This is a genomic window from Tannerella forsythia (assembly GCF_003860135.1).
GTDB lineage: Bacteria > Bacteroidota > Bacteroidia > Bacteroidales > Tannerellaceae > Tannerella > Tannerella forsythia_A.
In genome coordinates, this window is sequence record NZ_RQYN01000038.1 from 1 (window position 1) to 43813 (window position 43813).

37 protein-coding genes are annotated in these 43813 nt (G+C 51.1%); 25 read left to right on the forward strand and 12 right to left on the reverse strand.

Annotated elements, in window-relative coordinates; translation table 11 throughout:
• Positions 1-187: 187 nt before the first annotated feature.
• From mnmD to EII41_RS09660, 4 genes are all read left to right on the forward strand, one after another.
• Positions 188-922 (forward strand): tRNA (5-methylaminomethyl-2-thiouridine)(34)-methyltransferase MnmD, encoded by a 735-nt coding sequence (mnmD, locus tag EII41_RS09645; protein WP_124790423.1) that lies wholly within the window; start codon positions 188-190, stop codon positions 920-922.
• Positions 923-1020: 98 nt separating this feature from the next.
• Positions 1021-2031 (forward strand): peptide-methionine (R)-S-oxide reductase MsrB, encoded by a 1011-nt coding sequence (gene msrB, locus EII41_RS09650; protein ID WP_411292593.1) that lies wholly within the window; start codon positions 1021-1023, stop codon positions 2029-2031.
• 108 nt (positions 2032-2139) lie between these two features.
• Entirely contained in the window at positions 2140-3408 is a 1269-nt protein-coding gene (locus EII41_RS09655; protein WP_124790425.1) for a putative DNA modification/repair radical SAM protein, read from the forward strand.
• Between the two features lie 13 nt (positions 3409-3421).
• Complete coding sequence (locus tag EII41_RS09660) at positions 3422-4183, forward strand: TIGR03915 family putative DNA repair protein (RefSeq protein WP_124790426.1); 762 nt, start codon at positions 3422-3424, stop codon at positions 4181-4183.
• Between the two features lie 75 nt (positions 4184-4258).
• Here EII41_RS09660 and EII41_RS09665 read toward each other — a convergent pair whose 3' ends face one another.
• Genes EII41_RS09665 through EII41_RS09675 form a run of 3 tightly spaced genes read right to left on the reverse strand, consistent with a single transcriptional unit; the run spans position 4259 to position 8135 of the window.
• Positions 4259-6586 (reverse strand): hypothetical protein, encoded by a 2328-nt coding sequence (locus EII41_RS09665; protein WP_221620717.1) that lies wholly within the window; start codon positions 6584-6586, stop codon positions 4259-4261.
• A 2-nt stretch (positions 6587-6588) separates the two neighbouring features.
• On the reverse strand, positions 6589-7581 hold the full coding sequence (locus EII41_RS09670) for a hypothetical protein (RefSeq protein WP_124750506.1): 993 nt from the start codon (positions 7579-7581) through the stop codon (positions 6589-6591).
• Between the two features lie 2 nt (positions 7582-7583).
• Complete coding sequence (locus tag EII41_RS09675; protein WP_124750505.1) at positions 7584-8135, reverse strand: DUF2179 domain-containing protein; 552 nt, start codon at positions 8133-8135, stop codon at positions 7584-7586.
• 201 nt (positions 8136-8336) lie between these two features.
• Here EII41_RS09675 and EII41_RS09680 point away from each other — a divergent pair, with 201 nt between their 5' ends.
• The 3 genes from EII41_RS09680 to pyrH all read left to right on the forward strand — a co-directional run bounded on the left by EII41_RS09680 (position 8337) and on the right by pyrH (position 11388).
• Entirely contained in the window at positions 8337-8984 is a 648-nt protein-coding gene (locus tag EII41_RS09680) for an ABC transporter ATP-binding protein (protein WP_124790428.1), read from the forward strand.
• Entirely contained in the window at positions 8981-10339 is a 1359-nt protein-coding gene (locus EII41_RS09685; RefSeq protein WP_124790429.1) for a sodium-dependent transporter, read from the forward strand. Before EII41_RS09680 ends, EII41_RS09685 begins: the two co-directional genes overlap by 4 nt.
• A 341-nt stretch (positions 10340-10680) precedes the next feature.
• Positions 10681-11388 carry a UMP kinase gene (pyrH, locus tag EII41_RS09690; RefSeq protein WP_124750502.1) on the forward strand — a complete coding sequence of 236 codons (708 nt, stop codon included), beginning with the start codon at positions 10681-10683 and terminating at the stop codon, positions 11386-11388.
• A gap of 37 nt (positions 11389-11425) precedes the next feature.
• Here pyrH and EII41_RS14035 read toward each other — a convergent pair whose 3' ends face one another.
• A complete protein-coding gene (locus EII41_RS14035) occupies positions 11426-11605 on the reverse strand; it encodes a hypothetical protein (protein ID WP_148091746.1) in 180 nt (59 codons plus the stop codon).
• A 64-nt stretch (positions 11606-11669) separates the two neighbouring features.
• On the opposite strand from EII41_RS14035, the gene mce reads away from it, so the two are divergent.
• The 7 genes from mce (at position 11670) to EII41_RS09730 (ending at position 19426) form a co-directional block, all read left to right on the forward strand.
• Positions 11670-12071: a methylmalonyl-CoA epimerase gene (gene mce / locus EII41_RS09695; protein WP_124750501.1), complete on the forward strand. Its 402-nt coding sequence runs from the start codon at positions 11670-11672 to the stop codon at positions 12069-12071.
• 37 nt (positions 12072-12108) lie between these two features.
• Positions 12109-13662, forward strand: a complete 1554-nt coding sequence (locus tag EII41_RS09700; RefSeq protein WP_124750500.1) for an acyl-CoA carboxylase subunit beta — start codon at positions 12109-12111, stop codon at positions 13660-13662.
• 21 nt (positions 13663-13683) lie between these two features.
• Positions 13684-14568, forward strand: a complete 885-nt coding sequence (locus EII41_RS09705; RefSeq protein WP_124790430.1) for an OadG family transporter subunit — start codon at positions 13684-13686, stop codon at positions 14566-14568.
• 46 nt (positions 14569-14614) lie between these two features.
• A complete protein-coding gene (locus EII41_RS09710) occupies positions 14615-15046 on the forward strand; it encodes an acetyl-CoA carboxylase biotin carboxyl carrier protein (protein ID WP_124790431.1) in 432 nt (143 codons plus the stop codon).
• An 8-nt stretch (positions 15047-15054) separates the two neighbouring features.
• Positions 15055-16218 carry a sodium ion-translocating decarboxylase subunit beta gene (locus tag EII41_RS09715; RefSeq protein ID WP_124790432.1) on the forward strand — a complete coding sequence of 388 codons (1164 nt, stop codon included), beginning with the start codon at positions 15055-15057 and terminating at the stop codon, positions 16216-16218.
• Between the two features lie 996 nt (positions 16219-17214).
• Positions 17215-18747 (forward strand): 2,3-bisphosphoglycerate-independent phosphoglycerate mutase, encoded by a 1533-nt coding sequence (gpmI, locus tag EII41_RS09725; protein WP_124790433.1) that lies wholly within the window; start codon positions 17215-17217, stop codon positions 18745-18747.
• Between the two features lie 106 nt (positions 18748-18853).
• Positions 18854-19426: a DUF3109 family protein gene (locus EII41_RS09730; RefSeq protein WP_124790434.1), complete on the forward strand. Its 573-nt coding sequence runs from the start codon at positions 18854-18856 to the stop codon at positions 19424-19426.
• Between the two features lie 278 nt (positions 19427-19704).
• On the opposite strand, the gene rnr is transcribed toward EII41_RS09730, so the two are convergent.
• From rnr to mutS, 3 genes are read right to left on the reverse strand one after another with little or no spacing between them, the layout of a single operon-like run.
• Positions 19705-21903: a ribonuclease R gene (gene rnr / locus EII41_RS09735; protein WP_124790435.1), complete on the reverse strand. Its 2199-nt coding sequence runs from the start codon at positions 21901-21903 to the stop codon at positions 19705-19707.
• Complete coding sequence (locus tag EII41_RS09740; protein WP_411292592.1) at positions 21893-22876, reverse strand: SMP-30/gluconolactonase/LRE family protein; 984 nt, start codon at positions 22874-22876, stop codon at positions 21893-21895. Before EII41_RS09740 ends, rnr begins: the two co-directional genes overlap by 11 nt.
• Positions 22876-25461, reverse strand: coding sequence for a DNA mismatch repair protein MutS (mutS, locus tag EII41_RS09745; protein WP_411292594.1), 2586 nt, complete (start codon positions 25459-25461; stop codon positions 22876-22878). Before mutS ends, EII41_RS09740 begins: the two co-directional genes overlap by 1 nt.
• 431 nt (positions 25462-25892) lie before the next feature.
• On the opposite strand from mutS, the gene EII41_RS09750 reads away from it, so the two are divergent.
• From EII41_RS09750 to tsaE, 7 genes are all read left to right on the forward strand, one after another.
• A complete protein-coding gene (locus tag EII41_RS09750; RefSeq protein WP_124790437.1) occupies positions 25893-26585 on the forward strand; it encodes an NAD-dependent deacylase in 693 nt (230 codons plus the stop codon).
• Positions 26586-26694: 109 nt separating this feature from the next.
• Positions 26695-27171, forward strand: a complete 477-nt coding sequence (locus EII41_RS09755; RefSeq protein WP_185711890.1) for a DUF4252 domain-containing protein — start codon at positions 26695-26697, stop codon at positions 27169-27171.
• 12 nt (positions 27172-27183) lie between these two features.
• Positions 27184-27672 (forward strand): RNA polymerase sigma factor, encoded by a 489-nt coding sequence (locus tag EII41_RS09760; protein WP_124790439.1) that lies wholly within the window; start codon positions 27184-27186, stop codon positions 27670-27672.
• Positions 27673-27675: 3 nt separating this feature from the next.
• Positions 27676-28194, forward strand: coding sequence for a hypothetical protein (locus EII41_RS09765; RefSeq protein WP_124790440.1), 519 nt, complete (start codon positions 27676-27678; stop codon positions 28192-28194).
• A 1-nt stretch (position 28195) separates the two neighbouring features.
• A complete protein-coding gene (locus EII41_RS09770) occupies positions 28196-28684 on the forward strand; it encodes a DUF4252 domain-containing protein (RefSeq protein WP_124750488.1) in 489 nt (162 codons plus the stop codon).
• A gap of 44 nt (positions 28685-28728) precedes the next feature.
• Positions 28729-30273, forward strand: coding sequence for a bifunctional response regulator/alkaline phosphatase family protein (locus tag EII41_RS09775; protein ID WP_124790441.1), 1545 nt, complete (start codon positions 28729-28731; stop codon positions 30271-30273).
• A complete protein-coding gene (tsaE, locus tag EII41_RS09780) occupies positions 30270-30692 on the forward strand; it encodes a tRNA (adenosine(37)-N6)-threonylcarbamoyltransferase complex ATPase subunit type 1 TsaE (protein WP_124790442.1) in 423 nt (140 codons plus the stop codon). Before EII41_RS09775 ends, tsaE begins: the two co-directional genes overlap by 4 nt.
• Here tsaE and EII41_RS09785 read toward each other — a convergent pair.
• The 3 genes from EII41_RS09785 to EII41_RS09795 form a co-directional block, all read right to left on the reverse strand.
• The gene (locus EII41_RS09785) at positions 30689-31819 is read right to left on the reverse strand and encodes a DegT/DnrJ/EryC1/StrS family aminotransferase (RefSeq protein WP_185711891.1); all 1131 of its coding nucleotides are present in this window, start codon (positions 31817-31819) and stop codon (positions 30689-30691) included. The two genes, tsaE and EII41_RS09785, sit on opposite strands and share 4 nt — an antisense overlap.
• On the reverse strand, positions 31819-33879 hold the full coding sequence (gene metG, locus EII41_RS09790; protein WP_124790443.1) for a methionine--tRNA ligase: 2061 nt from the start codon (positions 33877-33879) through the stop codon (positions 31819-31821). Before metG ends, EII41_RS09785 begins: the two co-directional genes overlap by 1 nt.
• A 70-nt stretch (positions 33880-33949) precedes the next feature.
• Positions 33950-35668 (reverse strand): DEAD/DEAH box helicase, encoded by a 1719-nt coding sequence (locus tag EII41_RS09795; protein ID WP_124790450.1) that lies wholly within the window; start codon positions 35666-35668, stop codon positions 33950-33952.
• 754 nt (positions 35669-36422) lie between these two features.
• On the opposite strand from EII41_RS09795, the gene EII41_RS09800 reads away from it, so the two are divergent.
• The gene (locus tag EII41_RS09800) at positions 36423-37166 is read left to right on the forward strand and encodes a DUF6261 family protein (protein WP_124790444.1); all 744 of its coding nucleotides are present in this window, start codon (positions 36423-36425) and stop codon (positions 37164-37166) included.
• Between the two features lie 130 nt (positions 37167-37296).
• On the opposite strand, the gene EII41_RS09805 is transcribed toward EII41_RS09800, so the two are convergent.
• Together EII41_RS09805 and EII41_RS09810 are read right to left on the reverse strand one after the other, a co-directional pair.
• On the reverse strand, positions 37297-37875 hold the full coding sequence (locus EII41_RS09805) for a hypothetical protein (RefSeq protein WP_124750481.1): 579 nt from the start codon (positions 37873-37875) through the stop codon (positions 37297-37299).
• A 75-nt stretch (positions 37876-37950) separates the two neighbouring features.
• On the reverse strand, positions 37951-39642 hold the full coding sequence (locus EII41_RS09810) for a tetratricopeptide repeat protein (RefSeq protein ID WP_124750480.1): 1692 nt from the start codon (positions 39640-39642) through the stop codon (positions 37951-37953).
• Between the two features lie 226 nt (positions 39643-39868).
• Here EII41_RS09810 and aroA point away from each other — a divergent pair, with 226 nt between their 5' ends.
• The 3 genes from aroA (at position 39869) to pckA (ending at position 43421) form a co-directional block, all read left to right on the forward strand.
• Positions 39869-41104 carry a 3-phosphoshikimate 1-carboxyvinyltransferase gene (aroA, locus tag EII41_RS09815; RefSeq protein WP_124790445.1) on the forward strand — a complete coding sequence of 412 codons (1236 nt, stop codon included), beginning with the start codon at positions 39869-39871 and terminating at the stop codon, positions 41102-41104.
• Between the two features lie 31 nt (positions 41105-41135).
• On the forward strand, positions 41136-41567 hold the full coding sequence (locus tag EII41_RS09820) for a phospholipase (protein WP_124790446.1): 432 nt from the start codon (positions 41136-41138) through the stop codon (positions 41565-41567).
• A gap of 261 nt (positions 41568-41828) precedes the next feature.
• Positions 41829-43421, forward strand: coding sequence for a phosphoenolpyruvate carboxykinase (ATP) (gene pckA, locus EII41_RS09825; protein WP_124790447.1), 1593 nt, complete (start codon positions 41829-41831; stop codon positions 43419-43421).
• Positions 43422-43813 lie beyond the last annotated feature (392 nt).

Here is a 43813-nt window from a genome sequence, read left to right on the forward strand (position 1 = left end):
TATGGTCGAATTTTTGTCCTCTTTTTATTTGCGTATTAATATAGTTTGTTAATTGTCAATTGTTATGCATGGTACATGTTGTAGAGACGTCCAATTTGGGCGTCTCTAATCATATTGTACACTCCGGACCGTGTAATTTGGGATTAATGCCTACTTTTGCGATGAATATCCTAACAGCAAACAGACGATGAGTAACAACAGTGAACCATATCAACAATCGGAATATATGCTTCTCCAACTTACTTCCGACCGATCGCATACACTGTTCAGCACGAAAGCCGGACAGACCTACCACTCTGCCGAAGGCGCCATCATGGAGTCGCTGCATGTATACATCTCGCCGGCTTTTGCTCATTTCCGCGACAAGCCCCGGCTCGACGTGCTCGAAGTAGGGTTCGGGACGGGTCTGAACGCACTCCTGACGATGATGGAAGCAGAAAAAACAAACCGAACCGTCTACTATGAGACCATCGAACCTGACCCTGTCCCCGAGTCTGTTTACACACGACTAAACTACCCCGACGAGCTGAAAACCGGACGAGAGGCCTTTCTGACCCTGCATCGCTCGGCCGACGATGAACCCATCGCGTTCCCCTCATTCCGCTTCGTAAAAAGACAAATCCGCATCGAAGCGTACCAAACCGACAGGCTGTTCGACGTCGTCTATTACGACGCTTTCTCGCCCGATGCTCAACCGGAGCTATGGACACGCGAGATCTTCGAGCACGTCTCTCGCCTTTTGCATCCCGGCGGCATTCTCCTCACCTACTCGGCCAAAGGGACGGTCAAGCAGGCCCTGCGCGAGGCCGGATTCGAGGTGCTGCGCTTACCCGGCGCCGGCAGCAAGCATCACATGCTCAAGGCAATCAGAAAAGAAGAAGCATCGAATAATGACGCTCCTGCACAATCGGCGACACAATAAAGCAAGGCGGCAGTCCGTTTATCAGAGAAAGCGAAAATCAATCACACTAAAACGTATAAATAATGATAACGAATTGGATAATAATGATGGCAACATGTATGATGGGACTGTCGGGCGGAGAGAAATCGCAGACCAACCCCAACGATAAACAACAAGAGAAAGATATCTATCTGGCCGGAGGATGCTTCTGGGGAACGGAACATTTTCTAAAACAGATCGAAGGTGTAAAAACAACGCAAGTCGGATATGCCAACGGCAACAAAAAGAATCCGACCTATCAAGAAGTATGTACGGGTACGACCGATTTTGCGGAGACGGTAAAGGTGGAATACAACGCTGCCACGGCGGAGTTGCCTTTCCTTATCGAGCTGTTCTTTAAAACGATCGATCCTACAAGCCTCAACAGGCAGGGGAATGATCGAGGCACACAATACCGGACGGGGATTTATTATACCGATCCGGCCGATCTGCCGGTCATTCAGCAAACCGTCAACCGTCTGGCATCGGCGTATAAACGTCCGTTGGTGGTTGAAATCAAACCCTTGATCAACTTCTACGCGGCCGAAGATTACCATCAGGATTACCTCGACAAGAATCCCGGCGGTTATTGTCACATCGATCCGTCGCTGTTCAAACTGGCACGCAACGCACGGATGGAGAAGCCTCGAACCTACGCCAAACCGGACGACAGCGTCCTGCGTGAACGGCTCACGCCCGAGCAGTATGCCGTGACTCAGGAGAATGCGACCGAACGCCCCTTCCAGAATGCTTACTGGGACGAACATCGTCCGGGCATTTACGTCGATATTACCACGGGCGAACCGTTGTTCGTCTCGACCGATAAGTTCGATTCCGGATGCGGATGGCCCAGTTTCTCGAAACCGATCGACCGCAAGTTAGTGGTAGAGAAAAAAGACACCTCGCACGGCATGATCCGCAAAGAAGTGCGCAGCTCGACGGGCGACGCGCATCTGGGACACGTCTTCGACGATGGCCCGAAAGACAAAGGAGGACTGCGTTACTGCATCAACAGCGCCTCATTGCGGTTTATTCCGAAAGAAAAGATGGAAGCCGAAGGATACGGTAGCTACATCGGGATGGTCAAATAAATCTTCGGCATCCCTCCACAACCACACCAAAGTTTTTTTCAACAAAGGAAGATTTTTGGGGCCAAAGTTTTTTCTTCTTTCGTCCGGAATGTCTTCCTTTGTGAGGAAATGAACGAAGGGATTTTAGAGAAACTGAAGATACTGGCCGAGTCGGCCAAATACGACGTCTCGTGTGCTTCGAGCGGCACGGTGCGCAGAAACACCTCCGGCGGATTAGGCAATACCGCCGGCGGGATGGGCATTTGCCATAGCTTTACGGACGACGGGCGCTGCGTATCCCTCCTCAAAATCATGCTCACGAACCATTGCATGTACGACTGTGCTTACTGCGTCAACCGTCGCAGCAACGACCACCCGCGTGCCACATTCTCGGTCGGTGAGCTGGTGGAACTGACCATCGAGTTTTACCGTCGCAACTATATCGAGGGACTGTTTCTCAGCTCCGGCGTCATGCGTAGCCCCGACTATACGATGGAACGCATGGTGCGTGTCGTCAAAGACCTCCGTACGGTGCATCGTTTCAACGGATATATCCACCTCAAGAGCATCCCCGGATGCAGTCAGGAGCTGGTCAACGAAGGAGGGCTTTATGCCGATCGCATGAGCGTCAACCTCGAAATCCCGACAGAACAAAACCTGAAACTCCTCGCGCCGGAGAAAGATTTTCAAAGCGTCTTCACACCGATGCGCTACATTCAGCAGGGCATGTTGCAAAGCCTCGAAGACCGGCGCAAATTCCGGCATGCTCGGCGTTTTGTTCCTGCCGGACAAAGCACGCAAATGATCGTGGGCGCGACCTCCGAGACGGATAAGGAAATCCTCACCATCTCGTCCGCGCTGTACCGTAGGCCGAGCATGAAACGCGTTTATTATTCGGGATACATACCGGTGAATACGTATGATAAACGATTACCGGCCGTAAGACAAGCGCCTTTGGTACGTGAGAACCGTCTCTATCAGGCAGACTGGCTCATGCGTTTTTATGAGTTCAGGGCAGACGAGATCGTCGACGACCGTTTCCCGAACCTCGATCCGGAGATCGATCCGAAGCTGGCGTGGGCCTTGCGGCATCCCGAACATTTCCCGGTAGATGTGAACACGGCCGACTATTCGATGATCCTGCGAGTGCCGGGCATCGGTGTGAAGTCGGCCAAGCTGATCGTAGCCGCACGCCGTTACGGCCGACTCACATCGGCACAGTTGAAAAAGATCGGTATCGTGATGAAGAAGGCGCAATACTTCATCACCTGCCGTGAGTTGCCGATAAACACGGTACATGAAGTGACGCCCGAATACGTGCGCCGCATCCTGACCGAACCGAAGAAGCGCAAGATGGCGACAGACGAACGCCAGCTGACCATCCCATGGGCAGAATAGGAGGAGGAAGCGTATGGTGATTTTCTTCTATGACAAGACTTTCGAAGGATTGCTGACAGCCGTTTTCGACGCATATAACCGGAAAACATTTCCGCAACGCCTGATGAAAACAGGCGAAACGCCTCCTCTGTTTACGGACGAAACCTATACGGTGTGGACGCAAAAAGCATCGGCCGATCGGGTATGGAAAGCGCTGGAAAGCAAGCTAAAAAAAGAAGTCTGTAACATGCTGATGCGTGTCTGGCTGTCGGAACTGCCCGGAAGCGATGAACTGCTGTTCCGTTATATCCGCAAAACATTCGACACAGAGCTCGACATCTCTCTGAACTTCGGCGATGCCGATGTGTTGGAAGTCGGTAAGATTGCCCGTAAAGTAGGCCATGAAGCACATTATCTCAAGCAGTTCGTACGCTTTCAGAAAGCGGCCGACGATCTGTTCTTCGCCCCCGTCCGACCGATATATAACGCGTTACCCCTGACCATCGACCATTTCACCGACCGCTTTGCCGACCAGTCTTGGGTGATCTACGACCTGCGACGCAAGTACGGTTACTATTACGACCTGCAAACGGCACGCGAAATCACGTTTACGGACGATGAACAGCTGTTGGGCGGCCGGTTGGACGAATCGCTGATGGCCGAAGACGAACAACTGTTTCAGGACTTGTGGCGCGGCTACTTCAAAGCGATGACCATCAAAGAACGCATCAACCTGCGGAAACAGCGTCAGGATATGCCCGTCCGCTTCTGGCAATACCTGACGGAAAAGCAATAAGTGTTTGTCTGCTCCCGGCCTTATGACGGCACGATACAGAAGGGCATCTGTCCGGCCTGTATCGTGCCGTATCGATTATCGGCTCACATAGTCGTCGAAGTATTTGCAGTATGTACAGGCATCTTTGTAGAAGGCCGTTTCTTTATACTGCGTCAGCTGATTGAAATAATTCACCGTTTCGGCGGGTAAATCGTCGACACCCGTGAAATAATCCTGCCCTTTATACGAACGTTCAAGTTCGTTCTTGGCCAGCGCGAAAAGAATCCGCGCTTTCAGCTCGTCGTCTTTCACTTGTTTGAGCGCCTTTTGCAGGTACTTCCCGGCCAGATCGGTCGTGTTGCGGTAATACGATTCGCCGTAGATCACATAGAACGTCTGTTCGGGATTGGCCATATAGTTGTCTTTCGCTTTCTCTTCGTTATAATCCGAATATTTCTCCGAGAAATAGCTGTTGTCGGTATCGAAACGCAGGTAATGGCGGAAATACCCCGTTGTCGTAACGTTATAGAAAAAGTTTCCGAGCAGGAAATTCGCTTTGGCCGCCTCGGCATCATTTTTCTCGCCGGCTTTCCGGAGCTTCAGCAATGCGTCGGTGACGTCGTTCTCGCTCATCCGTTGTTTGATAAAGGGGAAGTTGGCCAGATAATCGTCGCGCATCACGTCTTTCTCGGCTCCGCTGTACCACTCCCGGATATTGTATCCGAAGATACGGGCGGAGACGTGTATTCTGGCTTTCTTTTCGGCCTGAAAATACCGATGAGCCGCTTCGAGGTTACCCTCCGTCAGGAAAAAAGTTCCGTAGAGGAGGTTGAACGAATCGTCCCGAAGGTTTTTATCGAGCCACGTCTCCAATTCGTTTTTGTTCTTCTTGTTATGAAATGCGGCCAGCTCGTCGAGCAGCGGTTTCTGGAGATTTCTCCGCACCGATGCGAGCGTATTGCTGATCAGAAAAGCCTTGGCATATTCCTTTTGCAGATAGTAACGGTTGGCGAGGATTTGGAGGAACGTCCGGTTCGACGGATTGTTCCGGTCGAGCATCTGCGCGTATTGAGCATGGAGCGTGCGTTCGGTCTCCGGGCTGATCTGCGTCTGCTCGGCTATATAAAGATGGGCGGCGATGATGTCTTTCTGGCGCGCGTAAGTGGCGTCGGCAGTCGTTATCTGCGCGAGGTGGTTACGGGCTTGTGCGAAGTCTTTACGCAGGAAGCAGAGGTAAGCCGTCGTCAAGTTCCAGAAATCTTTTTTGCGTGCCAAACGAATCATCTTGGCAGACAGCTTGTACGATGCTCCCAGAAAATTCGTGATCTCTTTCTCTGTGAGTAACGGATACCGTTTGTCGGCGGCTTTCAGCGAATAAGAATACCGGTCGGCCAACACATCCCGTTCGATGGCATTGATGGCGCGTACCATCAGTACTTTCGCCTCGATGGCGTCGGGATCGGACGAGACGATCTTCTCCAACTCATTCAGCGGATTATTGAAAGCCTTGTATCCGAGCATAAAGTAAAGCGATCGGCGTTCCGCGTCGGTCTGAACGGACGACAACAGACGTTCCGTGTTCCAATCGGCTTGCGGTCTTTCGTTATAGTCATTGTTATGTATCAGAAAGACGGATGCATAGGCCGATTTTTTCAGGTCGGCGGAATACGTAAAAACTTTGATAAAGTCGGAAATAGCTTCTTGTGTCCGGCCCAGTCCGTAGAGTGCGCCGGCCTTCTGACTGAGCGCGTAGTAATACATTTCGGGCTTATAATCGAGTGTTTTGACGTATTTGTCGAACAGCGTCACGGCATCGTTGTATTTCCGGTTGTAATGCGCGAACCGCACGAGCTGATAGCCGTAACGCAGCTTCAGTTCCTTATCCGTCTCGGCGTTCCAGCTACGTATCAAAACGTTGGTAACTTTCTGCTCATCCAGTTCGGACACCTCTTTGAGGTCGCTGTATTCGGAATAGTAGTTCCAGCTTTCGGTTTGACGGATGATGTGCATATAAGGCTCCAAGTATTTGGCATAAGCCAGATAGAGCAAGGCCTGTTTGTGACGCTGCACGAAGTCGGGCGTAAAGAACGCCAGCTTCGGATCAGTCGTTTGACTGCCTTTCGTCAGCGCCTGTATGTCGGCGCGGGTAGCTTTCATCACCAAATAATGCGCCTGATCATAGTTCAGTCCGAGGTATTTTTGCCATTGTTCGATATTGGCATTGCGCGCCTTCCATCGCGGGTTGGCGCTTTCGTAAAAAGGATGGTCGTAGCTTAGCAGGAAAGGAGCGTAACGCGGGTCTTTGATCAGTTCCTGCGAGAAGACGTTGCAATAGTCGGCATCCATCTCATAATAGGAACATCCGAGGGACGGCTGCACAGCGGATACAAAGATCAGAAAAAAGAGACATGTTTTTGCTTTCATCATTATTTCAATTCTTGAATGGTAAATCGTTTTAAAAATCCTTCGCTCAGGTGAAAATAGACGATGCGGTAGTCACGGTCTATCTTCCGATGTAAATATTGTTTGGCCTCAGCCAACAACGGAGGTGTAATTTCCTCGAGTTTCACGGTGAACCCTTGGTTGATATACAGTCCGTGCAAAAAACAATCCTGCTCTACTTCAAACGTATGTTCACCGGTCTGACGGAAGAGAGGCGGCTGCATATCGCCGGCCGAAAGTCCGTTAACGAGCTTCTTCTGACCCAAATGGTTCGTCACGATCCCCCACGAATAAAGCGGAAGAGCGACATCGAACCTTAACGGATAATCGTTGATATTTCGGGTATAAGCTTTGAGGAGCGAGATATCGAGAATCGAGTTGGCCGATGCATCGCCGGTGGGATCGGAGGTCGCGTAGCACATCAGATAACCTTTATCGGCAGGTGGCACGCCTGTCTGCTTCTTATCCTTGATCTGATGGAGGCGTAGCGTACACGATATATTCTTGACTGAACGCTTTTTCAGAATTTCGAGAAAACGGAAGTACGCGTTTCGGGTACGCGCCGTCCAGTCACAGTCGATCTTGATTTCGTGTATTTCCGGAAAACGGTTGACGGTGGCGATGTCCCGAATCAGTTTTAAGGTATGCTCAGCGAGTTCGTCGATCTTCTCGTCCGTCATATCGACAAACGTACGATTCGTAATAAACACCACCGGCACATATTCCGTCGGCAAAATCTTCGCATCGAACCGTTTGATTTTGGCTACGGGCACCGGCGCACCGTCTTTCAGATCAATATCGAAAAGTCGGATAAAAAGCCTTTCACAAGCCAATGAGTCAAAATAGTTCCTTTCCGTTTCGCCGATATGTACATCGGCTTTCCAATAATAAAAGTCGACCGGATGCTTGTGTTCATGGCGGCAAGCCACCGTCAAGACGATCCATAAAAGCCCATATAGTACATGTTTCATTTTCATCTTCATTTTCCCAAACGGGGCGCAGCGGCAGCAGAGAAGATGCCTCGCTGCTTGGAGCGGACATCCTCGATCAGATAAAAAGCATCCGGATCGAACGAATTCACCAGACGAACGACTTTCTTCTCGGATTTACGGCTGACCGCCGTCTCGATAACCGCAACTTCCGAGATTGCTCCTTCTCCTCTGAAACATGTAGAGCCGAATCCGTTATCGTTGAGTAGGCGCGTCAGTTCCGCACCGTCTTTCTTCGTGTAGATGCGGAACAGCAAAAAACCGATGGCAATCTTACTTTCGACCATAATTCCCACGAAATTACCGGCCGCATAACCAGCGGCGTACGAGAGATAAGCCACGATATCGTTGGCGTTGGAAAATATTTGCGAAATCACAATCACCCAGATAAACACCTCAAAGAAGCCGACAACCGGCGCCTTCTTCTTTTCCCCTTTCGAGACGAAGATGATGCGCAAAGTTCCCAAGGTCACATCGCAGATACGACCAAAGAAAATAATAATCGGTGTCAACCAGGGGTAAACCTCTAAAAATTCGAACATAGACGTAAAAAAGTTTTTCGCGTTGTTTGTCACAACGGCGATATTGATAATACGCGACAAAGATAACGTTTTTCCGACGGATTGAGTGAGCAAGATCGCAAACATTAAAATACCTCAATTCATTTTTCCTCTTTTTCTTGTCCGATGGAGGATTTTTATCTACTTTCGCAACTTCATCCCATCAGACAAGTTATTTTAACAATGATACAAGCGCGAGGAATAAGAAAACGCTTCGACAAACTGGAGATTCTGAAAGGTATTGATCTGACGATCGACGCCGGAGAAATCGTCGCCATCGTCGGGCCGAGCGGCGCCGGTAAAACGACGCTGCTGCAAATCATCGGAACGTTAGACAAGCCCGACAGTGGCACGCTTCTGATTGACGGTGTGGAACCGTTCCGGCTCAACGAAAAGCAGGTAGCGGATTTCCGCAACCGTCATATCGGTTTCGTCTTTCAGTTTCATCAGTTACTGCCGGAGTTCACCGCACTCGAAAATGTAATGATTCCCGCGCTGATTGCCCGCCAACAAGCCTCTGCCGCCGAGAAAAGGGCGAAAGAGCTGCTGGATTTTCTGAAACTCTCCGACCGGGTAACGCACAAACCCGCCGAACTGTCGGGCGGCGAGAAACAACGGGTCGCTGTGGCACGCGCGCTTGTCAACCATCCGTCCGTGATTTTGGCGGACGAGCCTTCGGGCAGCCTCGACACGCGAAATAAGGAAGAGCTGCATGCGCTGTTCTTCGACCTGCGAAACGAAATGGGACAGACTTTCGTCATCGTCACGCACGATGAGCAGCTGGCAACGAAAGCCGACCGCATCATTCACATGAAAGACGGACGGATATGAGTACGGCAACACGAACAACATTCGGCCGATTGGGTGTCGTGCTTGCTACCATCGGGAGCGCGGTCGGATTAGGCAATATCTGGCGTTTCCCGTATATGCTGGGCACCAATGGAGGCGGCGCGTTTCTGCTGATTTATCTTCTCTGCGTGTTGCTTCTCGGACTCCCGGCCGTCATCGCCGAGTTCTTCATCGGGCGACACACGCAACGCAATGCCGCCGGAGCCTTCAAAGCCATGGCCCCCGGTACGGCTTGGCGACTGGTCGGATACAACGGCGTCCTGATCGCGTTCCTGATTCTCGGCTTCTATTTCGTCATTGCCGGATGGACTTTCGAGTACCTTTTTCAATCCGTCACCGAACCACTCGCAGGGAAAACGACGGCCGATTTCGAGACCGAATTCACCGATTTTTCATCCGGCGTCTTCCGACCCGTCTTTTGGACTCTGCTCTTTATCGGCCTTACACATTTCATCGTAACGATCGGTGTGAAGAACGGGATCGAACGGGCATCGAAATTCCTGATGCCGCTCCTCTTCGCCATCATGATCTTGCTATGCGTACGCAGCCTGATGTTATCCGGTGCTCGCGAAGGGTTAGAGTTTCTTTTCAAACCCGATTTCGGGAAAATCAACTCGTCCGTCGTGTTCAGCGCCATGGGACAAGCTTTCTTTTCGCTCAGCATCGGCATGGGATGCCTGATTACATACAGTTCGTATTTTCACAAAAAAACCGACTTGCAACGTACCGCGATCGAAGTCGTGGTACTCGACACGCTCGTCGCACTGCTGGCCGGCGTAATGATTTTTCCGGCCGTCTTTCATTTCGGTGTCGAACCGACCGAAAAAGTTGCCCTCGTATTTATCACGCTACCCAATATTTTCGCTCAGATGCCTTTCGGAAACGTATGGGCTTTCAGCTTCTACCTCCTTCTGGGCGTAGCGGCGCTGACGTCTACCATCTCGCTCCACGAAGTAGCCACAGCCTACATTCACGAAGAACATGGCATCAAACGCCAACGGGCAACCGTCTACGTATCGCTCGGCACCTGTATGCTGGCCATGCTCAGCTCACTCTCGTTCGGACTGATGAAAGACTGTACCCTCGTGGGGATGACTTTCTTCGACTGCCTCGATTTTCTGACCGCTAAAATCATGCTTCCCCTCGGCGGTATGCTCACCTGCATCTTTGTCGGGCATCGCGTAGACCAAAAAATCCTGAAAGCCGAACTGACGAACCAAGGCAGCGTACCATTCTACTTCTTCCGGACATACTGCTTTCTGGTCAAATACATCGCTCCCACAGGGATCGGGATGATTATCCTTTATCAGTTCGGCGTCTTCAACATCGCCGGTTAACGTTTAAGGGCGTTGTTGTACAACAACAGGGTCAAACATGCTGTTTAAGGGTCGTTGTTGTACAACAACGGGGCAAAACATGCTGTGGGGCAAAACATGCTGTTTAAGGGTCGTTGTTGCACAACAACGGGGCAAAACACGCTGTTTTAATGTCGTTGTTGTACAACAACGCCTAAAAACCGGAATTTACACAGGGTGACCGGACGTTTTTGTCAGTTTCCGCACGAAGACGCGCGGTTCAAAAACGAAAAATCGGCCGAAGCATCCGTCCTTTTTTCTCTGTCGGCGCAAAATATCGCGGTTTTTGCCTACATTTGTGGCCATTCAAAACAATGTTTAAGATGAAATATAAAAGAATCTTACTGAAGTTGAGTGGCGAATCGTTGATGGGTAACGCAGGATACGGCATTGACGAAACACGCCTCGCAGCGTATGCCACACAGATTAAGGAGATTGCCGACATGGGCATTCAAATCGCAATCGTCATCGGCGGAGGGAATATTTTTCGCGGACTGAGCGGCGCGGCGAAAGGCTTCGACCGGGTCAAAGGCGATCAGATGGGCATGCTGGCTACAGTCATCAACAGTTTGGCACTAAGCTCGGCGCTTCATGCCGCAGGAGTAAAGACTCATGTCATGACAGCCATTCGCATGGAACCGATCGGCGAATATTACAGCAAAACACGCGCCATCGAACGCCTCGAAGCCGGAGAGATCGTGATTATCGCCGGCGGCACCGGCAACCCGTTCTTCACCACCGACACGGCCTCGTCGTTGCGCGGTATTGAAGTCGAAGCTGATGTAATGCTTAAGGGCACACGGGTAGACGGTATTTATACGGCCGACCCGGAGAAAGACCCCTCGGCCGTCAAATTCGACGAAATTACGTTCGACGAAATTTATCGTCGCAACCTGAAAGTCATGGACCTGACGGCTACGACGATGTGCAAGGAAAATGGTCTTCCGCTCATTGTATTCGATATGGACACCGTCGGAAATCTGAAAAAAGTGATGCTTGGAGAACCAATCGGCACGCGTGTGCACGATTGACGTTCGAAACATTACCACAATCCTTTGTGCCGGATGATCAGCATGAAGCAGGATGCTTTCCCTCCCCCATCCTCCTTCCGAATCCGGCATTCTCGGGAGGCATAAGCGCTCTTCCGAATCCGCCTCTTCCCTGCTCCACTCCACCTCTCAGAACCAGCCAGTCTCCCATTTTCGACAAGATGTAAAAAAATAAATATTTCGCACACGGTGCTTTCACCTATGTTTCAATTTTATTTTATACCTTTGTCCGATAATTACTAACATATAAATAAAGATTTACTATGGAAATTTCGCACATTGAGCATCTTGGCATTGCCGTTAACAGCATTGAGGAACATCGTCCTTATTACGAACAGGTATTAGGACTTACATGTTACAGTATTGAAGAAGTACCCGACCAGAAAGTGAAAACAGCGTTTTTCAAAGTCGGACAAACGAAAATCGAATTACTGGAGCCTACCAGCCCCGACAGTACCATCGCCAAATTTATCGAAAAACGAGGCGAAGGGATTCATCACATCGCATTTGCCGTTCCCGACGTACAGCAGTCGCTCGATGAAGCAGCCTCGAAAGGCGTACAACTCATCGACAAAGCCCCGCGTCCCGGCGCCGAAGGACTTCAAATCGCTTTCCTACACCCCAAATCGACACGAGGCGTACTCACCGAACTGTGCATGAAATAATTTTGCCACGAATATTAACTACTAACATCAAAAAATAATGAGTAACCAACTTGAAAAGATAAAAGAACTGATCGCCTTGCGTGAAAAAGCACGTCTGGGCGGCGGTGAAAAAGCGATCGAAAAACAGCACGAAAGAGGGAAATATACGGCTCGCGAACGAATTAACATGCTGCTCGATGAAGGTAGCTTCGAAGAAATGGACATGTTTGTCGAACATCGCTGTGTGAACTTCGGACAAGAGAAGAAGAAAATCCTCGGCGACGGTGTAGTAACCGGCTGCGGTACGATCAGCGGACGACTCGTCTATGTGTTCGCACAAGACTTCACCGTCTTCGGCGGCTCCTTGTCGGAAGCAATGGCACAAAAAATTTGCAAAGTGATGGATATGGCCATGAAAATGGGAGCGCCCTGTATCGGAATCAACGACTCGGGAGGTGCCCGTATTCAGGAAGGTATCAACGCGTTGGCCGGCTATTCGGAAATCTTCCAGCGCAACATTCTCGCGTCGGGTGTCATCCCGCAGATTTCGGGAATTTTCGGGCCGTGCGCCGGTGGCGCCGTTTACTCACCGGCATTGACCGACTTCACCCTCATGACCGAAGGTACCTCGTACATGTTCCTCACCGGACCAAAAGTGGTGAAAACCGTAACAGGCGAAGATGTGACACAGGAAAATCTGGGTGGAGCAAGCGTTCACTCTACGAAATCGGGAGTTACCCACTTCACGGCGGCTACCGAAGAAGAAGGACTTGCCATGATTCGCCAATTACTCAGCTATATCCCGCAGAACAATCTGGAAGAAGCTCCCTATGTGGAATGCAACGACCCGATCGACCGCCTCGACGACAACCTGAACGAGATCATCCCCGACAGTGCCAATCAAGCCTACGACATGTACGAAGTGATCCGGACGATTGTCGATAACAACGAATTCTTCGAAATACAGCCCAGCTACGCCAAAAATATCATCATTGGTTTTGCTCGATTCAACGGTCAGTCGGTCGGCATCGTAGCCAACCAACCCAAATTCCTCGCAGGAGTACTGGATTGCAACGCATCACGTAAAGGCGCGCGTTTCGTACGTTTCTGCGACGCTTTCAACATTCCGATCGTTACCCTCGTCGACGTGCCCGGCTTCCTTCCCGGAACAGGACAGGAATACAATGCGGTGATCCTGCACGGAGCCAAGCTGCTTTACGCATACGGCGAAGCAACCGTGCCCAAAGTGACCGTTACATTGCGCAAATCGTACGGTGGATCGCACATCGTGATGAGCTGTAAGCAACTGCGCGGAGACATGAACTACGCATGGCCGACAGCCGAAATCGCCGTAATGGGTGGATCGGGTGCTGCCGAAGTACTGTATGCCAAAGAACTGAAGGAAGCGGCTGATCCCGCGGCACTCATGGCCGAAAAAGTGGCAGAATACAACAAAGTCTTCGCCAACCCGTATAACGCTGCCAAATACGGCTATATCGACGATGTGATCGAACCGCGTAATACGCGATTCCGCATCATTCGCGCTTTGCAGCAACTTCAAACGAAGAAACTGACGAATCCCGCGAAGAAACACGGAAATATTCCTTTGTAACAATCAATAAACACACGTAAAATGAGAAAAACAGGAATGATTCTGGCTGTACTGATGCTGATCGGCAGTTTCTGTGCCAACGGACAGTCTACTTCTTCCATGCGGCTCAACGAAGTACTCGTCATCAACGTCGATAATTTCGTCGACGCGTACGGCGCGCGGAACGGATGGATTGAACTGTATAACAATTCGCCCGGAACAGTCGACATCAGAGGATGCTATATCACGAACGATAAGAACAACCCCAAAAAATACATGATCCCGAAAGGTGATGTAAAAACAAAAATCGCTCCTCGTCAACATGTATTATTCTGGGCAGACAACAAGCCGTCACACGGCACGTTTCACTTGAATTTCAAACTCGATCCCGATAAAGAGAACGAACTCTTCCTTTACGACTCGGACGGAAGAACATTGATCGATCATGTCACGATCCCTGCCGGTCAACAGCCGGACGTCAGTTATGGCCTGACACTGGATGGCACAGGTACATGGGAAATCCTCTCCAGAGCAACCCCCGACACGAACAACAAAACACTCGATTCGAACGAAAAGATTGAAAACTTCAAGCAAAACGACTCTTGGGGCGTGGGCATGACACTCACGGCCATGACCGTCGTATTTCTGGGATTGTTGATTCTGTTTATCGTATTTAAGCAAGTGGGCAAAACCGCCATCCAAATGAGTCGCCGCAGAGCAGAGAAAGTCAGCGGAGGACGTCCGGTAGCCGGCAATGCCAACGAACCCGGAGCAGTCTTCGCAGCCATCGCAACGGCTCTGTACGAGGTGGCGGAAGATGCGCATGACTATGAGAATACGGTATTGACGATTCATAAGGTCGCACGAACTTATTCGCCGTGGAGCTCGAAAATCTACGGATTACGCAGCATGCCGGATAAAAAGTGAACGAGAGAAAAGGTCTTATTTTGTACAATTATTAACAATTAAATCAATGAAACAATTTAAATATACAATCAACGGCAACATCTATAACGTGACGGTAAACCGTGTAGAAGATGATATCGCAGAAGTGGAAGTGAATGGTACGCCGTACAAGGTAATGATGGACAAACCGGCGAAAAAGACGGTAGCCGCCGTTAAGCGACCGGCACAAGCTCCCACGACATCGACCGGCGCACCGGTCGTTGCGCGTCCGTCAAGTGGCGGAGGCAAAGGGGCCATTAAATCACCGCTACCTGGAGTTATCTTGAGCATCGACTGCAAGGTGGGTGATACCGTTAAAAAAGGGCAAAAATTGCTCGTTCTCGAAGCGATGAAGATGGAAAATACCATCCCGGCCGACCGCGACGGAGAAATTGCTGAAATCAAAGTGAACAAAGGCGATTCTGTACTGGAAGGTACCGATTTGATCATTCTTAAATAAGGAAAGTCATGCAGGAAAGCTTCTTATCATTTTTGGGAGAGAACATGCAGACGTTTCTCTCCTATACAGGATTTGCCAATGCAACAGGAGGGCACTTGATTATGATCCTGATCGGACTCCTATTTATCTTTTTGGCAATCAGATACGAGTTCGAACCCATGCTGCTGATCCCGATCGGATTCGGTATCCTGATCGGTAACATTCCGTTCAAAGATGCGGGATTGCAAGTGGGAATTTATGAAGAAGGCTCCGTACTTAACATCTTGTATCAGGGGGTGGTGAAAGGATGGTATCCCCCACTGATCTTTTTAGGTATTGGCGCAATGACGGACTTCTCGGCATTGATTTCCAACCCCAAGCTGATGTTGATTGGAGCAGCGGCTCAATTCGGTATTTTCGGCGCTTATATCATTGCATTGCAAATGGGATTCGAGCCGAGTCAGGCCGGAGCCATCGGTATCATCGGTGGTGCGGACGGCCCTACGGCCATCTTCCTTTCATCCAAGTTAGCCCCTAACCTGATGGGAGCCATCGCGGTGTCAGCCTATTCGTACATGGCGCTCGTGCCGATCATCCAACCGCCGTTTATGCGTATACTAACGACGAAAAAGGAACGGCTGATCCGTATGAAACCTCCGCGTGCCGTATCGCAGACCGAGAAGATTATCTTCCCGATCATCGGACTTTTGCTCACGTGTTTCCTTGTTCCGTCGGGCCTACCGCTCTTAGGGATGCTCTTCTTTGGAAATCTGTTAAAAGAAAGTGGAGTAACGCGTCGTTTAGCAGAGACTGCCCGCGGTCCGCTAATCGATACGATCACGATTCTGTTGGGGGTAACAGTCGGTGCCTCTACACAAGCGACCCAGTTCCTTACTTGGGACTCCATTAAGATCTTTATGCTGGGAGCCTTGTCATTCGTGATTGCTACGTGTGCTGGAATTCTGTTCGTGAAGTTCTTCAATATTTTCCTGAAAGAAGGCAACAAGATCAACCCTCTGATCGGAAACTCCGGAGTATCTGCCGTACCGGATTCGGCGCGTATTTCGCAAACAGTCGGGTTGGAATACGATCCGAGCAACTACTTGCTGATGCACGCCATGGGGCCGAATGTGGCAGGCGTAATCGGATCAGCTGTTGCAGCCGGTATTCTGTTGGGATTCCTGGGCGGATAATTGATCATACCGATTCTACCAATCGAGTAGGAGGAAAACGAAGTAGTTTTCTTCCTACTTTCGTTTTCCGACCTCTCACACCACCGTACAAGCGGTTTCGCATACGGCGGTTTCACAATCTATATGCATTTGCTTATGATGCGAATCCAGCGTTAAAAAATAAGATACAAGAAAGCGAGCGCCAATTTTCCGAAGATGTGCACCAGTAGTCCGTTGGTTGATCTTACTTTCATCGCTCTTTGAATATTTGTTTTTTTGTTCAGCCAATTAATGTCATCTCCCCAAGCCTGTTTGAAGACCGTTAGACCCAAATTACGCGATGCACTGTTCGGCGTTTATTAATAATGGACGTACGAATGTACGACGATGATTATGTCAGGCTTACAGCCCTCCGCCGAGATGCGATGACTTTTTCCCCAACGCTTCGCATTGGGCTGAATTAAGGCGCCCTTTCGGGGCTTTTACAACAATCAGCCTTCAGCCGGCCAACAACTCCACAAATAAACATCTCAACATTTCAACAACTCAATACCCGAAGAGCATACAAGGGCTGAAAGCCCGGATTATTTCAGCCCCATCCCGCAAGGGTGGGGGATCGACATCCGAAGGCCTGAATGAAATTCATGCTTATTTCTTCTATTGCGGAATCTGAGATGAATATGTCATTCCGAATATAGTGAGGAATCTCACACCGAAAAAGAACGAGATTCATCGCTCGCGCTTTGAATGACAAATGTCCGAACGCGAATTTCGCAAATAACCGCGAATCAACGCAAATTAAACTGGTAAAACTTGTCATAGACTTGTGCAACTTGTGGTTAAATGCTTACTTCTGACTGACAACTCAACAATTCAACAACTCAACGCCCGAAGGGCTTCACTCTTCGTTTTTCACTTTCCCATAACCATTCATACATCTGGTGTGATGTTCAAAAAAAATCGTACCTTTGTCGGCTGAATGATAGAGACAAAAAACAAATCAAATTCAAAAAATCAATGAACAAAAAAGCGATATTAATCATTTGTGACGGCTGGGGAATCGGCGACAAGAAGAAAGACGACGTGATTTCGTGCACGCCCACGCCTTATTGGGACTATCTGTTGGAAACGTATCCGAACTCGCAGCTTCAGGCTTCGGGCGAAAATGTGGGACTGCCCGACGGTCAGATGGGAAACTCCGAAGTAGGACACCTCAATATCGGCGCCGGACGCGTGGTCTATCAAGACCTCGTGAAGATCAATAAGGCTTGCCGCGACAACAGCATCCTGAAAAATCCGGAAATCGTCCGTGCCTACGAATACGCCCGTACGACGGGTAAAAATCTTCATCTGCTCGGACTGACGTCGGACGGCGGTGTACACAGCTCGCTCGACCATCTGTATAAGCTGATCGACATCGCTCATACGTACGGCATCCAAAATACATTCGTGCACTGCTTTATGGACGGACGCGACACCGACCCGAAAAGCGGCAAAGGATTTATCGAACAACTCACCAAACATTGCGCGGAAAAGACGGGTACGGTGGCCAGCATCATCGGACGATATTACGCGATGGACCGTGACAAGCGCTGGGATCGCGTCAAAATGGCCTACGACTTGCTGGTGGAAGGCAAAGGTAAACCGGTGACGGATATGGTGCAGGCCGTGCAGGATTGCTACGATTCGGATTCGGAAGCACATAAAAATACGGACGAATTTATGGAGCCGCTCGTCAATAGCGCCGTCGACGGACGCATCAAAGAGGGCGATGTGGTTATCTTCTTCAACTTCCGTAACGACCGTGCCAAGGAGCTGACTATCGTCCTCACACAGCAGAATATGCCTGAGCACGGAATGAAAACAATTCCGAATCTGCAATATTTCTGCATGACCCCCTACGATGCGACCTTTAAGAATATGCACGTGCTTTTCGATAAGGATAACGTGGAAAATACGATGGGAGAATACGTGTCGTCCAAATCGCTGAAACAATTACACATGGCCGAGACGGAGAAATACGCGCACGTAACGTTCTTCTTCAACGGTGGCCGTGAGAAACCGTTCGAAGGCGAAGACCGCATCCTCGTACCGTCGCCCAAAGTGGCTACGTACGACCTGAAACCGGAGATGAGCGCGTACGAAATCAAAGACAAACTCGTAGAAGCCATCCGTACGAACCAATACGACTTCATCGTCTGCAACTATGCGAATGGCGATATGGTGGGACATACGGGCGTGTACGAAGCGATTGAAAAAGCGGTCGTAGCCGTCGATGCCTGCCTGAAAGAAACGGTCGAAGCGGCTAAAGAAGCCGGCTACGAAGTGATTGTGATTGCCGACCACGGAAACGCCGATCACGCGTTGAATGAAGATGGCACCCCGAATACGGCTCATTCGCTCAACCCCGTGCCGTTCGTCTATGTCACCGAGAATAAATCGGCGAAGGTCGCTGACGGTATTCTGGCCGACGTAGCTCCGTCGCTGCTTCATATCATGGGACTGGAACAGCCGAAAGAGATGACGGGCCAAAACCTGATTCAAGACTGAAACAGACCTCGTAAACGAATCTCAACGTAGAAACAGAAAAAAGGGTGTGTGGCATCGGGCCGGCCGGAAGACCTGCCTGTGAACATACCCTTTATCGAATTATCCGATGATACAAATCGACGATACATTGGTCAGCCTCGACCTGATTGAACGCTCATTCTTCTGCGACCTTGCCAAATGCAAAGGCGAATGCTGCGTCGAAGGCGACGCGGGCGCACCGCTCGAAAAGGAAGAGTTCGACATCCTCCGCCGGATTCTGCCCGAAGTATGGAACGATCTCTCGCCGGAGGCACGAGAAGTCATCAACCGTCAGGGAGTCGCGTGTATCGACGCGGACAACGACATGGTCACGTCGATCGTCGACGGCAAAGATTGCGTCTTCACGTATTACGACGCGGAGGGCACGTGCAAATGCGCCATCGAAAAAGCGTATCGCGAAGGACGTATCAACTTCATGAAACCGATCTCCTGCCACCTCTACCCCGTACGTATCACACAGCACAAACATTTCCGCGCCGTCAACTACCACCGCTGGAAAATCTGTCGCGCGGCCGAAGTGCTTGGCGAACACAAGCGCATGCCTGTTTATCGCTTCCTCCGTGAACCACTGATCCGCTGTTTCGGAAACGAATGGTACGAAGCCCTCGACGCTTGTGCCAAAGCGTTGGAGAAAAGTTGAAGCGTTGAGTCGTTTGGACTGATGATGGCTGAATGCTGAACGCTTATTAAAATTACGAATGACAAATTACGAATTACGAGGTCCGAACACGAATTTCGCAAATGGACGCAAATGAACACGGTACGCACTGTAGAAGCGCAATTCATTGCGTCTCTACACCGTGTACCCGGAATGACAATTAACCATTGACAATTAATAAATGTGTGTTCGCCTCTACATTCATAAACAATCAAACAACTAAACGAATCAACACCTAAACAACTCAACGCCCGAAGGGGTTACTCCGCTATCACGAAGTCGAGCTGTTTGCGTTCGAGGTTGGCCTGTGCGATTTTGACCGTCAGCGGATCGCCAAGACGGTATGTGCGTTTGCGTCTCCGGCCGACTAACGCATAGTTCTCTTCGTCGAACGCGTAGAAATCATCGTCCAGATCGCGGATGGGCACCAGCCCTTCGCATTTGTTTTCGTTCAGTTCGACATACAACCCCCACTCCGTTACGCCTGAGATTACGCCGTCGTAGACCCGACCGATCTTATCGCTCATAAACTCTACCTGCTTGTATTTGATGGAGGCCCGTTCGGCGTTGGCGGCGATCTGCTCCATCTGCGAACAATGGTCGCAAAACTCCTCGTAGCGGTCTTTCTTCACGCTTCTTCCACCCGTAGCGTAGCGTTCGAGCAGACGATGCGCTATCATATCGGGGTATCGCCGGATGGGCGACGTGAAATGCGAATAGTAGGGGAACGCCAGTCCATAATGACCGATGTTCTCGGTCGAGTAACGGGCTTTTTGCATGGAGCGGATAGCCAGCGTCTCGATCAGGTTCTCTTCGGGCTTCCCTTGCGCTTTATCGAGCAGGTTATTGATGCCTTTCGTCAGTTCGCTCTTGCTCCCGTCGGCTTTCAGTTTGTAACCGAAACGGCGGATAAACTCGGCAAAGCTCTTCATCTTCTCGGGATCAGGCTGTTCGTGAATACGGTAGACAAACGTTTTCTTCGTCTTCCCCTTGGGTAGTTTGCCGATCGACTCGGCCACCACGCGGTTCGCCATCAACATAAACTCTTCGATGAGTTTATTCGCCTCCTTCGACTCTTTAAAGTAAACGCTGAGCGGCTTGCCTTTTTCATCGATCTCGAACTTCACTTCGTAGCGATCGAAGTCAATGGAGCCGCTCTCAAAGCGAGTCTTGCGCAACTGCTGCGCGAGATGATGGAGGGTCAGGATCTCGTCTTTGTAATCGCCCTGCCCCGTTTCGATGATGCTCTGAGCTTCTTCGTACGTAAAGCGGCGGTTGCTTTCGATGATCGTACGTCCGATGCGCGAAGCCAAAATCTCGGCCTCGTCGTTCATCTCGAGGATGACGGAAAAAGTCAGTTTTTCTTCGTTAGGACGAAGCGAGCAAAGGTTATTACAGAGCGACTCGGGCAGCATCGGAATCGTGCGGTCGACGAGATAAACGGACGTCGCACGTTCGTAAGCTTCTTTGTCGATGACACTGCCGGGCTTCACATAGTGCGTCACGTCGGCAATATGTACGCCGACTTCCCAATGACCGTTCTCCAGCTTACGCAACGACAGCGCATCGTCGAAGTCCTTCGCATCTTTCGGGTCGATAGTGAAGGTGACGACATCGCGGAAATCTTCGCGTCCGGCACGGTCTTCATCGGTGATCTCGGTGGGAATGCGGTTCGCCGCTTCTTCCACCTTTTCCGGATACGTGTAGGGCAGGCCGAACTCGGCCAGAATAGCGTGCATCTCCGTATCGTTATCACCGGCTTTACCTAGAATATCAATGACTTCTCCCAGCGGATTCTTAGCGCCTTCGGGCCACTCGATAATACGTACCACGGCCTTGTCGTTGTTCCGTCCGCCGTGCAAATGCTCACGCGGGATAAAGATATCGTTCGAGAGGGTCTTGTCTTCCGTTACTAAGAACGCGTAATCCTTGGCAATTTGCAATCGTCCGACGAAGGTACTTTTCTTGTTTTCGAGCACCTCCATCACTTCGGCCTCCGGCTCGGCGCCTCTGCGCCGCGCAAAAAGCTGCACACGCACCTTGTCGCCGTCCATCGCATGGTGCGAGTTGCGTTCGGCCACGCGGATCGGTTCGCCGCCGTCTTCGGGCAGAAACGCGTTGCGGCCGTTGCTCCGTCGCTGGAAGATGCCGACGGCAACGGTGCCGAGGCTGTTGAGGCGGAAACGTCCCGGCTCTACCTCGGCCAAAATACCGTCGTAGGTGAGGTCGTAAAGCAGATCGGAGACGTAGAGTTTCTGCACCTGTGCTTCGATGCCGATGGATTTACTGATTTGCTTATAGTTGTAAACCGCCTTCGGGTTCAGCTGAAAGGTGTTCAGGACAGCCTGTACGATGGCTTCTTTTTTCATTCGTTTGCTGCGCGAAGTCTTCTTTTGTTTCTTGTCGTTTTTTCGATTCGGCTTTGCAGCCGTCAGGTCTTTCTTTTTTCTAATTTTCATTGTCTTCTTTCTTTAACTCCTGCCCAAAATAATTCGGACGCACACCGATGGCTCCCGGTTTGCAGGCAAATATGCAGCCGCTCAGAGGATAGGCGGCCAGTTCTTCATCGGTCAGCCCTTCGCGGGCTGTGGTAATGTACAGCGTGTCCATGTTTTCACCGCCGAATGTACAGGAAGTCACGTTGGGCGCGGGCACTTCCACTTTCATGATCAATTCGCCGGTGTAGGCATTGTAGCAATAGACGCCGAAACCTCCCCATTGCGCCACCCAAAGGTTATCGTTCCGGTCGATGGCCATTCCGTCGGGCATCCCGCTACCCTGCGGGATGTTGACAGCGATACCGTTGGCAATGATGTCGCCCGAGCGCGCGTCGTAACGGTAACGTTTGATTTTACCTGTCGGCGTATCGTTATAATAAATGTATTTCCTGTTTCTCGACCAGACGATACCGTTCGAGATGCTCACTCCTTTCACCATCGCGTCGACTCTCCCGTTGGGACGGACACAGTACAGGGTCGCTTTTCCTTTTTCGCCGTCGTGGCTCATCGTACCGACCCACAGCCATCCGTTGGGCGAGCATTTGCCGTCGTTGCAACGTAAGCTGCCGCCTCTCGTTTCGATCGGGGCAATTTCTTCCTTAGCCTTGCTTTTCAGATTCAGACGAACGATGCTGTTCTCAAGTGCTACGACCATCGTCTCCTCACTTTCGGGAACCACCGTGGTGACCTTCCGGTCGAACTTCCATGAGCGGCATTTCTTCTTCTGCGGCAAAAACTCATACAGCGTTTTACCTTCGATATCAACCCAGAACAGCGACTGCCGGTCGGGATGCCAAATCGCGCCTTCGCCTAATTGGGCTTCGGTCTGGTACACGACTTCGGCATTGATATGCTCAACCTGCGAGCACGATACCGCCACCCCCATCAGTATGACGGCACAGAGCAAAAGTCCTATCTTTCCGAAGCCACGCATTATTTCACCTGAATGATTCGTTTGATTTCGCTTAACTTATTCAACGCTTCCAAAGGCGTTAAATTGTTTACATCTAAATTTTTTATTTCGTCGCGCACCTGACTGAGCACCGGATCGTCGAGCTGGAAAAAGTTCAACTGATACCCTTCACCGCCCGAAGCAAGCCCTCGAACAGGCTTCGTTGAGGCTCCGTTCTGGCTGTTATCCGCCTCCATCTGTTTCAGTATTTCATTCGAGCGTTTGACGATGCTTTTCGGCATGCCCGCCATCTTCGCGACGTGGATTCCGAAGCTGTGTTCGCTGCCGCCCGGCGTCAGTTTACGCAGGAAGATGACCTTTTTACCCGATTCCTTGACCGATACGTTGAAATTCCGGATACGTTTGAAAGAGCGTTCCATTTCGTTCAGCTCGTGGTAATGCGTGGCGAAGAGCGTCCGCGCGGCCGCCTGAGGCTGTTCATGGATATACTCGACGATCGCCCACGCGATGGAGATGCCGTCGTAGGTGCTCGTTCCGCGTCCCAGCTCATCGAAGAGCACGAGGCTGCGAGGCGAAAGATTGTTGAGGATATTGGCCGCCTCGTTCATCTCGACCATAAACGTCGATTCGCCTACCGAGATGTTATCCGACGCCCCGACGCGGGTAAATATCTTATCTACGCGCCCGATCCGTACGCTGTCGGCCGAGACGAAGCTGCCGATTTGCGCCATCAGCGTGATCAGCGCCGTTTGCCGCAGCAACGCCGATTTACCGGCCATATTCGGTCCGGTGATGATCAGAATTTGCTGCTGTTTCTTATCCAAATACACGTCGTTGGCCACATACGGTTCGCCCGTCGGGAGCTGTTGCTCGATGACGGGGTGACGCCCGCCTTTGATGTCGATCACGTCCGAATCGTCGACTACCGGACGTATGTACCGGTTACTCTGTGCCGTCCGCGCGAACGAGATCAGGCAGTCGAGCCGGGCAATGATGTGAGCATCCTGCTGAATGGGACGGATATACTTCGTCAGTTCGGCCACGAGTTCACTGAAGAGCTGCATCTCGAGCGAGAGGATCTTCTCCTCGGCGCCGAGGATTTTTTCTTCGTATTCCTTCAGTTCTTCGGTGATGTAACGCTCCGCATTGACTAACGTCTGCTTCCGGATCCATTCGGGCGGGACCTTGTCTTTGTGCGTGTTGCGCACCTCGATGTAATAGCCGAACACGTTGTTGAATGCGATCTTCAGGCTGGGGATGCCGGTACGCTCGCTTTCGCGTTGTTGCACCCTCATCAGGTAGTCTTTCCCGGAATAGGAAAGTTGGCGCAACTCATCCAGCTCGCTGTTTACGCCATGCGCGATGACGCCTCCTTTGTTGACGAGCGCCGGCGGCTCATTGCATATTTCTTTCGCGATGCGCTCGCTGATCGTGGCGCACGGGTCTAACTGCTCGCCGAATGCCTGCAACGACGGCTCGTTGCAGTTAAGGCAGATCTCCCGTATCGGAGCGATAGCCTGCAAGGCCGTTTTCAGTTGCACGACCTCGCGCGGCGAGACACGCCCGACAGCCACTTTCGAGATGATCCGTTCCAAGTCGCCGATTTCGCCGAGCAACCGGCACAGCTCGTCTTTGTCGTCCGGATGACGGAAGAAGTATTCGACCGTATCTTGCCGGCGGCGGATGGCGTCGAGGTCTTTCAGCGGAAAGAGCAGCCAGCGCCTGAGCAGGCGTGCGCCCATGGGCGAGGTGGTGCGGTCGAGGATGTCGAGCAGCGAGATGCCCCCTTCGTTCATCGTCTGCACCAGCTCAAGGCTGTGAACGGTAAACTTATCGAGCCGCACATACCGGTCTTCCTCGATGCGCGATAACGTGCTGATATGAGAAACCTGCGTATGTTTCGTCTGATCGAGGTAAATGAGAATGGCTCCTGCCGCAATAATCCCCTGCGACAAATCGGCCACGCCGTAACCCTTCAGACTCGTAATCTCGAAATGTTTGAGCAAGCGTTCGTCGGCGGTCGAAGAGGTGAAGACCCAGTCGTCCTGCTCAAAAAGACAGTAGTGCGATCCGAATGCCTCGCCGAAACGACTGCGCAGGCCACGTCTGACAAGCACTTCCTTCGGAGCGAAGTTCGTCAGCAGTTTATCGATCGTTTCGGTCGTTCCTTCGGCCGTCAGAAACTCGCCGGTCGAGATATCCAGAAACGCAATGCCGCAGAGGCTTTTCCCGAAATGCACCGCGGCAAGGAAGTTATTTTCGCGATGGTCTAAGACGTTGTCGTTAATCGACACGCCGGGCGTAACAAGTTCCGTGACGCCGCGTTTGACGAGCTTCTTCGCTAACTTCGGGTCTTCCAGCTGATCGCAGATAGCCACTCGGCGTCCGGCGCGTACGAGCTTAGGCAGGTACGTGTCGAGCGCATGATGCGGAAAGCCGGCCATCTCGACGTGCTGCGCCGCGCCGTTGGCACGCTTTGTCTGTACGATGCCGAGGATATCTGCGCCGACCACGGCATCTTCGCCGTACATCTCGTAGAAGTCGCCGACACGAAACAGTAGGATCGCATCAGGGTGCTTCGACTTGATGTCGAAGTATTGCTTCATCAATGGGGTTTCGACTATTTTAGACACAATCGGTTGTTACGTTTATTTTGTTTGAACAAAGATAACGCAAATTTTGCCGGCAAGCCCTCATTTTCATGTTTAATTTTGTTAGTAGGCTTAGTATTTAACTGTTACGACAGGGGTGATTGGGAGTCAGCTATCAGTAATCAACGTTCAGATACCACAAGTTGCACAAGTCTTTTACAAGTTTCACAAGTTTAATATTGTTATGCGTAACACATGGCGTAGAGACGCAATGGCTGCTGAAAACTGAACTTCCGAAAGATTGATCGTAGCGCGTATTCATTCTCCTTTCATCCTTCTTCCAGCTGTTCAGAACGAATTGCTCGATACTTTTCTGTGATTTCTGATCAAAAAGACGTACCTTCGAAGTCTGAAAAACGTTATGTCTCATTTAAAACGCAATCGTCATGAAAAAAATCGTTATTCTTACAGGAGCCGGAATGAGTGCCGAAAGCGGAATCTCCACGTTTCGCGACTCGAACGGATTATGGGAAAATTATCGGATTGAAGACGTGGCTACGCCCGAAGGATTCATGAAGAATCCGCAGTTGGTACTCGACTTCTACAATCATCGCCGGCGCGAATTGCTAAGCACTCAACCGAACGCCGGACATCGTGGTCTGGCTGACTTGGAAAAAGATTTCGAGGTGCATATCATTACGCAGAACGTCGATAACCTGCACGAACAGGCAGGCAGTACTCATGTCATTCACCTGCATGGAGAGTTGATGAAGTCCTGTTCGGTCAAGAACCTCGATTGTCCGTATGATATTTCACCCGAGCAGCCCGATCTGCATGTCGGAGACAAAGCACCCGACGGCGGACAGCTGCGTCCCTTTATCGTCTGGTTCGGTGAGCCCGTGCCGAAAATCGAAGAGGCGATCCGATACGTCGAGGATTCTGATATTTTCGTCGTGATCGGCACCTCGCTCAACGTCTATCCTGCGGCCGGATTATTAAACTATGTCCGTAAGGGACAGCCTATCTTCCTGATTGATCCGAAAGAAGTGAAAGCGTATCGCAGCGATATCGAATTTATCCGGTGCGGCGCTTCGGAAGGTGTAAAGCAACTGACCGAACGGTTGAAGACGATGCGGTAAAAAAAGTTGTAACAAAATATGCGCTGCTCCGTCTTCTCTATGACGAGGCAGTTTTCCGATCGGCCGAAGGAAGCGTTCTGCCTTTGCAATGAACTTAAAAAGAAGAACAATGAGAAAGAATGTTTTAATCATGTTGTCGGTAGTCCTTATGTGTCAGGGCTGCTTGTCGAAAGGAAAGAAAGAAATTGTCGAGCACACGAACAGTCCGGTAGAACAGTTATTTCGCGATTTTGCGAATGAGAAAGGAACCGTGCGAGTGGGCGTCGGGGGAATGGTGATGGCGTTTGCGCGTTCATTTGCCGATACGAGAGGAGTGACGGGCGTGAAAGTCTATTCGTTCGGTGAGTGCAGTCAGGAGGTAAAAGATCGCCTGAACGAAGTGATCCGATCGTTAAAAGACGACACGTATGAGACGCTTGTCTCAACGAGTCAGGATGGAGAACGTACGAAAGTGTTGGTCAAGATCAAAGAAGATCGAATTCGTGAGCTTGTCGTTATAACCGGTGGAAGCGATCCGGCGCTCGTACAGATCAAAGGAAACATCAAACCGGAAGATATCGAAAGTCTGATAAAGGAGCATCAATAAGCTTCGCATACGATGACGGCAGAGAGCTTTAAACAGCGCTACTTCTCCTTGCATCCAAGGCTGTACCGAGTTGCGTTCGCTATCTTGAAGAATGAAGATGATGCGGCCGATGTGTTGCAGGACGCGTACTGTAAACTTTGGGACAGCCGTGAGCAGTTGCACGCGGTCGGTCATCCGGAAGCTTTCTGTATCACGATGGTAAAACGCCTCTGCCTTGATCTGCTCCGATCGCCGAAGTCGGCACAGAAGAGCACGGTAGAAGACGCTCTTATCATAGATGATCAGACGCCCGGCGAAGTATTAGAGCAGAAAGAGATGCTGGGAAGGGTCAGGATGTTGATGCAAAGACTGCCGGAAAAACAACGTCGCGTGCTTGAACTGCGAGGATACGCCGACTGTTCATTGGAAGAGATCGAGCGCATCATGGGTGAGACTTCCGCCAATGTACGGGTGTTGCTTTCGCGGGCACGAAATACATTAAGAATGAAAATAACGAATTGAACGATGGGAGACCGAAAAGACATAAAAGAATTGTTGGACGCTTTTTACGCGGGCACGACAACGCGTGAGGAAGAGGCGCGACTGAAAGCATTCTTCGACGAGGCAGACCTGCCTGAACGATGGCAGGCCGACCGCGATATCTTCCGCGCTCTCTACGATCCCGATCACCTCACACTGCCGGAAGGTCTCTCCGACCGACTCGAACAGGCGCTCGACCGACATATCGAGACCTCACATCGTTCGAGAAAGCAACCGAGCAAGATTAGGAGACTTTACGTTGCGATCGGGAGTGTGGCGGCCGCCGCATTGCTCTGCGTGGCCTTGTTCTTTATCGGAGAGCATCGACAATCCGTGCCTGTTACGGCCGATACGTTTACCGATCCGCACGAAGCGGAGCTTGTTGCGACGGAAGCCTTGGCGCTTGTCTCGATGCACCTGAACAAAGGGATGTCTCCTTTCGAGAAGGCGCGAAAGAATATGGACAAGACGAATGAAGTACTTGAAAAATTAAATTTGAAATGAGATGAAAACGAAATACCTACTGTTAATTGTGTGCATTGTGTGCAGCGGGTGGGCTTCGGCTCAACGGCATAGCCTGTTCGACAAATACGCCGATCAGGACGATGTGACCGTCATCAACATCTCGAAAGCGATGTTTAAAATGATGGGGGGGAGCTTGAAGAAAAGCTCCAACGCCAAAATCGATCGGGTCGATATAACCGGTATTGTCGATAAGATCGACAACCTGACGGTTCTAACTTCGGATAAGAGCGGGCTGAAAGAGAAGATGTATGCCGACTTCAGCGCGATGATTGCCAAAGATCGCAACTATGAGGAACTGATGCGAATCAAAGACGGCAAGTCGCGCGTGACGTTTAACATCAAGAAGCGAGGAGAGTTGATTAACGAACTGATTATGCTTGTCAACGATGAAGATGATTTTGTCATTATTCAGATCGCAGGAAGCTTCACGCTGAAAGATGTGCAGAACATCACCTCGCATGTACAATAAAATAAGGCCGGACTACGTTCAGTCTACAACATGATTCCGGAAATATGAGAAAAGATAAAATACTTTGGGCAGACGACGAAATCGATCTGCTGAAGCCTCATATTCTCTTCCTCGAAGAGAAAGGCTATGAGGTTACGCCTGTCATCAGCGGGCAGGATGCCATTGACTGCTGCAGGGAGCAGACCTTCGACATTATTTTTTTAGACGAGAACATGCCCGGTCTGACGGGGCTCGAAACGCTCTCCACCATCAAAGAGATCGCTCCGACAGTACCGGTCGTGATGGTCACCAAGAGCGAAGAAGAAAGTATTATGAATCAAGCTATCGGGAATAAGATCGCCGACTATCTGATCAAGCCGGTCAACCCGAATCAACTGTTTCTTTCGATCAAGAAGAATCTGCATAAAGACGATATCATCACCTCGGCCACAACGGTTAGTTATCAGCAGGAGTTCGGACGTATCGGGATGCAGATCGGTGATTCCTTGACGGCCGACGATTGGATGGAAGTCTATAAGAAGATTGTCTACTGGGAGCTGGAGCTGGAAGAGAATCAGGTGCAGATGCAGGACATGTTGATCATGCAGAAGCGAGAGGCCAACAATGCTTTCGGTAAGTTCATCAAAAAGAACTATCTGGATTGGATACGTTATCCCGACCAGCGTCCGCTGATGAGCCCGGACTTGTTTAAGAAGAAAGTATTTCCGTTATTGGACCAAGAAGAAAAAGTCTTTTTTATCCTGATCGATAACTTCCGGTTCGATCAGTGGCGGGTGGTGAAGAATCTGCTCTCGAGCTTCTTCACCGTCGATGAAGAGATGTATTACAGCATCTTGCCGACTGCCACACAATATGCGCGGAACGCGATCTTCTCTGGACTGATGCCGGCACAGATTGAGGAGATGTTTCCCGAACTTTGGGTCGACGAAGAGAGCGAAGAAGGGAAAAACATCAACGAAGAGCCGCTGATCCGCACGCAGATCGAGCGGTTCCGCAAAAAATATTCGTTCTCGTATCACAAAGTATATGATTCGCATTTCGGAGAGAAGTTGCTGAACAACCTGAATGAACTTATGCACAACCAACTCAATGTGATTGTGATTAACTTCGTCGATATGCTTTCGCACGCCCGTACCGAGAGCAAGATGATTCGTGAGCTGGCACAGACCGAAGCCGCATACCGCAGCCTGACACGCTCGTGGTTCCAGCATTCTACCACGCTCGACTTGTTCAAGAAACTGGCGGATAAAGGATATAAAGTGATTGTTACGACCGATCACGGAACGATTCAGGTCGACTCGCCGATTAGAATTACCGGTGATAAAAATACAAGTACGAACTTGCGGTATAAGCTCGGCAAGAACATGTCCTGCGATTCTAAGTATGTTTTCGAGATCAAAGATCCCGCCAAGGCCGGGCTTCCTTCTCCTCATCTGAGTACGAGGTATATCTTCGCGACAAACGAGTCCTTTTTCGCTTATCCGAATAACTATAATTATTATGTTCCTTACTATCGGAATACGTTCCAGCACGGAGGCATTTCGATGGAAGAGATGATGATTCCTTTCATAACGATGCAACCCAAATGAAAACGCTTCATATAACAGACCTGAGCGCCATCCGTGAGGCGGCGAGAGAATTTATCGGCGATATGGAGACAGGCCGCCGCGCTGTCTTTGCCTTCTACGGAAAGATGGGCGCCGGAAAAACGACATTCATCAAGGCCGTCTGCGAAGAGCTTGGGGTAAAAGACGTGATCAACAGCCCGACCTTTGCCATTATCAACGAGTATGCCATTCCCACATCGGAACGGTTGATCTATCATTTCGATTTTTACCGTATCAACGAGATCGGTGAGGCGCTCGACATCGGAACGGAGGATTATTTCGACAGTGGGGCGTGGTGCTTCATCGAATGGCCCGAGAAGATCGAACCGCTTCTGCCCGACGATACCGTCTGCGTGACTCTTACCGAGCAGGAAGACGGCACACGCACCGTCGTTTACTAAACCACTTGAAAGAACTCGCGAATCTGCTCGACGATGTAAGCCTGCGTGTCTTCCGTCAGCTCCGTATGCATCGGCAGCGACAATACCTCGCGACTTAGCCGTATGGCCTCCGTCATATCGCCGGAGGCACGCGCAATCCATTTATACGCTTCCTGCTCTTGCACAGCCATCGGGTAATACACCATCGAAGGGATGCCTTTTTCTTTCAGGAAGGCCTGCAAGATGTCTCGCCGTCCATTCTTCACTTGCAGCGTATATTGATGATAGACGTGCGTCGAGAAAGGCGACTTCGCCGGGATGCAAATACCGGATAGCGAACTCAATTCCTTGTCGTAATATTGTGCGGCCTTCTGACGAGCTTCCGTAAAGCTCTTCAGATGGCGCAACTTGACGTCTAAGACAGCCGCCTGCAACGTGTCGAGGCGCGAGTTACAGCCGACGATGTGATGATGATACTTCTGACTTTGGCCATGATTGGCGAGCATCCGGACGCGTTCCGCCAATCGTTCGTCGGAGGTGATGACGGCTCCTCCGTCGCCGTAGCACGCCAGCGGTTTGGTCGGGAAGAAGGACGTCGTACCGATGTGTCCGATCGTGCCGGCTTTCTTTACCGTTCCGTCGGAGAAAGTATAGTCGGCGCCGAGCGATTGAGCATTGTCTTCGATCACGCCGATTTTGTATTTCGCGGCGAGCTTCATCACCGGCTCCATGTCGCAGGCCTGTCCGAAGAGATGAACGACGATTATAGCCTTCGTTTGTCGCGTAATGGCTTGTTCGAGTCGTTCCACGTTCAGGTTGAAGCTGTCGGGGCACACATCGACGAGGATCGGCGTGATGCCTAAGGAGGCGATCATCTCGGCGGCCGCAATGTAGGTGAACGCAGGGAGGATAACTTCGTCTCCGGCCTGTACATCCCATGCCTGTAAGGCCAAACGGAGCGCGTCCGTTCCATTCCCGCACGGGATTACGTAAGGCACTTGCAGGTAATCGGCCAAATGTCCGCAAAACGTCCGCACCTGAGGCCCGTTGATAAAGGCCGTGGCGTTCAGTACCTCTTTTACGGCTTCGTCGATTTCTGCTTCGAGCCGCCGATACTGGCTTTTCAGGTCGACCATTTGTATATCCATCACTTCACTTCGCTTCCGGGTTCAACTGCTTTCTGGGGCATCACGACGGACAGGCTTCCGTCGGCGTTCTCGGCCGAGAGAATCATTCCTTCGGAGGTGATGCCTTTGAGCTGCCTCGGGGCAAGGTTGGCGATAAAGCATACCTGTTTGCCGACAAGCTCTTCGGGCTTATAATGCTTGGCGATACCCGATACGATGGTGCGCCCGCCCAATCCGTCGTCGATTTTGAATTGCAGGAGCTTGTCCGCTTTCGGTACTTTGGTACATTCCAGCACTGTGCCTACGCGGATGTCGAGTTTGGTAAAGTCGTCGAACGCGATGGTTTCGCGTATCGGTGCGGCACGGCGCTCGGCTGCTTCGTTAGCCTTCTTCGTATCGAGCAGTTTCTGTATCTGCCGGTCGATGACGGCATCTTCGAGCTTCTCGAACAGCAATGCGGACTTGCCGAGCTGATGACCGGCTTCGAGGAGATCGACCGAGCCTAAGCGTTCCCAATCGAAACGGTCGATGTTCAGCATTCGGTTCAGCTTCTCCATGCTGAAGGGTAAGAAAGGTTCGAAAACGATGGAGAGGTTCGCCGTGATTTGGAGCGCGATATGGATGATTGTCTCGACGCGTTTCATATCCGTCGCGGCGAGCTTCCACGGCTCGGTATCGGCCAGATATTTGTTGCCGATGCGTGCCAGATTCATCGCCTCGCGTTGTGCGTCGCGGAAATGGTATGTATCGAGCAATCGTTCGACGGTTGCTTTTACATCGGCAAACTCGCGCAGCGTTTCGCGGTCGTAGTCGGTCAGTTCGCCACAGGCCGGCACTTTTCCGCCGAAGTATTTCTCCGTTAAGACGAGGGCTCGATTGACAAAGTTGCCCAGAATAGCAACCAACTCGTTGTTGTTGCGTGCCTGAAAATCTTTCCACGTAAAGTCATTATCTTTCGTTTCAGGAGCGTTAGCCGTCAGGACATAGCGCAGGACGTCCTGTTTGCCGGGCATTTCTTCCAAATATTCGTGCAGCCAGACCGCCCAGTTGCGGGAGGTCGAGATTTTATCGTTTTCGAGATTGAGAAATTCGTTGGCGGGTACGTTTTCGGGCAGGATGAACGAGCCTTCGGCCTTGAGCATGGTCGGGAAGACAATGCAATGGAAGACGATATTGTCTTTGCCTATGAAATGTACCATCTTTGTCTGGCTGTCTTTCCACCACGTTTCCCATTGGCCGTATTTTTGCGGGTCGGAGTCGCACAGTTCCTTCGTATTGCTGATGTATCCGATCGGAGCATCGAACCATACGTATAATACTTTTCCTTCGGCGCCTTCGACGGGTACGGGAATTCCCCAATCGAGGTCGCGGCTGACGGCGCGCGGTTGCAGACCCATGTCGAGCCAGCTCTTGCACTGTCCGTACACGTTCGATTTCCACTCTTTGTGGTCTTCGAGGATCCATTGACGGAGGAAAGGCTCGAAGCGGTCGAGCGGCAAATACCAGTGCTTCGTTTTTCGCATCACGGGCGGATGGCCGCTGATCATCGACTTCGGATTCTTCAGGTCGGTCGGGTTGAGCGAGGTACCGCAACTCTCGCACTGGTCGCCGTAGGCATGTTCGTTGGAGCAATGCGGGCAGGTGCCGGTAATGTAGCGGTCGGCGAGGAACTGTCCGGCTTCCTCGTCGTAGTATTGTTCGCTTTCTTTTTCGATGAAAACGTTATTCTCATAGAGAGTCCGGAAGAAGTCGGAAGCCATCTTGCGATGCGTATCGGAAGTGGTTCGCGAGTAGACATCGAACGATATGCCGAAGTCCGCAAACGTTTTCCGGATCAGGCTGTGATAGCGGTCCACAATGTCTTGCGGCGTGACGCCTTCCTTCTTGGCGCGCAGCGTAATGGGTACGCCATGTTCGTCGGAACCTCCGATCATGAGCACGTTCTCGCCTTTGAGGCGGAGATAACGCGTATAGATGTCGGCAGGAAGATATACGCCTGCCATGTGGCCGATGTGTACCGGTCCGTTGGCATAGGGGAGCGCCGTAGTCACCAATGTTCTTTTGAAATGCTTTGTTTCCATCTTTTTCTTACTTTCGGGACGCAAAGGTAGTTAAAAAAGAACGAAGATGAGGAAGAGACAGGTCGGAAATTTACGACCGTCCGCGGTTCTTACGGCGTGAGGACGTTTGTCGCCATGGCTTTTCGCGTCCCGGACGGCGTGATGCACCGCCTCGGCCGTCGGGTTGCTCGGTTTTCCGCTCTTTTCGCCGGCCTTTCCCTGCGTTCGCGGAATCGTCGCCGCGGTCCATCTTCACGAAGATAGAACGCCCGTCGACTTCGTACTGATTCATGCTGTCGACTACTCGTTGTGCTTCGCCTTTGTCAACCTCGAAATAGGAAACCTTCTCGCGCAAATCAATACGGCCGATCTCGACCTTGCGGCCGGGCACGCATCGGTTGATGAGTTCGATGACTTGGGCCGGGAAGAGGCCGTCGGCCTTTCCGAAGTTCAACGTAAGGCGTTTGAAACCGTTCTCGGCTTTCTGGGCGCGGCGACTCGAGTGTTCGGACTCTTTTTTGCCGCGAGCCGAGGGTTCGTCTACGTCTTCAATCTCTCCGGCATCGCGGTAATAATCGATCATCCGGTTAAATTCGAGCGATATCAGGCGTTTGATGATATCTTCCTTTTCGAGCCATTCGAGCTTGCGGAACACGGAGGGCATGAGCGAGGCAATTTCTTCTTCGTTTACTTTCACTTTTTCGAGCTGGTCGATGAAGTAGAAGAGTTGTTTTTCGCAGATGGCATCGCCTGAGGGCAGCGTGCCTTTTTCGAATTGTTTGTTGACGATTTTCTCTATCTGTCGTATTTTACTTTTCTCGCGGACGTGGCAGATCGAGATCGAGATACCCGTTTTTCCGGCGCGTGCGGTACGTCCGCTGCGATGCGTGTATGATTCCACATCGTCGGGCAGGCCGTAATGAATCACGTGGGTGAGATTGTCTACATCGAGACCCCGCGCGGCTACGTCGGTGGCCACAAGCAACTGCAAGTTGCGGATGCGGAACTTTTGCATGACGTAATCGCGTTGTGCCTGACTCAGTTCGCCATGGAGCGAGTCGGCATTGTAGCCGTCCTGAATAAGTTTGTCGGCGATTTCCTGCGTTTCTTTGCGGGTGCGGCAGAATACGATCCCGTAGATGTTGGGATAGAAGTCGACGAGCCGTTTAAGCGCGAGGTATTTGTCTTTGGCATGCACCATATAATAAAGGTGGCGGATGTTTTGATTCCCCTCGTTTTTGCGTCCGATGATGATTTCTTTCGGGTCGCGCATGTATTCTTTCGTGATCCGTGCAATCTCCTGCGGCATGGTGGCCGAGAAGAGGAGCATGTTACGCCCCTCGGGTACTTCGGCCAAAATAGCGTTGATGCTTTCGGAGAACCCCATGTTGAGCATCTCGTCGGCCTCGTCGAGGATGACGTGCTTAATTTCTTGCAGGTTAACCGTGCGCCGGTTCATCAGGTCGAGCAAGCGTCCGGGCGTAGCCACGACAACGTGCACTCCTTTTTTGAGGGCTTTGATCTGACTGTCGATGCTTGATCCGCCGTAAACGGGCAGAACCTTGAGCGCGTCGATGTATTTGGAGTAGTCGCTCAGGTCGCCGGCGATTTGCAGACACAGTTCGCGGGTAGGACAGAGGATGAGAGCCTGCGGTGTTTGTTTATGTATGTCTGTTTTTTGCAGCACGGGCAGACCGTAGGCCGCGGTTTTTCCCGTACCGGTCTGTGCCAATGCGATGACGTCGTTATCTTCTCCCAGCAGAAAAGGAATCACTTCCTCTTGTACCGGCATGGGGACTTCGTAGCCCATCTCGCGGATCGCCTTCAAAATAGGTGAGGCAATCCCTAATTCTTCAAATGTTTTCAACTGATTTCTTTATTGATAAGGCCGCAAAGGTACGGATTAATTCGGAATATCGGGGTAGAAACGTTTTTTTTCTTCCTGAAAGTATCGAATTTCATCTTTTTTCATTATCTTTGTTGGCGTATGATGTATGGCGCTGTTTCTCTGCGGTAAGCGTACCTCCGGAACGCGGCGCCGGAATCCGTCGGAGCGAAGCATCGGATTGCCCGAAAAGGCGATTGTCGGGATCCAGACATGAAAAACGCTTTAAACGATATCGGCGACGGATAAGGTAAATGCTGAGAAAATCCTCAAATACGGGCGCTTTTAGAGCAAACTATCGCGCGAGCTTTTAAAATCGTTGCTTTTTAGGGCTGACAGGTAGTGCGCGTTGTTAAAATCGCCTCATTTCGGGGCAAACGGCCATGAAAATCCCGAAATGCGGCTCTTTTAATGCCCGACAAGCGATGTTAGCCCTAAAAAGCAGCTCTTTTGGGAGCAAACAAACGCGTTGGCCCCTAAAATTATCGCTTTTGAGGCTTGGCAAGCAGTGTTAGCTCTTAAAATCGTTGCTTTTCGGAGCGGACAATCACGTAAACTCCCGAAAGCATCGCTTTTTATAATCGGCGCGTAATGTAAGCCCTTAAAAAAACCTTGAGCGGCAGAGAAAAAGAAATAACCGAACTTTGTTCAAAACAAAGTTCTTTAAATAGGATCGCTTATGAAAAGAAAAAGATTCGCAGTAGCCGGAATGACTCGATTTACGAATGCCCGGCACGTCCATTTTCACATGCAGACGTATGAAATGATTGGACAGTATGGATTCGACAAGGTGAATGTACCGTTGACATTGTCGGACGAGTGGAAACGTTGTATCGTCCTTGAGACGGAACTCAACAATCAAGCGCGCGCTCATGTCGATACGGCGCGCCTGATCCAAATTGATGCCGAGCGCGACAGTCTGACGACGTTCCTCTTCGGCGCCATCCGTAACGCGACCTCCTCGCCGTTTGATACCCAGAAAGCCGCAGGCGAAGAATTAATGATCATCATCAGACCGTACAAAAATTTGCAGCGGCAGGCGCGTGACCGTCAGACGGCTCAGACGGAAGGGCTGATGCTCGACCTGAAGAAGCCTGAAAACGCGGCGCGCATCACGATCTTGGGGCTTGACAATACGGTGGAGCTTCTGGAGAAGTCGAACCGGAGATATCAGGAGATCAGAAGCGGACTGACGAGCCAGAAGGCGGCCGAAATGGTAGAGGGACTCTCAAGCGTTCGCCCGCAGACGGACGAGATCTATCATGCGGTAACCGATCGGGTGTTTGCTTCGTACCTGCTTACGCCCGACGCGCAGCGCAAAGAAGAAATCGGAGCATTGATAGACCGGATCAATCTATTCATCGCCGAACAAAAAGCGGCTTACAAGCAGAGTCAGGCGCAAAAGACGAAAGGCGACGAATAACGAGACGAAGAAGTACGGTACGCTTCTTCGGGAAGTAACCGATTGGCGAGGGTAGATGCTCTCGGAGTGTAAAAATGGGCGAATTGCACGAAGTTGCAGTTCGCCCATGATGGTATCGGGTAGCCCGCGGCTATTTGAGCACGAAAGTACGGAGAATTTCCCTGCCGACCGATTGCGCGGGGTTATCGCTCTCGATTACGTAGCTGAACGCAAGCATGTATGCTTTCCCGTTTTTTACCCAGATGTATAATTCGTTTTTGGTCGTGAACTTACCCGGAAAATCTTGGGTGTAGACAACCATTTGACAGTCGCGTCCGGCGCGTTGGATGCGCTTGCTCTCAATGATGTTTTCACGAAGCATCTTCAGGGCGGCCTTGACATACTGGTCGAGGTCGTATCCCGTACCTTTCAGACTTTCGGTGACGAGCGAGATGTTTTCGCGAAACTGATCGTCGGAGTCTGTTTGCGGAGAATAGATGAAAAACTCCGTTCCTTCCACATCGGTCTTCTGCATCCAGTCTTTCGGATAGCGGATGGTGTAATCTTTTCGGTCGATGACTTTCCAGTCGGCGTATAAAGAACGTATCCCTTCGTCAGACAAGCTCGTCGAATCCTGCTCGGCGGCGTTCTTCTGCCCTGCCTGGCCCGTTTTTTGGTTGCAGGCCGTGATCATGCAGAGTGCACAGATCCATAAAAAGTACTTTTTCATACGATTTGGAATAATAAAGGGCGGTAAAATCCTTTTTCAAGATTTCGCCGCCCTTTGGGTATAAAAACAAAACGATTATCGAATTACGTTGATAAAGGCCGAGTTCGTCGCGTATTTCGCGAATTCGAGATCGTTGGCTGCCTCCTTAGCCAGCGACTGTTTTTTACCGATCGCGGCTTTCAGATGATTAACCACGCCGTCCGCGTCGTTTGTGCGCGCGGCTACGACGGCCTTCAAATAATCCGTTACGGCATCCGGGCGCGTCACTGCGTTGAGTGTCTGCGACGCCTTGCTGTAGTCCTTCGTCATGATCTGAGCCAAAGCGGCATTGTTCGTCTTTGCCGCGCCGAACGAGCTGACAGCCTTCGCGTAGTCGCCTTGTTCAAGATAAAGGATACCCAGTGCTTCGCCTAATTCGGCTACGTCCGAAGCTCCACCGATCAGTTGCTGAGCTTTTTCCTTATCTCCTCTCGTGAGGGCGATGAGACCGAGGTTGATGTTCGCTTCGCTGTTCGGTTTCACGCTGTTCGATTTGTTGAACATCTCTTCTGCCTTCTTCAGGTCGCCCGCGTAGAAGCGTTGCATCCCGATGTTGTTCCATGTACGATAATCGTCCGGGAACTGCTGACTGGCTTTCATGTAGATGGCTTCCTTGTCCGTGTCGTTGTCCGTCAGTGTAGCGGCATACAGCAGCTCTTCTACGTTGAGGGCTTTGGGATTCGTCTGAGCCAGACGGCTGATTTCTTCGTCCGACTTACCGATGATTTCGATATTGGCCGTCAGACGCGAGCGGCGCAGCTGCGGCAGAATCTCGTCGGCCAGCGATTTGAATACGGACGAAATGTTCTTGATTTCGCGCTCACGTTCTTCCGGGTCTTTGTACATCGACAGTACGCGGAGCACCAAATCCTTGTCCTGCAAGTTCGATTTCGATACCAGTTCTTTGAAACCTTCCCAGTCCTGAGCCGTGTAATTCGCGTCGACGGGGATATCGATCTTCTGTTTTTTCAATTCCCCTTTCACGTAGCGTGTCGTGTTAGCCTCGCGCTTCTCGGCCAACGTTTCGTTCAGTTCCAAACCACCGTCGGGCGACGCGTAAGCGGATACTTCGACCGATACATTCTGGTTCGGAGCGTCATTGGCGCTCTTGATGCGGTTCTTCCAGTCGCTCAGCTCGTTTTTCTTCAACTCGTTGGAACGAAGTTCCGCTTGCTGAATCAGGAACAGGATGTTCGCGTTGTAAGCCTCTTTAATGACACGTTGGAACTTGTCTGCTCCAACCGCCGGATTAGCCGTCGCGGCGTTGGCAAGCGCCGAAGTGGCTACGACTCCGTCGGCGATCTTGATGTCCGGCAGACGCACGACCTTATTTTTAATCTTGGCATCGAACGTCAGATACAGCGCCGACTTTTTCATCTCCGGTTTGTATTTGAACGACGATTTCATGGTCACATTCCCTCCCGTGCCGTAGGGTATCGTCGGGTTATTGGCTCTTACCTTTTCTCCCTGATAGGTATAAGCCGTACCCCAGGTCTCGCCCGTGGCATAGCGCAGTACCGGCGTGATTGTTACCACCGCGTTTTTGTTGAACCACTTAGCCGGATAGGCAATGTTGATGGTCACAGGTACCTGGCCACCTACTACCTCCAACGGCTGAGGATCAGCTTTGATATAATCGGTTGATAACGGCTTTAACTTCCCCGAACAGGAAGCCAGTGCAAAAATTACGGCCATTGCAAGGAATGGCAGAAAAATCTTTTTGTTCATGATGCGTGTTGTTTAATTTATATTTGTTTATATGTCTTCCAATAGCTTCGTCACGTCTTTCCCATGCGTCCTGAATACGGACTGCAAAACTAAGATAAATTCTCGGAATTCACATTCTTTAGATGCTCAAAAGTGCCGATTTAACACAAATTAAACCAGCTATTGACCCAACACCTGCTTAGCCCTCGATATCGTTACGAAGAATTGTGTAATTTTGCGGTCGATTATGGATGTAACAGTCAAAGCTCCCAACAATAACATCTGTGCGGCTATCTCTTTGCCGGCTTCCAAAAGCATCAGCAATCGCGTGGCGATACTCAATGCTTTATCTCCCGCTCCGCAGCCGCTGTACAATCTCTCCGACAGTGACGATACGGCTGTGATGCTCGATGCGCTACGTACCGACTGCGAAACCGTAGACCTTCGAGCCGCCGGCACTGCCATGCGCTTCCTCACGGCCTACTTCGCTTCCCGACCCGGCCGGCGGACGCTCACCGGAACGGATCGAATGCGTAACCGACCTATCCGCGTGCTGGTCGATGCCCTGCGTATGCTCGGCGCGAAGATCGATTATCTGGAAAAAGAGGGCTATCCGCCGCTGAGGATTACCGGCAGAGACTTAAACGGAGGAGAAGTAACCCTCGACGGAGGTGTCAGCTCTCAATACGTCTCCGCCCTGCTGATGATAGCTCCCGCCACGACGCGCGGAATACGTCTGCACCTGACGGGCACCCTGATCTCCGAACCGTATCTCCGCTTGACGGTCGCGCTCATGCGACAATTCGGTGTCGCCGTCGAAGAAGAAGGGCAGACCTTTACCGTCCGTCCGCAGACGGTTCGTCCCATACCGTTTACGGTCGAATCCGACTGGAGCGCCGCCTCCTACTGGTACGAAATAGCGGCCCTGTCGCAGACGCCGGTCGAGATCGAGCTGATAGGGTTGCTCCCCGACAGTTTGCAGGGCGATTCGGCCATCGCGTTGCTCTTCCGGTCGTTCGGCGTACACACCGACTTTACCTCCGAAGAGCGTGTCAGGCTTACTCGACGAGCCGTCTCCCTGCCGAGCCGCTTCGATTATGATTGCGTACGTATCCCCGATATGGCTCAAACGCTCGCCGTGACTTGCGCCATACTGCGTATACCTTTCCGGTTGAGTGGATTACAGAGTTTGAGGATCAAAGAGACCGACCGGTTGAAAGCGTTACAGACGGAACTGGGCAAACTCGGTGTCGTGCTCACAGAACATGACGGGAAGATCCTTGAATGGGATGGCAGCCGGTGCCAAGCCGAGCCGGAACCGGTCATCGCCACTTACGACGACCATCGGATGGCGATGGCCTTTGCTCCGGTCGCGTTGTGCCGCGAAGAAGGGATTCGGATCGCGAACCCCGAAGTCGTGTCGAAAAGCTATCCCCGCTTTTGGGACGATCTTCAGACCGCGGGATTTCAAATAACCTCTTAACCGGATAGATAAAATAAATGAAATGGTGATTATGTGGTATATTCTGTTAAGTATCGTCGTGCTGGGATTGGTTGCCGCAGGACTGGGACGATGGGAAAAATATATGCGACGTCGCAGGTATGAGCGCGGCGAGATTGAGAGCCTTGACGAGGATGAGCCGTCGGCCGATGCCGCTGCCTCCTCAGGATGTTGCGGGCAGCATGAGCTGTGTGAACGGGACAGCTTGCTGGCGGCTGTCAGCCGGGCTGTCGAGTATTATGACGATGAAGAGCTGGATGCCTATCGCGGTACACCGTCGGACGCATACTCCGATAACGCTGTCGAAGAGTTTCGCGAAGTCCTCTACACATTGTGTGAAGAGGAGGTCGCCGGCTGGGTACGCAGCCTTCAGTTGCGCGGCATCTTCCTCCCCGACGCGGTCAAAGACGAAACCTTCCTGATCGTAGGCGAACGAAGAAAATAACATAAGGCCAACCTCCGAAAGAGCGGCTATCTGCCAGACGAATACGGCAAAATCAATCTGCGACTTCAAAAACAAATCAGAAATAGAGAAAAATTTCTTTAATTGAATCGTCTATTCCGAAAAATATCGTATTTTTGTAACCTGAATAAGGAAAAGGTTATCATTCCCGACAAAGAACAAAGCAAAGAGACAAAATAAAACGCAGAACAAAGAGACAAAGAACATTATATAATATTTAATCAATTAATTCTTAAACGCAACATGGCAAATTTAGATTTAAGCAAGTACGGCATCAAGGGCAATTTCGAAATTGTACACAATCCGTCGTACGAAGTATTGTATCAGGATGAGATGAATCCGGCCAACGAAGGATTCGAAAAGGCAAAACTCACCAAAAGCGGCGCCACCGCTGTTTACACCGGTAAATTCACCGGCCGTTCGCCTAAAGACAAATATTTTGTAAAAGACGACGTTACCAAAGATACCCTCTGGTGGGACGGCACCATCAACCGTCCGTGTACGAAGGAAGCGTTCAATTACTGCAAAAGCCGCGTGGTTGAACAGCTCTCGAAAGCGAAAAAACTCTACGTGGTGGATACCTTCTGCGGAACGAACGAAGACACCCGCATGAAAGTGCGTTTTATCGTTGAAGTAGCTTGGCAGGCTCACTTCGTAACCAACATGTTCATCCGTCCTTCGCACTACGAGCTGGCGCACTACGGCGAACCCGATTTCGTTTGCTTGAACGGTTCCAAAACTACCAACGATAAATGGCAGGAGCACGGACTGAACTCCGAAAACTTCACCCTCTTCGACCTGACCGAAAAGATGCAGGTGATCGGCGGTACCTGGTACGGCGGCGAAATGAAGAAAGGTATCTTCTCGCTGATGAACTACTACCTGCCGCTGCGCGGCATCGCTTCGATGCACTGCTCGGCAAACGTGGGCAAGGAGGGCGACGTAGCCGTATTCTTCGGACTCTCCGGAACGGGTAAAACCACCCTCTCGGCCGACCCGAAACGCTACCTCATCGGCGACGACGAGCACGGCTGGGACGACCACGGCGTGTTCAACTACGAAGGCGGTTGCTACGCGAAGGTGATCAACCTGAGCGAAGAAAATGAACCGGACATCTGGCGCGCTATCCGTCGCGACGCACTGCTCGAAAACGTAACGGTCGACGACCAGGGCAACATCGACTACGCCGACGGCTCGACTACCGAAAATACCCGTGTGTCCTACCCCATCTACCACATCAACAAGATCGTGTTGCCTTCGCGTGCCGGACATGCCGACAAGATCATCTACCTCTCGGCCGACGCCTTCGGCGTATTGCCTCCGGTATCGATCCTCGACGACAATCAGGCACAGTATCACTTCCTCTGCGGATTCACCTCGAAGCTGGCCGGAACCGAGCGCGGCATCACCGAACCGCAACCTTCCTTCTCGCCCGCCTTCGGCGAAGCTTTCCTCACGCTTCACCCCACGATGTACGCCAAACGTCTGGTGGAAAAGATGAACAAGCACAACGCCAAAGCATACCTGGTGAACACGGGATGGAACGGTACCGGAAAACGGATTTCGCTGAAGGATACCCGCGCCATCATCGACGCCATCATCGACGGTTCGATCGAGAAAGCGGAAAAGAAACACATTCCGATTATGAACCTCACCATTCCGGCCAAACTGGAAAAGGTATCCGACATCCTCGACCCGCGCACGACCTATGCCGACGCCGCCGAGTGGGAAGCCAAAGCCAAGAAACTGGCCGCGATGTACATCAAGAACTTCGAGCAGTACTGCGACAACGATGCCGCCAAGGCATTGATCCCTTCGGGACCGCAACTGGACTAATTCGTCCGTCTGCCTGAAGGAGTATAAAAAGAGGGTGTTCTTGCAAAAGAGCACCCTTTCTTTTTAGCGGTCGGCAGTCGGATTGCGGCATTCGTGATTCGTCCGTTGTAACTCGTTATTTTATAATCACAAGGGACACAAACGATACACGAGAAACACAAGTTAGTTTTTCAGACGTTTAGTTGTTCGAATGTTTTTCGTTTAAACATTCAAACCTGCCTACATTCTACAGTAATCTCCGGTCAAATAAAAAAGGGCAAGCCTGTCCTGACTTCGTCATCGTGTCACCCAAAAATTCTCATCAAATAATTTAGCGATTTTTTTTGTGCCTGTTCATGATCATAGTTTTCCTAATGGTCTTCTTATTCTTTGGTAATCGCACCTCTATTGTT

Bases quoted from the DNA above. Each gene is read 5' to 3' on its own strand.
- EII41_RS09685 (WP_124790429.1), top strand. From the start codon at position 8,981: ATGAGTACGGCAACACGAACAACATTCGGCCGATTGGGTGTCGTGCTT.
- EII41_RS09710 (WP_124790431.1), top strand. From the start codon at position 14,615: ATGAAACAATTTAAATATACAATCAACGGCAACATCTATAACGTGACG.
- EII41_RS09770 (WP_124750488.1), top strand. From the start codon at position 28,196: ATGAAAACGAAATACCTACTGTTAATTGTGTGCATTGTGTGCAGCGGG.
- mutS (WP_411292594.1), bottom strand. From the start codon at position 25,461: ATGAAGCAATACTTCGACATCAAGTCGAAGCACCCTGATGCGATCCTA.
- EII41_RS09755 (WP_185711890.1), top strand. From the start codon at position 26,695: ATGAGAAAGAATGTTTTAATCATGTTGTCGGTAGTCCTTATGTGTCAG.
- rnr (WP_124790435.1), bottom strand. From the start codon at position 21,903: ATGAAAATTAGAAAAAAGAAAGACCTGACGGCTGCAAAGCCGAATCGA.
- EII41_RS09680 (WP_124790428.1), top strand. From the start codon at position 8,337: ATGATACAAGCGCGAGGAATAAGAAAACGCTTCGACAAACTGGAGATT.
- pyrH (WP_124750502.1), top strand. From the start codon at position 10,681: ATGAAATATAAAAGAATCTTACTGAAGTTGAGTGGCGAATCGTTGATG.
- mnmD (WP_124790423.1), top strand. From the start codon at position 188: ATGAGTAACAACAGTGAACCATATCAACAATCGGAATATATGCTTCTC.
- EII41_RS09765 (WP_124790440.1), top strand. From the start codon at position 27,676: ATGGGAGACCGAAAAGACATAAAAGAATTGTTGGACGCTTTTTACGCG.
- EII41_RS09820 (WP_124790446.1), top strand. From the start codon at position 41,136: ATGTGGTATATTCTGTTAAGTATCGTCGTGCTGGGATTGGTTGCCGCA.
- EII41_RS09700 (WP_124750500.1), top strand. From the start codon at position 12,109: ATGAGTAACCAACTTGAAAAGATAAAAGAACTGATCGCCTTGCGTGAA.
- EII41_RS09760 (WP_124790439.1), top strand. From the start codon at position 27,184: ATGACGGCAGAGAGCTTTAAACAGCGCTACTTCTCCTTGCATCCAAGG.
- pckA (WP_124790447.1), top strand. From the start codon at position 41,829: ATGGCAAATTTAGATTTAAGCAAGTACGGCATCAAGGGCAATTTCGAA.
- EII41_RS09775 (WP_124790441.1), top strand. From the start codon at position 28,729: ATGAGAAAAGATAAAATACTTTGGGCAGACGACGAAATCGATCTGCTG.
- gpmI (WP_124790433.1), top strand. From the start codon at position 17,215: ATGAACAAAAAAGCGATATTAATCATTTGTGACGGCTGGGGAATCGGC.
- EII41_RS09795 (WP_124790450.1), bottom strand. From the start codon at position 35,668: ATGGGCTACGAAGTCCCCATGCCGGTACAAGAGGAAGTGATTCCTTTT.
- metG (WP_124790443.1), bottom strand. From the start codon at position 33,879: ATGGAAACAAAGCATTTCAAAAGAACATTGGTGACTACGGCGCTCCCC.
- EII41_RS09655 (WP_124790425.1), top strand. From the start codon at position 2,140: ATGAACGAAGGGATTTTAGAGAAACTGAAGATACTGGCCGAGTCGGCC.
- EII41_RS09665 (WP_221620717.1), bottom strand. From the start codon at position 6,586: ATGAAAGCAAAAACATGTCTCTTTTTTCTGATCTTTGTATCCGCTGTG.
- mce (WP_124750501.1), top strand. From the start codon at position 11,670: ATGGAAATTTCGCACATTGAGCATCTTGGCATTGCCGTTAACAGCATT.
- EII41_RS09750 (WP_124790437.1), top strand. From the start codon at position 25,893: ATGAAAAAAATCGTTATTCTTACAGGAGCCGGAATGAGTGCCGAAAGC.
- EII41_RS09675 (WP_124750505.1), bottom strand. From the start codon at position 8,135: ATGTTCGAATTTTTAGAGGTTTACCCCTGGTTGACACCGATTATTATT.
- EII41_RS09730 (WP_124790434.1), top strand. From the start codon at position 18,854: ATGATACAAATCGACGATACATTGGTCAGCCTCGACCTGATTGAACGC.
- EII41_RS09805 (WP_124750481.1), bottom strand. From the start codon at position 37,875: ATGAAAAAGTACTTTTTATGGATCTGTGCACTCTGCATGATCACGGCC.
- tsaE (WP_124790442.1), top strand. From the start codon at position 30,270: ATGAAAACGCTTCATATAACAGACCTGAGCGCCATCCGTGAGGCGGCG.
- EII41_RS09705 (WP_124790430.1), top strand. From the start codon at position 13,684: ATGAGAAAAACAGGAATGATTCTGGCTGTACTGATGCTGATCGGCAGT.
- EII41_RS09810 (WP_124750480.1), bottom strand. From the start codon at position 39,642: ATGAACAAAAAGATTTTTCTGCCATTCCTTGCAATGGCCGTAATTTTT.
- EII41_RS09740 (WP_411292592.1), bottom strand. From the start codon at position 22,876: ATGCGTGGCTTCGGAAAGATAGGACTTTTGCTCTGTGCCGTCATACTG.
- EII41_RS09800 (WP_124790444.1), top strand. From the start codon at position 36,423: ATGAAAAGAAAAAGATTCGCAGTAGCCGGAATGACTCGATTTACGAAT.
- EII41_RS09785 (WP_185711891.1), bottom strand. From the start codon at position 31,819: ATGGATATACAAATGGTCGACCTGAAAAGCCAGTATCGGCGGCTCGAA.
- msrB (WP_411292593.1), top strand. From the start codon at position 1,021: ATGATGGGACTGTCGGGCGGAGAGAAATCGCAGACCAACCCCAACGAT.
- EII41_RS09715 (WP_124790432.1), top strand. From the start codon at position 15,055: ATGCAGGAAAGCTTCTTATCATTTTTGGGAGAGAACATGCAGACGTTT.
- EII41_RS09670 (WP_124750506.1), bottom strand. From the start codon at position 7,581: ATGAAAATGAAACATGTACTATATGGGCTTTTATGGATCGTCTTGACG.
- aroA (WP_124790445.1), top strand. From the start codon at position 39,869: ATGGATGTAACAGTCAAAGCTCCCAACAATAACATCTGTGCGGCTATC.
- EII41_RS09660 (WP_124790426.1), top strand. From the start codon at position 3,422: ATGGTGATTTTCTTCTATGACAAGACTTTCGAAGGATTGCTGACAGCC.